Raw genomic sequence first — 55,693 nt, 5'->3', positions numbered from 1 at the left:
GGCCGTACGAACTCTTTGCGGTAGGACGGCCGGTGGCGGCAGCGAAGGCGGATGGGTTCGATCACGGAGGGACTTCAGCATGAGGTTACCGCGACTCTTTTCGATCGCACTCTCGGCCTCGTTCGCAATCGTAGCAATCCTGCCGGCGCCCGCGAGCGCGGCGTACTGCGGCTCCGATGCCGACACGAACGCGGTGGCGAGTTTGGCGCTCTCACACGGCGCGTCCGATGCTTCGAGGATCATGGACATCGTCGTGGCGCAAAACTACGCCCGCGTCGACATCCAATCGAAGGGGCGTCTCACCGAGTACTACGTGAAGGATTGCGGCAGATGGCGCTTCAGCGGATACGCGGTTCCCGAGGCGGCGCCCAGCGCCGTCGCCGCGCAGCTGAGCGGTTTCGTTACGCGCGATAATGGCGGAACGCAGTGCCTGAACCCAGCCTTCGTCAATCACCCTAGCGGACCCTAAGAGCGCTCCGCTCGGGCGGACCACCTAACCGCTCGGCCGTCGCCCGCGCTTAAGCCGAGTCGCCCCGAGGGCAAAAAGGCCACGGTCGCTTGCGGGCAATTTTCGCCATGGGGCGTTGACGGATTCAATATATAATGATACTGTTATATAACAGTATGGTTAATAGTCCGAAACTCGGGAAAGAAGCGAACAACATGACCAATCCGCAAGCACCGCAGCGGCCGCCGATCGTATCGGCTCAGGAGTGGCAGGCCGAGCTCGAACAGCTGGTCGTAAAGGAAAAGGAGTTAACGCGGGCGCGCGACGCCATGGCCGCACGGCGGCGCCGGATGCCGTGGCTAGCCGTCGAGAAAACGTATACGTTTGATGGGCCCAAGGGCAAAGCGAGTCTGATCGATTTATTTGAAGGGCGCCGTCAGCTGATCGTTTACCGCGCGTTCCACGAGCCCGGAGTCTTCGGGTGGCCCGAGCATGCGTGCCGCGGCTGCTCGATGGTGGCCGATCAAGTCGCACACGTCGCGCACCTCAACGCCCGCGATACCACCCTGGCGTTCATCTCGCGTGCGCCGCAGGCCGACATCGAGCGCGTGAAGGCGCGGATGGGCTGGAAGATGCCGTGGTACACGATCACCGATAGTTTCGACGCCGACTTCGGCGTGGACGAGTGGCACGGCACCAACGTCTTCTTCCGCGACGGCGAGCGCGTGTTCCGCACCTACTTCATCAACAACCGCGGCGACGAGCAGATGGGCGGCACCTGGAACTACCTCGACGTGACGCCGCTCGGGCGCCAGGAAAAGTGGGAAGACTCGCCAGCGGGCTACCCGCAGAGCGAGCCGTACACGTGGTGGAACTGGCACGACAACTACGCCGCCGAGGCTTCGCCGGATCCCAAATGGAGCGCGGTCGTCGAGAACGCGAAAACGTCGTGACGATTCTGCTCGCGCACATCTCCGGCGTGCCGGTCGAAGAGCTGCTCGGGCCGTTGGGGAGCAGCGCCATCGGGGCGGGGATGATGGCGCTGCTCGGCGTGCAGTGCGCCCTGCTCAAAATCCGCCGCCGCCGCTAACGGCCTCGTAGGCGATAGTGCGCGTGGATTACGCCGGTGCCGAAGCGACGCGTCTCGAGGAGTTCGAGACTCCGCTGTTGGCCGGCTCGGAATGCCGGTTTTCCACCGCCGACGATCACCGGGTTGAGAAACAGGTGACACTCGTCGACGAGATCGGCTTCGAGCGCAAGCCCCGCAAGCTCGGCGCCGCCAATGTGGATGTCATGCTCCGATTCGCGCTTGAACTTCCGAATCGCCTCGGGGTCGAAGTCCCGCTCAAGACGCGTGTTGCGTGTCGGAGCCTTCGTCAGCGTTCGTGAAAAAACGATCTTTTGGGCCTTTTGCCATACCCGTGCGAAGTCGCGCTGCTCGGGCGGATAGGCTTCGATCGCCGCGGCATCCCAGTAGGCCATCGTCTCACAGAGTCGCCGCCCATAAAGGTGGGTTCCGATCGGCCGCAACAGCTCGGTAACGAACTTGAACACTTCATTGGGATTCACCCAGTCGAAGTTGCCGGCTGCGTCCTCTATGTAACCGTCGAGCGACGTATTGATAGCGTAAATCAGCTTCGCCATACGGACCAGGACGTTTCGCGCGGGGTTCGCGCTTAACCCACTCGAACCGAAGCGTTAATTTTCTGACGGCAGCGCGGCCCCGGCCTCGATCAGCTTCTCCGAGCGCAGATCGGACCAGAACACTTGCGGAATGCTCGTCTCGAGCGACGTGTAGTCCGCGAGCACCTGCTGCGGATTCGAGCAGCCGACGACAAGTGCGGCGGCGACGTCGGGCGCAAGCGAGAACTGCAGGGCGGCCGTGCGCAGATCGACGCCGTAGCGCGCGGCGACCGCGCGCAGGCGGTTTCGCTTCTCGATCGCCTCGGGCGGGATCTTATAGTTGTCCTTACCGTAGTTGAAGCGGGCGCTGCCGCTGATAAAGCCGGCGTTGAGCGACGAACCGACGACGAAGGCCATCCCGCGCTCGCGAGCCTTCGGAAAAACTTCGTGCAGCGCTCTCTCGTGATCGATCAACGAGTACTGACGCGCGAGCAGGCATACGTTGGCATCGGCCACGTCCATCAGCTTGAGAATCGGTTCGGGTGAGTTGACGCCGAGCCCCCAGCCTTTGATCACGCCTTCGTCGCGCATCCGGCTGAGCGCCGGGAACGCGCCCTTGCGCGCAATTTCGAATTGCTCTTCCCACGGCCCCGGCAGCCACGGATTATCCGGCGAGAGGTCGTGAACGAAGACGACGTCGAGCGCGTCGACGCCCAAGCGCTGCAGGCTGTCTTCGATCGAGCGCTTGACGCCGTCGGCGCTGTAATCGTAGCGAAGGTCGTTGGGCGAGGGAGTGAACGGAAAATATCGTTTGGCATGGTTGTCGCGCGACGCCGTCAGCAGCTTACCGACCTTCGAGGAGAGGATGTAGCCGGCACGCGGCTGTTGGTGCAAAAACGCACCGAGACGCCGCTCCGCGAGCCCCAGACCGTACCACGGTGAGGTGTCGTAGTAGCGCACTCCCGCGCTCCAGGCGGCGGCGATCGTCGCATACGCGACCTCGTCGGTGAGGTAGGCAAACTCGTTGCCGAAGGGCACGCCCCCGAGACCGAAGGGCTTCCCCCGGAAAATCTGCGAGGCATCCATGCGAAAGGTTATCCCCGCGCGGCCCGGCGGCCAAAACGGCGCCGAGAGCCGTTCGAGCCTTGACAACTCCAGGAGTTAGGTGTATATGCAAGTATATGGCCAGCGAATCCCTCCGCGAACTGCCGTGCGTCTGTGCGTCGATCCGGCGAGCCGCGCGTGCCGTCACGCGGCGGTACGACCGGGAGCTGCGAAAAGGAGGCCTGCGTTCGACGCAGTTCGCCTTGCTCCAGGCGCTCGATCTCGCCGGCACGTTGACGCAACGCCGACTCGGTTCGCTGCTGTCCGCCGATAGCACGACGCTTACGCGCACCCTTGCGCCGCTGATCGACGCCGGTTGGGTAAAAGACGAACGCGGCGAGGACCGGCGCGAACGGCATTTACGCCTTACGCATTCGGGCCAACGCAAATATCAGGAGGCCCTCCCGGGCTGGCGGCGCGCACAGAACCAGTTAAAGAAGATCGTCGGCCACGACTGGGAGCGGCTCGAACGCGACCTGCGCCGGGTCGCCGGCTCGATCGCTTGACTTTTTTTTGAGGAGATACATGCATATGCAACCACTGTCCAATCCAGAGCTCGAGTATTTACGAGCCGTCAATAGCGCAGCGCCCCCCAAAGATCCGCAGCTGCTGTTTCTGCTGATGGGGGCGTTCGCCAATGCCAATCGGGCGGGCGAGGGGGCGGCATTCCTTTCGGCCCGGCTCAACGAGTTCCAGCCGCGCCTTACCGACCCCCAGAAGGCGCTCTATTTGAGCGCGATCGCTTTGCTGCGCGCGCAGCACGCTCCGAGCGTTTCCGTGTTTACCCGCATCGCCGTGGTCAAAGGTGCGATCGCGATGCTCGACCAGGCGAAGGCGCTTTCGGGCGGAGAGATCTTTGTGGTGAACTGGATTTCGGGGGTGGTTCGCTCGCAGCTTCCCGGCTTCTTCGGCCAGAGGAAGGCGGCGCGGCTCGACTTAGCGTGGTGCGAGACGAACGCCATCAAGGCGCCGCACTCCGGGTGGCTGCGAGAAGTGTACTTTGGTTTGGGAAAACTCGCGCTGGGAGACGCCAAACGCGCGAGCGCACAGGAATACCTTCGGCGAAGCGGCTACGAGAGCTTCAGCAAGAGCGTGATGCTCATCACGCCGTTTTCAAACGACCCCGCGGCCGGGCACGCCTTCGCCGACCGCCGCATTCGGGAGGTCGTTCCCGGCCGGGTCTATGCGCTTTCGGGCTTTGAGTTCACCGAGTTCTATTTCGTCGTCTCCGACGACGGCGCGCAGCTGATCGGAATCGATGCCGGCACCAGAGCCGATTCGGCAAAGGCTGCGTACGAAGCGTTGCGCAGCTACGCGCCCACGTTACCCGCCCTGACGACGATCTTCGTTACCCACGCCCATTGGGACCACGTCGGCGGCCAGCGCTATTTTCGTGGACTCGAGCCGCCGCCGCGCTTCTTTGCCAGAAGCAACTACCACGAGGAGATCGCGCGAGAGCTCGGCGCCCCGAACTCGTTCGGGAAGTACTTCTTCGGCGACCGGTTTCGCTTGGACGACGTAACGGCGTTCAAGCCCGACGCGACGATCGATCGCGCGACCGAGCTGACGATCGGCGGAACGCGCATCGAGTTGATCCCGATCGACGGCGGCGAGACGCACGACGCGATGTTCGTGCATCTGCCGGAGCTCGCGGTGCTTTTTGCCGGCGATTTCATCATGCCGTACATCGGTGCGCCGTTCGCCGCCGAGGGAAACCTGCAAGGCCTGTTCGATGCGATCGACATCGTGGTGCAAAAACGCCCGCGCCACTTGCTGCATGGGCACGAACCGCTCACGCAAAACTTCTCGTCGCCGGAGATGTTGGCGCAGGTCAAGACGGATCTCGCTTGGCTAAGCGACCAGGTGCGGGCCGCAATCGCGCGCGGCGAGAGCCGAGCCGCAATCCATGAGGCAAATCTGATTCCGCCCGGCCTTCTGGGCGGGCGCCCTGACGTGCCGCTGGCGTACCTGACGATGCGAGAACACGTGATCGACCGGCTCTTTCATCAAAACACCGGCTACTGGCAGGCGAATCTCGACGGCCTCGACCATTTAAGCGATGCCGATCGCGGCGATCTTCTCGTCGACTATCTCGATCTCTCTGAAAAACGGCTGCTCGGTGCGATCGAGCGAATGGCGGCCGACGGCCGATACGAACTGGCCGCAGCGCTGCTGCGATGGTCGATCGCCCGTTTGGAGCGCAGCGATGCGCTCGCGCGAGCGCGGCGCAGCGTCTATCTCAAGCTGATGGAGAAGTATCAGAACACAGACCCATTCAAATACATCCTGTACTCGGCAGCGATCGGCGAACGAACTCCGGCGATGGCTTCAGAAAGCCGTTCGCCGGCGTGGTCAGTCGCCGGCATCTCCCAACGACAGCAAGAGCCTGCGCAACAGGTCGCCCAGCTGTAACTGCTCGCGCGCGCTCAAGCCGGAGAGCAGCCGTTCTTCGTTGGCAACGTGTTTGGGGGTGGCGGCGTCGATCAGCGCCTTCCCCTTTTGTGTCAGCCGGACCAGCGTTCCGCGACGATCGGTCGGATCGGGTCGTCGCGACACCAGGCCGGCTTCTTCCAGGCGATCGATGCGATTGGTCATCGCGCCCGAGGTGAGCATCATCTCGCGAAACAGCTCCGTGGGAGAGAGTTGGTACGGTGGGCCCGAGCGCCGCAGGGAAGCCAGGACGTCGAACGACTCCCCCTGCAGCCCGGAGAGCGAGTGCGTCTCGTCGAGACGCGGCCGCAGCGCCGCTGCGGTCCGCTGGATTCGCCCGACCAAGCCCATCGCTTTCGTATCGAGATCGGGTCGTTCGCGTTTCCACTGTGCAAGTATTTGGTCGATCCGGTCCTGCATATCTCGATGTTAAGACACTTGACGGACGCGTTCCTGTTTGATATCTTCATGTTAAGATGATTAGCATAAAGGTTGATTCTTTGGACCACGTCGTCCTCAACGTGAGCGACGCCCAGCGCAGCCTCGCGTTCTACGCCGGCGTTCTCGGCATGCGCCCCGAACGCACCGGCGAGTTTCGCTCCGGGCGCGTCCCCTTTCCCTCGGTGCGGATCGACGCCCGTACGATCATGGCCTTTTTAGATCCCGCGCACCGCGAGGCAACGCCTCCGAATCGAAACCTCAATCACATCGCGCTCGCGCTCAAAAACGCGCCCGCCGAGATCGCCGAGTTTCTCACGCAACGCAGCATACCGATCGTACGCGAGATGACCGGCAACTTCGGCGCGCAGGGCGATACCGTTCATTCGTTTCACGTCTTCGATCCGGACGGCAATCTGCTCGAGCTGCAAGCGTACGAATAGTGCGTGGCCCGGGCGCGTCATGCGCTCCGTGCGTACGAAGCGGCGAAGCCCTGACGCCAGCTCGGATACCTCAGCGTCCAGCCCAGTTCTCGTTTTGCCTTCGCGTTCGAGGCGCCGCGCGACTGCGTCGCCATGACGACCAACGCTTCACCGGCGAAGACCCTTGCGAGCAAGACGGGATAGTGCGGCGGCGGTTTCGCGCCGAGGATCTTGGCCAGCTCCGGCAGCCACACGCGGTTTGGCGCGGGGTCGTCGTCAACGACGTTGTAGATCGCCGGACCCTCGTGCCCGAGCGCAAGGACGGTCGCGCCCGCGGCGTCTTCCACCTGAATCTGCGAGAGAATGCCCGCGCCGCCGCCGACGACCGGAAACTTGCCGGCGCGCACGGCGGCGACGAGCGCGTCGTTCGGCGCGCCGTAGAAGCCGCCGTACCGTAGTGCAATTCCGCCCGCGCCGGTCACCGCCTTATCGAGGTAAGCCAGCGCGGCGAAGGTCTCGCGCATTGCCGCCGGCGGCGTGTCGAGCGGATCGTCTTCGGTCTTCACCGAGCCGCCCTTTCGCTCGTAGCGAGAGGCGCCGTAGCTCTGCGCGATAATCCGGCGCACGCCGGCCTCACGAGCCGCCGCCAGCAGAATATCGATCCCTTCGGTCCGCAGGCGATTGGTCATGGCGAAGCTTCGGTCGAAATTCTTGAAGTCCGAAAGTGTTGACAGCGCCGTCGGTTCGTAGATCACCGCGTCGGGCCGCGTGTCGGCGAGCGCAGCGCGAACGGCGGCGGCATCGAGCGCGTCGAGCGCCATCGGCTGCGCGCCGAGCGCGCGCAGCTGCTCGAACTTGCTCGGTGAACGGGAAGTGCCGATCACCTCGTGGCCTCGCTCGTGAAGCTGCCGCACGAGTGGAGTACCGATCGCACCGGTAGCGCCGATCACCATCACTCGCATAGTCTCTCCTCTAGTTCAAGTCCCGCGGACGTGCCGCGCGTTCATGCAGAGGTCTTACCCACGCGTGCCGGTGCGGGCGCGCCTCAAGCTCCGGCCATACCGCATAACCGTTCAAGCGGCAGGTGCTTCTTCGACGCGGGCGTCGAAGAAGCGGCCGATGGGTTCGATGAGCCGGAGGGCGAGGGTCGCCGGGGTTCTCTACCTCGCGATCATCGCGATCGGCGTCGTCGGCTTGCTGTACGTACCCAACGTTATCTACGTTTCGGGAAACGCCGCCGCCACCGCGCACAACCTCGTCGCGCACGAGACGCTTTTCCGCGCGGGCATCTTCCTCGAGCTCTGCGGCGCGACGCTGGAGATCTTCCTCGTGCTCGCGCTCTACGCTCTGCTCGGCGGCGTCGATCGCAGCCTAGCGATCCTTACGGTCATTCTGGGATTGATGGATGTGCCGATCTTCTTCGTAAACGCGCTCAACAGCTTCGGCGCGCTGCTCTTTGCCGGCGGCACCGATTTCTTGTCGGCGTTCTCGGAGCCGCAGCGGCAAGCGATGGTCAGGCTGTTCCTCAGGCTGCACCACGATGGTGAAGTGGTGAACGAGGTCTTTTGGGGACTCTGGCTGCTGCCGTTCGGCCTGCTCGTCTACAAATCGGGCTTTCTTCCGCGCTTTCTCGGCGTCTGGCTGATTTTGAACTGCTTTGCTTATCTGGCGCAGAGCGCGGCCGGCATTCTTCTGCCGCAGTATGCGGAGGTGGTCGCGAACGTCGCGACGCCGGTGCAGTTCGGAGAGATTGCGATCACGCTGTGGCTGCTGATCATGGGGGTGAACGTGAAACGCTTGGGGAGCGTATCCGGCTAGAGGCTCCCGCGCACTTCGAGTCGATAGAGGAGATTACGCTTCACATCGGGCCACTCGTGGCTCAAGATGCTGTACATCACGGTATCGCGCACCGTTCCGTTGCGGCGCCGCGAATGGTGGCGAATGACGCCGTCTTTTTTGGCTCCGAGCCGCTCGATCGCGCGCTGCGAGCGGAAATTGAACGGATCGGTCCGGAAGCCGACCACCCCGGCGCCCAGCGTTTCGAAGGCGTGCCGCATCAGCAGCAGCTTGCAGGCCGGGTTGAGTTTGGTTCCCTGCAGCGAGCGTGCGTACCAGGTGTACCCGATCTCGACGCGGTCGGCATCTGCGATGATGTCGTGGTAGCGCGTGCTGCCGGCGATCCGCCCGGTCTGCAGATCGCGAACGACCCACGGCAGCATGTGCCGCGCGCGCTCGCCCGCGAGTGCGCTCGCAACATACGCGTCGACCTCTTCGGGGCGCGGAACGGCCGTAAACCACAATTCCCAAAGATTCCCGTCGGCGACGGCGGCACGCAAACCCTCGGCGTGGCCTTCGTTTAACGGCTCGAGGTGCACGCCGTACCCCTCCAGCAGAGCCGGTTCGATCGGTTTCAATCGTCTACGTAGACGGAACGCATTTCCCGTTGGTGACGCGGCAGGTCGCAATAACGGCCGGTGTCGAGCCGGCAGTAAACGGCGATCCCTTGATCGGCGTCAGCGCGCCGCTGCTGCCGATCTGGTACGCAGAGATCGTACCAACGTTACTGTTGCCGACGTATAGGAACTTGTCCGACGGGTCGACCGCGCCGTAGCAGGCGCCGGAGCCCGCGGCGAATGGCGAGCCTTTTATCAGCGTCAGCGCGCCGCTGCTCGCAATCTTATACGCGTACACGTTTCCCGAACTAAGATTCGGGACGAAGACGAACTTGCCGTTGGGATCGACGACGATGCTGCACGGGCCGGCACCCGAGGCAAACGGCGAGCCTTTGACCGCCGTGAGCGCGCCGCTGCTCGCATTGATCGCGTAGGCAGAGACGTTACCGGCGCCGTTGTTGCTGACGTACGCGAACTTCCCTTTCGGATCGATCCCGATGCCAAACGCCGCGCTGCCGGCGGCAAACGGCGACCCCTTCACCGGCGCGAGCGCACCGTTGCTCCCGATCTTATACGCCGAGACGTTATCCGAACCGGCGTTAGGCACGTAGACGAACTTACCCGACGGATCGGTCGCGATGTACTGCGCGCTGGTCCCGGCCGCGAACGGCGATCCTTTCACCGCCGTGAGCGCGCCGCTGCTCCCGATGGAAAACGCCGAAACGTTGCTGTTGCTGCTTTGGCCGACGTTCGCGACGAACGCGAACTTGCCGCTGGAATCGACGGCGATGCCGGAGGGCGAGGTGCCGCCCGCAAACGGCGAACCTTTGAGTTGTTTGAGGGCGCCCGACGACGCGTCGATCGTGAAGGCCGAGACATTCGCCGAGCCGGCGTTGGAGGCGTACGCGAACTTACCGCTGGGATCGACGGCCACGCCCGAAGGATTGGAGCCGGCATTAAACGGCGAGCCTTTCACCGGCGTCAGTGCACCGTCGCCGGCGATTTTATAGGCGGAGACATTGGTCGAACCTTCGTTGGCCTCGTAGGCGAACTCGGCGCCGGCGTCGGGGAAGGCGTCGGACCGCGCGAGGGCGCGGCTCTGGCTCACGCCGGTATTCGGAAGCGCCGAGTTCGAACCTTGCGATCCGCCGTTCGAGCAGGCGGAGAGCAGCGCGACGGCGGCGAGCGCCGAGATGGGAAATGCGGCAAACGAGTTTCGCATGGGACTGGCTCCTTTTTAGGCTATTGGCCGATCGTCAAGCCGATCGGTGAGATGCACGCTCTTCATTTGAAGAATCACTACGATCCGTACGGCGCGAATTGGTGCCAGGAGATTCTCTATGAGAACCTCCCGCCGAGGTAGCTCCGAGGGACTTGGATTTCTCCCGGCAGACTCCTTGCGCCGCTACTGCGGCGGCGGTAAGAGCAGGCGCGGTTTGAGCGTTACGGTTCTGCTTGCACTGCCGCGCGCGACGGTGACGGTAAACGGTTTGCTGCCCTGGCTGTACGGAAAGAAGTCGCCGGAGCCGAATCCCGCCGAGACCCGATTGCCGGCAAAGGCGGTGATGCGATCGCCGGCGGCGATGCCGGCTTGGGCCGCCGGGCTGCCCGGCACGACCCGCCGCACTTCAAAGGCGGCGGCCTCGGTTTGATTGAGGCTGAGCCCGACGCGGTCGCTGCGAAACGGCATGTGCAGGTTGCGATTCGGAATGAACGTCGCCGTCTGCGCCTTGTAATCGAAGACAACCGTGAAGCGCTGGAGGAATGCCGAGCCAAGGTTTCCCGCTACGCCGCGCGTTGCGAAGAAGCCGGACTTCACCTGCGGAATCGCGATCGGAACGTTTTGGAACGTTTGGCCGGCGAACGCAAACGATTTCGCGGCCGTCACCGTGTCCAGAAAACCTCCGCCCACCCCGCCGGGCGACGCGTACGTGAGCCCGGCCTTGGGAAAGAGATGCTGTTCCTGCACGAACGGCAGGTTGAGCACGACGCCGCCGGCGTTTCCGGTATCGAGCAGGTAGTATCCCGAGACGCCGTCGACCGTCGCGAGCACGTACGAATGCTGGCCGTCGGATTTAAACGGCAGCGTCACGCCGCCGGAAGGCGCGGGCGCGCCGAACGGCGCGACGTCCATTACGTGGTCGGCGTAGCGCACGCCGATGCGAAAGTTCGCGAGGTACTCTGCGCCGATCAAGCCTTCCGGCGAGACGCCTTTACGCGGGTGCGAGAACGGATACGAGAGCGGCGTGACGACGAAGTTCTGATGGAGAAGGCGCGCGCCGCCGTAATCGACGGTCGATACGGGAGCGAAGGCGGTCATCTGCTGCGTCGCGCCGACGCCGCCGCTCGCGATGCCGCCCGAGGCGTGAAGGCCAAGGCGCTGCGCTGCGCCGGGCAGCAAGAAGTTGCCGCCGCCGGAATCAAAAACCAGCGTGGCCCGTTTTCCGTCGAGCGTCACGGGGACGACGATGTGGCCGAACGTATCGACCGCGTCGCTGACAAACGGAATCGAGATGGGCGCGGCGAGCTCGCCGTGCGAGACGTAGGGAGGGCGCGCCAGCGCTGCAGGATCGGCCGTCGCAGCGAACGTCACCGAAGTAACCGTGGTGGTCGTCGTCGTGTTGCTGCTGTTGACGTCGACGCTGCGCATCGCTACCGGCACGCCCTGCACCGTTTGGAAGTTGGCGTTGGTCGTGGTGTCGAGGCCCTGCGCCGTCTGCGCCACGACTTTCACGAGCCGATAGGACGCGGCGTCAAAATACAGATCGGCCGGCGATCCGCCTGCGGGCTCGACGTGCAGCACGTAGGCGTGCTGTCCATCGGCGGTCTCTTCTTTTCCGGAGGTTATCGTCGAGCGCTGGTTGGGACGAAAGAAAGCATTGCTGCTAAGGTAGGCTTGCGTCACGGCGTCGGCGACGAACGACGGCAGGCTCACGATCGAGAGCGAGCCGTTCGCTACCGTCCACTGCGTGCCGTCGTAGCCTTGCACGAAGGTCGCCGGGCCGATCACGACTTGGTTTCGGGAATACCCGCTGCGCAGATCCGTCACGCCCTCAAACGCGCTTGGAGGCCCGCCGTTTTGGACGAAGCTGCCCGACTGTTTCATCGTTGCGAACCCGTCGAGCACCGCTCCGCCCGCGGCCGTGTGCGCCGAGACGAGGATCTGGTCGATCTTCGCGGCGTCAAGCGCCGGGGTGTCGGGAGCGGCGTTTACCGCTCCCGTCGAGACGGTCGTACCAAGGATGAGTGCGGAAAGAAGAGCGGTTGCGCGTATCATGCCGCGCAATTCTCGCTCCGAGACGCCTTACCTTGGCTGGTTTACGGCGTAACCTCGTAGACCGTTCCGCAGGACTCCGTCGAAGTGCCGCACGTGCCGCCGCCTACGAACGTGGTGCCGTACACCTTTGAGTTCTCGACGACGACGCTGCCGTAGGGCAGTTCTCCATCGGAGGTCCCAACCTGGAAAGTGTGCAGGATCGACTCGTTGTAGCCCGAGCCCGAAGGCGAAAGCTCAAAGACGGTCCCGATGCCCTGCGAGCTTAGGCTTTGGGATGTCGCGCCGTAGATATTGCCACTGCTGTCGGCTGCGAGACCTTCCGGATCCACCGGAAAGATGCCGTCCTGCGAGCCGTTGCCGAACGAGTGGAGAACGTGCTCGGTGTAGCCTTTACCTTTGCGAGTCAGCTCGTAAGCGGTGCCGCAACCCCTGGCTCCGCAGACGCTCGAGCTGCCGCCGTTAAGGGTGACGCCGAAGAACGCGCCGTTCTTACCGGCTAGGAGTCCCGCGCGCGGTTGGTCGCCATTGGCGCCTGCCTTGAAGTGGTACAAAATCGTCTCTTTTCCGCTCGGCGTGATCGAGAAAACGGTTCCGCAGGTCGCCGTGCCGTAGGGCGATGTTGGGCAGCCGCTAGAGCCTCCGCCAAACTCCGTCGTACCGTACAAGGTGCCGCTGCTATCGGCGATCAGCGAATCGCGAGGCGAAGCGCCATCTTTTCCGCCTTTGAACGCATGGAGGATCTTTTCGGTCCATTTCGAGCCCGAAAGCGTCAGAGAGAATACCGTGCCGCAGCCTGCTACTCCGGAAGGCGGCGCACAGGTCTTCGACCCACCGCCGGCCGTCGTCATGCCGTAGAGCACGCCGTTCGCTCCGAGCATCACATCGCCCAAGGGCAGCGCGCCGTCTTTTCCGCCCTTGAAAGCGTACAAGATCTTTTCAGTGTATTTTTTCCCGTTCGGCGTGAGTTGGTAAACCGTACCGCAGCCGTTGGAACTGCACCCCGTTCCGTCGCCGCCGTAGTCAGTCGCGCCATAGAGCACACCGTTTTTGCCAACGATAACGCCGGCTTCGTTGCCGGCTCCGTCGCTGCCGCCCTTGAAGCTGTAGAGCACGCGTTCTTTTCCGGCCGACGATATTTCGAAGACGGTGCCTTCCTGATAGCCACTCGGACCCGTCGCGCCGCCGCCGTTGGTCGTGCCGAAAAACTCGCCTGGGCTGCCGGCCGATAATCCAGCGTACGGCGCTTGACCATCTGGCGAGCCTTTGAACGCGTGCAGAATCTTTTCGTTCCCGGAAGGTCCGAATACGGAACGCGCGTTCGAAGCGTCGGCTTGACTAGAAATCGCGGAAGGCAGCGAGTTGCCGCCCTTGCACGAGACCAGTGCAATCGCGAAAAGAGAAAGCAGAATAGAAGAACGATGCTTCACAACAGCTCCTTTTCAGAGGCGGAAACCGTTTAACGCCCGTGCATAGCGCACGAAGCTTAAACGCCCTCCGAGCAATCCTGCGCCTTTCTCTCGGCTTTGTCAATCAAGCGTATACGGGCCTTACGACCCATGCCTATGAGGCAAATTACCCAGATGCCATCGGCTTTTTCGCGGTTCTCGGCGTTGCAGAGCACAAGCTTCGTTGCGTAACGGAAAATCGACGAGCGCGCGCCCAGCGGAATCCGTCGGATCGCGATTTGCAGCGGCGTGCGAAGCATTGCCCGACGGCCACGAGGCTACCGCCCTATCGGGGCAGCTCGCGTCGCGCCGAGAAAGGCTTCGACGTGGCGCTTGAGCTTAAAAGGCCGCGCAGAAGGTGAACACCTAGACATAACCTAACCGTTGGGTTATTGTACTAGGTGCCATCGATCAGAGTCGGCGCGTGGCGCCTAACGGTAATTCCGGGCGATCACGAGCCTCGACACGTGCACGCCAGGCACGGCAGCGCTGGCGCTGATGAGGCGGTGTTTCGACCGAGCGCTTACGCGGAGGCAGGTGCGGGAAGCGGAAATGCTCGTAATCGACCACTTCGCTGAGCTCGAGGAACTTTGGGAACGGTATTGCTGATGAACTCGACAAAGGCTCGCCGGCCGCTCACGAATGTGCAGATTGATGCCGCCTATCGACGCCGCGAAAAGCGCCTACGCGCGGAGCCGCTTGCGACATCGGTGCGTTTCCTGCCCTCCCGAGGTGCAGTGCTCATCGAGATGAACAACGGCGCGGCGCTGATCATACCCCGGCGGCTTCTTCAGGGACTGCGCGCTGCGTCACCCGCACAGCTTCGGCGTGCACGCATTGACGCGAAGGGAACCGTCGTGAGCTGGCCCGAACTGGACGCCGACTTCACGATAGTGTCGCTGCTGCACGGGGTCTACGGAGGAAAGCGTTGGATGTCCGAACTTGCGCGACACGCCGGCGAAAGCAAATCTGCGGCGAAGGCCACGGCCGCCAGAATCAACGGAGTGAAAGGCGGTCGCCCGCGAAAGGCCATATAGTCAAGCCCCAGTTCAATTTGCCGGGGTTTTGGATCGATCCCCAACTCGCCCCACATCCGTGAAGAATCGTACGCAGAGGTTACTGCCCCCGTACGGCTTCGTCCTGGGGAATCGTGCGTTCGCCCTGCCTTTGGATTGCCTCTAGGAAGATGTCGCCGTAGCGTTCGAGTTTGACGTCGCCGACGCCGCCGATCTGCCGGAAGGCCGTGAGCGTCGATGGCTGGCTCGCCGCCATCTCGCGCAACGTGGCATCGGAGAAGATCACATAGGGCGGAACGCCCTGTTCGTCGGCCAACCGCTTGCGCAGCGCGCGCAACCTTTCGAATAGCGCTTCGTCGCCGGTCGCGGTGACGGTTTCGCCAGCGGCTTTGCGGCCGCGGCGCTTCTTCCCCTTAAGGACCGCCCGCGGCATCGCGAAGAAAAACTCACGCTGCTCTTTGAGTGCACGTCGCCCCTCCTCTGTTAGCACGACTGTGCGGTATTCGCCCTCCTCAATGCAGCCGGTCCGCAGAAGCTCGGAGAGCACGGCCATCCACTGCTCTTTGCTCTGATCCTTTCCGATGCCGAACGTCGACAAGCGCTCGTGCCCCCACGAGAGTACCTTTTCGCTGCGCTCACCGCGTAGGACGTCGATCACGTGATGCCCTCCGGTCGAGAATCCCCGGTGCTCGCGTACCCGGTAGACGCAGGAGAGCATCTTAGCGGCGAGCAGCGTGCCATCGATCTGCTCGACCGGCTGCAGGCAGTTGTCACAGCTGCCGCAGTTCTGCGCGACCTGCTCTTCACCGAAGTACTGCAGCAGATGCGCTCGGCGGCAGAGCGGGGTTGCGGCGAAGTCCAGCATTTGGCGCAGCAGACGCTCTGCCTGAGCGCGCTCCTTGTCGTCGGCGATTTGGCGGATGAAGAATCGCTGCTTGGCAGCGTCGCCACCGCTCAAGAACAAGGCGCACTCGCTGGGCAGCCCGTCGCGACCGGCGCGCCCGGTCTCCTGATAGTAGCCCTCCAAGTTCTTGGGAACGTCGAAGTGGACGACATAGCGCACGTTGGGCTTATTGATGCCCATGCCGAAGGCGATGGTCGCGCAGATCACCCGGACCTCGTCGCGAATGAAGAGCTCTTGGTTGCGCGATCGCTCTCGGGACGACAGGCCCGCGTGGTATGGCAAGGCCGAGATGCCGCTCGCCGAAAGCTTGCGCGCGAGCTGCTCGACGGAGTCGCGACTCTGCGCGTAGACGATCCCACTCTCGGTCGAGCGCGCTTGCGCCCAGGCGACCAGCTGACCCACGGCCTCGCGCTTCTCGAAGACGCTGTAGCGGAGGTTGGGCCGGTTGAAGCTCGCGACGAAGCGCTCCGGGCTGCGCAGCTCGAGAAAACGCTCGATGTCGTCGCGCACGCGCTGGGTGGCCGTCGCGGTGAGCGCGAGGATCGGAACCTCCGGATGCAGTGCGCGTAAAGAGGAGATGCGGCGGTACTCCGGACGAAAGTCGTGACCCCACTCGCTAATACAGTGCGCTTCGTCGACGGCAATGCGGCGGAGGTTCCAGCGCTGCAAACCGGCCAGAAAGCCGGAGAGAACGATGCGCTCGGGTGCGACGTAGAGCAGCCGGTACTCGCCGCGATCGAGCCCCTCCAGCCGTTGCGCAGCCGTGACGGAGTCGATCGAGCTGTTAAGGAACGTCGCGGGGATCCCGTTGGCCTCGAGGGCGTCGACCTGGTCCTTCATCAGCGCGATCAACGGCGAGACGACTAACGTCAAGCCGTCTTCCAGAAGCGCGGGTAACTGATAGCACAACGATTTCCCGCCGCCGGTCGGCAGCAGCGCGAGCGCGTCGCGGCCGGCAAGGGTTGCCTCGGCAATTTCGCGCTGCAGCGGCAGAAACGTTTGGTACCCGAAGTGATGGTTCAGCGCGTCGTCAAGTGTCATGCCGCCGGCCGTCGTCACGTGAAGATGCGCTCGTCGAAGGCAAACGGTTCGAAGGCCTTGGCGATTTTGATGGCGGCGAAACGGCTGTGCAGGGGGTTGATGAGGTAGTTAAATTCCGCAGGCACGATTGCGGACGGCACGGCGAGCGCCAGTGCGGATCCCTCCGCGATGAATCGTTGCCCGATCTCTACCGTCGCTTCCGAGCGCACAGCGCTGCGCCAGCCCGAGGGCAGCGAGGGAAGGCGCACGGCGTTGGCCTCTTCGAGCAGCGCGCCCGCAAATGCGTAGTCGGCAGGTGCGTCGGAACGATCGATGCTCGCGAGAATCTCCAAGATCGCAAGCGATCTCGAGGATGACGCATAGACGGCGCGCGTTCCTTTGCGATTCCAACGGCCGCCGGCGATTGCCGCGCCGTCTCCACTAAAGGCCGACGCCGGCGTCGGGCAAAAGTGCGTGCGCACCAATCGCCACACCTCGATCACGCAACGCCGCCGTACGCGATCGTGGCGAGGACCTGGCGTACCATTTCCACGCCCGGCTCGGTGGCGAGCAATTCTAACGGCGTGCGGCCGCCGAGGCTCCAGTTCCCTGCTCGCAGCCAGTGCAGCGCGCGGCCTCGCGCACCGATATAGAGGTCGGCCTCGGCGAGAATCCTGGCCAGCCGGACCGCGCGATCACCTTCGGCGACGTCGAGCCGCACGCCGCGATCGCGCTTGCGGTGCAGCGTGCGCACGGAGAATCCGATTACGCCGGCGACCTCGTCTTCGGAGAGCCCGGCATCGAGAAGGTCGTCGAGCGCCGACGGGGGCAGACCTCGGCCAACCGCGTCGATGATCGCATCATCACTGGGTTTCCCTTGGCGCAGAAGGTCACGAATGAGCGTTCGCGCGCCCCCGCGCTTGACAGATGACACGTCAGGGTATGCCATTTGTCTAGACTATCAGAGGCGGTCTCACCTTGTCAAAACGCCGCAGGCAGACCGAGTTAAGCGGCTTACTCTTCAGCACGCGGCGGGTGGAGCGGCTCAGACACGCTTGCATCGAGCGCAAGGACAATTTTGCCGCGGGCTTTTCGACGAGCGAGTTCGGTGTAGGCGTCCTTGACGGCTGCGAACGGATAGATCGCTGCGAGCGGCATGACCAGCTCGCCCCACGCGATGAGGTTGGCAATCGACGCGAGCGTCTCGCGGCTGGCGGCCGTCGACGAACCGTCGGCCTTAGTGCCGTATTTTTCCGCCGCCGTGAAGTCGATGACCGTCTCGATGCGCTCGGGCGCGACCCCTAGGGCGACGGCCAGGTCGACATAGCCGCTGCCGAAGAGATCGATGAATGCATCGAAACCCCTCGGCGAAAGGGCGTGCAAGCGTTCTGCGAGGCCATCGCCGTACGCGACCGGTTCGACTCCGACTGAATGCAGGAAGTCCGCGTTGTCGTTGCTTGCGATGCCGGTGACGCGCGCGCCCGCGCGCCGCGCGAGCTGGACCGCCAAGGAGCCGACGCCGCCGGCCGCGCCGCCCACCGCCACGACGTCGCCCGGTCGCAACGCGACGGCGCGCACAGCGGCCACCGCGGTCGTCGCGGCGACAAACAGACTTCCGGCGCGATACCAGTCGAGCGACGGCGGCTTCGGGATGAGCCGCAACGGCGTGCTCGCGACGTACTCGGCCTGCGCCGAACGTTCGTCAGACCAGCCGAGCACCTCGTCCCCTACGGCAAAGCCGGTGACGCCCGCGCCGATCGAGTCGATGCGTCCCGCGAAATCCGTCCCCTGACCAGACGGAAAGTCGCTCGGAAAGACATCCTTGAGATGACCTTCGCGAATCGCGATCTCGCCCGGATTTGTGCCCGCGGCGACGACGCGTACGACGATCTCCCCCGCCTTCGGTTCGGGCTTCGTGACATCCACGATTTTGAGTCGTTCGAGTCCGCCGTAGGCGGAAAGCTGCACGGCTTTCGGCATATGCGTCGCGCCTTCAGTACCGCTGGGAAAACGCCCTCCAGTCGCACTGCCGGCAGAAGCTCCGCCGCGCTCGGGTGCAAGCTCCCGTAGTTAGCTAATCTTACGCCGCGACGTGCTCCGCGGCAGCCATCGCGACCTTGCGTTGTCGTTGCCCGTTCCGGCGTAGCGACCCACCGCCTAAGAAATTCGTTCGATTTTTTACTTGGCTACGGTTGCGCCGATCGGCGAGTCGAGACCGGTGATGATCTTCGCCGGCGCGCCACCCGCCGGATATGCATAGAAGAACGCTCCGGGGTTTGGCGCCACCGTCGGCCGGGCAGTACACTTTGTTCTTTTCAATCCAATTTTGCACGCAGTCGGTCGCGTCCTTGAGCGCGGTGCTTCCCTTTTCAGAGCCCGTCGCTCCCGCGATCGTAAAGCGATAGATAGTGTTGGTATTCTGGTCGGAGACGGTTACGTACTTACCATCCCACTGAACTTGGCCGGGGTACTCGATACTCCGGTTGAGCGAGATGTTCTGCATCGACTTGCTTCCCTTGCGCAGACCGCAGAATGCGAAGCTGCCGCCGGAGCCGCTGCTGCCGTCGGCGTAGAGATTGCCCGCGTCATCGTAGCCGACGAACCAGTAGTTGAAGAGGCCCGAGCAGGTGTAGGTCTTCGGCTTGCCGGCGGCCTTTGCATACACCGCGACGCTGCCTTCGCCGTAGAGGGTATTTTCGACGTTGCTCACCGCGAGATTGCCGGTGGTCTTGTCATACGAACAACCCGCTGGGTATTGGCCTGAGTCTTGCAGCGTCGCTACCGGCGTCGAGGTGCCGGCCTTGTACTCGACGATCTCCGACGCGAGCAAATTCGCGACCCAGATATGCGAGCCTTCGCTGCACATGCCGTACGACTCGTTGAAGCCCGACAGCGTTCCTACCGGCTTTCCCGAGGGCAGGGCGAAGATATCGACGTCATTCGAGCCTGCGTCGGAGATATAAAGAAGCTTCTTGTTCTTGGCGTCGGGCGAGATCCAAGACGCGCGGTGATCCGGGTGCAGCGCCCGAGTCACCTGTGCAGGGCTGGCTCCCACCGTGGTGGGCGCCGACTGAAACCCGCTACAGCCGCCGAGCATGCCGGCCGCGAGAATGCCCAAGCCATACAGGCGCATGTTAGAGACGTTCATCGAAAGGTTTCCCTCACTTCGTTTAGCTGGAAAAGCTTATTTTTTGTATCGTACGACGGTCGCTCCGATCGGCCACGAGATACCCCGGAGGATCTTGAGCGGCGGGCCGCCGGCTGGATATCCGTAGATGAGCGCTGCCGCACTCCCGGAGGCTGGGCAGTACACGGTGTTCTTTTCGATCCAATTTTGGGTGCAGTCATCCGCGTCTTCAAGCGACGTACTGCCCTTTAAGGCTCCCCTTTTTTCTTTGATCGTGAACCGGTATACGGTGGAATTATTCTGGTCGGAGACGGTTACGTAGGTACCATCCCACTGGACTTGCCCGGGGTAGTCGATGCTCTGATCGAGCGAGATGTTCTGCATCGAACGGCTCCCCTTGCGAAGTCCGCAGAATGCGAAGCTGCCACTCGAGAGGCTGGTCTGACCATCGATGTACAGGTTGCCCTCGGCGTCGTATCCGGGGAAGTAGTACCTGAATATGCTCGAGCAGGTGTCAGTCGCCGGCGAGCCCTTCGCCTTGGCATAGACGGCAACGTTGCCTTTGCCGTCGCTCGTACTATCGACGTTGCCGACCGCGAGATTGCCCGTCGTCTTGTCGTACGAACAGCCGACGGGAAACTGCCCCGGATCGGCGAGGGTCGCTATCGGCTTCTCGCTAGCGGCGTCGTATTCCAAGATCTGACTCGCGGCGGTACTGGTGACAAACACGTGCGAGCCGTCGGCGCACAGGCCCTGGGGCTGATGGAGATCGTTGGCCAATAGTCCCAACGGCTTGCCCGACGGCAACTCGAAGATGGCGACGACGTTCATGTACCAGTCTGAGACATAGAGAAGCCGCTTCTTTTTGGCGTCGGGTGAAATCCAAGACCGCCGATAACCAAGATGCGCCGCCTTCGGGAACGCGTCGCGAGACGTTAGCGTCGAGAAGCTAATCCCTTGCGGAGTCGAGTGCGCCGGACTGGCTACCCCCGAGCTGGGGACCGAGAGCGGCCCGCCGTTACAGCCGACGAGCAGCGCGATCGTCGCGGCAAGACCCAGGGCGCGCCTCAACGTACTCGAGATATTCATGGGCAACCGCATTGGCCGTATTGGAGCCGGCTCTTCTCGGCGAGATGTCACCAAAGATGACCAAAGAATCTGCCATCTCGGTGAGCAGTTCAAGCGCAACGACGGGCTGCTTGAACCGTGTGCTTTAGCTTCCCAACTCCGCGCGCAGCCTGCGAGCCTTCACGTTGAACGCTGGGTCAGTCGTCAACGAGCCCATCGTAAGATACGCTGAGACCAGGCGGCGCGGATAATGCTGGCCGATCATCTCGAATCTCTCGATCGCCAGTCGCATCGTTCGAGCCGCGCGTGCGGTTTCATCGAGCGCTGCCAGCGACTCGGCCTGGAGCTGCAAGGCAGGGGCTACGAGGCGCTCTCTTCCGATCCTGATGAAGGAACTTTCCGCCGCCTCCGAGGCCGCCAGCGAACGATCGAAGCGGCGGTCGGCGAACTCAGTTCGCGCCTCCAGCAGATAGGCATGCGCGCTTATCCATGGGCTAACGTGAGCGAAGCTATTGAGCTCCGCTAGGCATTTGCGCGCGAGCGACGTGTCTCGAACATCGGCGGCGGCGCTCCCAAGCTCGATGAGGAAGCCGCCAAGCACATCACCGGTTCCAACCTTGCGGGCTGCGTGTGCTAATGGTTGCAGCAACCCGATCGACTGATCGGACCGTGCCGTCAACCGCAGATAGCCGGCGATAAAAATCGCGACGCTCAGTGCGTCACGGGTCTGCCCGCTCTCGATTGCAAACTGGTAGCAGGCCCAAAGTCCACCCTCGGCCCGGTGCGTGTTTCCGGCAAGTATCTCCGCTTCAACCGCATACAGGCGCACGTCGGTTAACGCCCCGGGGCTGGGAGATTGCAGCCGTCGCGCGAGCGCTAAGGCCTCAGAGGTGAGCGCTGCCGTGGTACGGGCGTCGCCACGACCAATGGAGATTAGGCTCGCGAGATTGAGAGCACCGAGCAGTGCATCACCAACGCGTGGGTCGCGGCTTGACGGGGTCCACGATCGCAGCTCCAGGCAGCACCGCCGGGCAAGCTCTTGCGCGGTGGCAAAATCACCGGTTGCGATGGCGAGGCGCCCGGCTGAAACGGCCGTCTCCGCGCTCAACCATGCGGGGCCAACATCTCTATGGCATAGTTCCAAGGCGCGGCGCATGTGCTCTTCGGCAAGGCTATATCGATCGACCGTAGCGTAGAGATCGGTCAGCCGAGCCTCGACCAGGCAACGCCTTGAGACGTCGTCCAACTCAGCTGACAGGCTCTCCAGCATTTCGGCCGCCGCTACCCACTGCCCATTCTGCTCCAGCCGCACCGCGAGGGAGAGCTGAAGCGCAAGGGTATCAGGTGCAATCTGCGCGGTCACCCGGCCTTGCGTTCGTTCCTCGGCGAAGTGCGAGCTTATTTGGGCGATGGCGGCGCTACGCTCGCGATAGAGGTGCCGCAGAGAGATGTGCAGATCGGCCGCGACCTGAGCGTTCGCTTCGCCGGCCAAGTCGCATCGTTCGACGATGATGCGCCGGCGCAGCGAAACGCAACTGAGCGCCACGCGCACTGATGCTTCCAAACACTTTAGAAGGTCGGCCTCAGCGTTCCGGTTCAGCTCGAGACCGCATGCAGACCAGATGCGTTTCGCAAGCGGATTCGCGCGAAGACGGTGCGGATGTGCGAGATGGCGCAGCAACTCTCGGCACTCGCGCAGCGCCTCCGTCGCCGGCCGGTCACCCTTGAGCGTCACACCTTTTTCCACGGCACTTACTCCTGCGCTGGAGAGCGCGCTCTTCGGCCCCAGAAGCCAGTTGGCCTCGGATGCAAGCAGCTCATCTTGCGGAGTACCGGCACGGCAACGTTGCCGAGCAGTCTCTTCGTCGCTCCTGCCGACGACGCGCAGCCCGCTAGCACGCGCTCTACTCTTCGCGAGTGTAGGAAGTAGTCGTTACGTAAAGATGCGTTCGTCGAAGGCAAACGGCTCGAAGGTCTTGGCGATTTTGAGGGCGGCGAAACGACTGTGCAGTGGGTTGATGAGGTAGTTAAACCCCGCAAGCAGGATTGCCGACGGCACGGCGACCGCCAGTGCCGCTCCCTCCGCGATGAATCGTTGCCCAATCTCTACCGTCGCTTCCGAGCGCACCGCGCTGCGCCAACCTGAAGGCAGCGAGGGAAGCCGCGCGGCGTCGGCCTCTTCGAGCAGCGCGCCCGCAAATGCGTAGTCGGCAGGGGCGTCGGAACGATCGATGCAGACTATTGCCGGTTCAGAAATGCTAGTGCCTATTGATCAGGTGCTGGAAGAAGGCGGCGCGGACTCAGCCTCGGTAGTTCCAGTTAGTCAGGCGGCGACCGTCGCCACGATCAACAAGGGTACGGCAACGACCGAAACTCCTGCGAAAACCAAATGGAGCAAGACGTGCTTTTATATAGCTCCAATTGGCGAGGAGAACTCAGAGACTCGCAAACATTCGGATTTATTTTTAAACTCCATCGTCGAGCCGGCTCTTAGCGAATCTGGCCTTGAGGTTGTGAGGGCTGACATGATTGGCCAAGCTGGAATGATTACCTCACAAATCCTTGAGCATGTAATGCGCTCAAGACTAGCGATAGTTGATCTATCTTGGCAGAATCCCAACGCCTTTTATGAAATGGCTATTAGACATGCCTGTAAGCTGCCGGTTATACAGATATGCAGAAAAGTCGACAAGCTTCCTTTCGATGTGAATCAGGTGCGAACGGTAGTTATTGATACGACCGATATCTATACGCTAATACCTAGAATCGAAACCTATAGATCGGAGATCGCAGCGCAGGTGCGCGCCGTTCTAAGTGATCCAGCAGTCAATAGTAATCCAATCACCGTATTTTTTCCGGGGTTCGAGGTTACGATTCCTAAAGAGTCGTAAGTTTTTTAAGATCCTAAACTCGGCAAAGGGTATTAGGTGACAGCCATACTATGGGCACTCATTGCAGGCTTTCTCGCCTTTGAGCAATGCCGCTACCTTTCTCACAAACTCTATGTAAAGTTTGTTATCGTCCTGATGCCAGTGAGGCTTTGTTACGTCCTTACAAAGCCAATCGCCATTCTGCGCATTCGCGATCAGAACGGATCGCCCAAGTGCTTCCACCGTATGGTGATCGTGTTCATTCAGCGTCGGTGCGACTCCCACGGATTCTTTAACGCTAACAAGAATGGGCTCTAAGTTTAATAATTTCAGCATCAAGCGGCTCCTCAGGATGGTCCAGCAGTAGGCAAGCGCTTATCCGGATATAACCGCAGACTCTCCTCCGGGTGGACAGAGGTTTGCGAGGACGGGTATCCCCGGACGTTCCCGACCCTTGGTCGGGGACCGGGAAGACGCAGATCGATGGCGACCCGGACGTTTTGGCCGCATCTGTATTATCGCAGGCAAAATTCCATCGTGCGGATCACGCATTGGCTGCTTCCTTGACGACCACGGGGTGCTATGCTCCATTTAGGGCTATGACACCAAGTCAGATTGCGGACAACTACTCCTTTCTGCGGCGAAGACTTACCCGGAGGGGCGAAGCGGTGGAATGCGCCTCTTGTGAGAGGCGACTCACCGCGCCGGCTTCAGAAGCAAACTACCTGCGCCGCATAAGGAATAGGGGCGCAGACATGCCGATGTCCATCGAGTTGTGCCGAGGCTGCTTTCGGGATGTGCTCTCGTCATAGAGAGGTTCGAGGCCGGGGACGGTACTCGTGGGGCTGGCGAGGGGCTCGGCGGCGCTCTGGCAAAATCTTAAGGGCCTCTACCGATTTGAAAGGGAATGAGAATGCTTACTATGTTCTTGGCGCTCCTTATCGCCCTCGCCGTAACGCCGCCTGATCCGTTCTAGCTGCTCAACCACGCGCCGGCCAGCGAAGGCGCGGATCATCTTCAGCAACGAACCCGCCCCTGGCTTCGATGCCCTAGGGCTATCGTTTCGGCGCCCCCACAGGCCGTGCTTCACGCGGCGCCCAAGAGCCTCTGCAAAGTCGTGCGGCCGATGGCTCCATGCCTTTAGCGAACAACCCCAAGGGCCGTGTCGTGAAGAGAGCGCTGCTGCCTCGTGCACCCACTGCTATTGACTCTGCTGCCTGGTTCTCTTCAGCTTTTCGCCTTAGCTAGCGCCTCGATCGCCAGCCGCTCCTATGCCGAGACCTCGGCCAACGCAGCGCCCTCGGCGCTCTCGAGGGTTCGGGTGACGCCTCAGGGGGTGCCGGCAGGGCTTATTCCCGGCGCCAAAAGACACCACGGCAACGTACCGGCGAGCGCGGCCGCCCATATGCGTTCATCGTATCCGAGCGCGTTTTCCATACGCGCCTTAAGCCTCTACTATCAGGCGCACGCCGGCTAGGAGCGAAGGCGCGCCGCAAGGTACTCGGTGGATATGAGAAGACACGGCGCCGTTGGTTCGTTCCGACTCGGCGGCCGCTCCGTGAAGCGGCTGGGTTACGGCGCGATGCAGCTTGCCGGGCCGGGCGTGTTCGGGTCGCCGAGCGATTCCGACGACGCACTGGCCGTGCTGCGCGAAGCCGTCGCGAGCGGCGTCAACCATATCGACACCAGCGACTACTACGGCCCGCACGTCACCAATCAGCTGATCCGCGAAGCGCTGCATCCGTACCCTGAGGATCTGACGATCGTCACCAAGATCGGCGGCCGTCGCGGCGAGGACGGGTCGTGGCTCCCGGCGATGACGCCCGCCGGACTCACCAGCGCCGTGCACGACAACCTGCGCAATCTCGAACTCGACGTGCTGGAAGTCGTCAACCTGCGAATCATGGGCAGAGGCCATGGCCCGAGCGAAGCCTCGATCGAAGAGCCGCTGACGGCGCTGCTCGAACTTCAGGCGGCGGGGCTGATCCGGCATATCGGCTTGAGCAACGTCACCGCCGCGCAAATCGAGCAGGGGCGCAGGATGGCGGAGATCGTCTGCGTGCAGAACAATTACAATCTCGCCCATCGCGAGGACGATGCGATAATCGATGCGCTTGCTGAAGACGGCATCGCCTACGTGCCGTTCTTTCCGCTGGGTGGATTCACGCCGCTGCAGTCGTCGACGCTCTCCGATGTAGCGGAGCGAATCGGTGCGACGCCGATGCAGGTCGCCCTGGCGTGGCTGCTGCAGCGATCGCCGAACATTCTGCTGATTCCGGGAACGTCGTCGCTCGCGCACCTGCGCGAAAACCTCGACGCTGGGGAAATCAAGCTGTCGGCAGACGACATCGCCGAGCTCGACGGTATCGCCGGCGAGTAGGTCGCCCTTCGACGCCCTTCGACAGGCTCAGGGTGACACCGGCAGGCGTCTTCCTTTTCGCTAACTAACGCAAACGGCTGTATTCTTCCCTTTGCCACTTTTAGCACTTTGAGGAAACATTGATGAAGACTTTATCAGCCCTTTGGGGTGTCGGCGCGGCCGCACTGCTTTTAACGGCGTGCTCGCAAGGAACGACCACGAGCAACGTTAATCCCGGACTCCCTGCGCAAGCGGGAGCCGCACACAACGGGGTCGGACCCAACGGCGTTACGCCGCGCCATCTCGCCTCGATTCACGGTTGGCTGTCGCCGAAGCATTCGAAGAGCAAGCTGCTGTACGCTTCGAACGAAGCCGACAACGTGATCGACATCTTCTCCGTCCCCCAGTACGATCTCGTCGGGCAGATCACCGACGGTCTCAACCAGCCCGAGGGTATCGCGACCGATAAGAACGGCAGCCTCTACGTCTCGAATCTGTCGGGCGATACCGTAACCATCTATCACAAGGGAAAGACCAGCCCGTCGCTCACGTTGACTGAGCCGTACGGTCCGGACGATGTCGCCGTGGCCGACAACGGCGACGTTCTCGCGTGCGATGCGAGCGGCGTCGACGTCTTTAAGCCGGGTGCAACCACCGCGAGCTCCCACTTGACCAACTCCACCATCAGCAGCGTGGACGGAGTCGGGGTCGATGCGCATAACAACGTGTACGCCGTCGGTTTCAACGCTTCGAGCCAACCCGCTGTCGTGGAGTTTACGGATCTCGGCGGTTCGGGCAAGAATCTTGGCCTGACCGGCCTGCTTTCACCAACCGGCGTGCTGGTCGACAAACACGGGAATATCGCCGTCTCCGACTTCGCGCTGCCCGGCATCAATCTGTATAAGCCGGGCCACACGGCGCCGTTTGCAACGATTGCGGCCTCCGACGCAACCGACCGCAGCGCCCTCGATCACAAGCAGAACTTGATCTACGTGCCGGAGGCCGATTATTCTCTGGTCAACGTTTACAAATATCCCAGCGGGAAATTTGTCCAAAGCGTTTCTATCTCGGGCTCCGGCAACTTCATCTCGGGCACCGCGCTCAGCCCCGCGCCGAAGCCGTAACGGCGCGGTTACGTCAGGCTCTACTTACTGATGACGGCCCCAATGGGTTGCTCGAGGCCCGGGGCCGTCTTTTTGGGCGGTCCGCCCGCGGGATACTTGAACCGGTCCGCGGTCGACCCGCTGGGATTGATGTCGCCGCCGACAAGCGCGTTCTTGAAAATGTAAAACTGGACGACGTCGAAGGCCCCGGTAAGCGGCGTCGTCTTCACCAGTCTTCCTTTTGCTCCGCGGATCCTAAACGTGTAGGCGACATTCGCGCTGTTGGTCTGATCGCCGACCACGATGTCTTTGCCGACGGACTGAACCGCGCCCGGACCGCCGATCGGGTGCCCGAGGACGATGCTCTTAAACGTTGTTCCGTTGAACGAATCGAAGAGGAACGAGCTGCCGCTATCGATGCCGTCGAGATACAGTGTGCCCTTCGGATCGAAGCCTAAGTAATAGACGACGGCGAAGTTCGGCGGCGTATACAGGGTCGGGCTTCCCGAAGCGTTCTTGTAGATGGAAATGCTGCCGGGCGGCCCGTTCGTGCTATAGAAGTTCGAAACGGCGAGCTCGCCGGTGGTCGAGTCAAACGCGCAGCCGACGGGGTACTGATTGGGGTCGTCCAGCGTCGCGATCGGGGTCGTACCGCCATGCGCGTACTCAAGGAGCTGCGAGGCTTCGGTGTTGACGATCCAAACGTTGCGGGCTTTGTCGACGCAGTCGCCTTGCGGGTTCGTAAAACCGGTGAGCGTGCCGACGAGTTTGAGAGCCGGATAAGAATAAACAAGGACGGTGTTGCTGCCGGAGTCGGTGATGTACAGGAGGCTCCCCGCCTTAGCCGCGGGATCCATCCACGAGCGGCCGTGGTTGGGCCGCAGCGTTACGTGGTGCACTCCTCGTGCCGTGGATGGGGAAACCTGCGAGCCGGAAACGGCTGGGGAAGTGCCGCTGCTGCAGGCCGATAGGATCGCTGCCGTCGAGATTGCGGCGGCAGACATGACGAAACTAAAAGTTTTCATGCGCAACGCTTCGCCTTTGCAGCCCGAGGACCCGGCCCGGCCGGCGACGGTTGGGACTAATGTGGGACTCACTGCGCAAGCAAGCGCGGTTTTCCTACTGCTTCATCGCCGTCGTCGTTGCTATGCCGAGATTATTATCCGACGCCACGATTCCATTGGTGATTGTGTTGATGAGCGTGAGCTTGGCCGGAGTATAGTCAAAGACGTCGATTTCGCCTAACGCGTAGTCAGCCACGTAGATGCGCTTCAGGCTCTTTGCCCACGAGAAATAGAGCGACGCGCCCGGCAGCGGGAGCTGTGTGGCCGGCGTGGAGCTGCCGGGATGGTAGACGTTGAGAGTCGGCGCCGCCTGATCGATCACCAGCATGCGGCCGGCCTTATCGAAGCCGATGCCGCCGGCCGAGCCGAGAACGATATTGGTTGCCGTCGGCGTTGAGGAGCCGGCCCGGAACTCGACGACCGTCCCATGCGCCCCATTGGTTTGATCGTACGAAACGAAGACGTTGTTGTGCTTATCCAGCGCGACGCCGACGACTTGCACGAAAGCCTGGTCGTTCAACGTGGTGCTGGGAGTCGTCGCGCCCGGCGGGTAGACCGAAATGCTGCCGGGGTTGCCCATCGGCGCCCAGAGATTGGCGACGTACGCGGTTCCGTCCGAGCCGAACGCGATGTCATCGGGGAAGCCATTGGGATCCGTTAAAGTCAGGCTCGCACTAGTAGCTCCCGGCGGATAAACCAGAACGTTCTTGGCGTTGCTATTTGTGACGTAGAGATTGCCGGCCTTATCGACGGCCATCCCCTCCGGATTCTCAAACGACCCCGTGAGGCTTCCGGCAACCGGATTATTCGGTCCCGCGCCTTTGTTGTAGTATGTCACGGTGTTGGCACCGAACGACGAGCTATAGATGTGCCCGGGGCTCGCATCGCGCTCGGGATGCAGAACGTATGGATGCCCCTTGGGCAAACGATCGCGCGAAAGCATCGCACTTGGAGCCGGCGCTCCCGTTTGAGCGCTGCTAGGCGCAGAAGCCGGGCCCGTGCCCGAGCAGCTTGCCAATATAACTGTGCCGCCGATCGCCAGCAGGTTTGCTCGCCAATAACGCATGATTCCATTCCTCTCGTGTCACTCGATCTGCAGCTCACTTCTTCAATAGTTGCGCAAACTGATTCTTTCGCTGCGGAATCGTCGGGCGGTTTGGGACTAATGTGGGACTTGGTGAGCAAGGACCCGGCTGCCGTCAGCGAAACTCGACTGGAACTAAAATAGGAGGCTCTCTTCGTATGCGTTTCTCGGCAACTTCTCTCGGTGCCATTGCTATCGGAATCCTCGCAGGCTGTGCGGGCAACGGCATTTCGCCAAGCATCCCGGCGTCTGCGCCGCAGTACTCGAGGGCCGGCATCATCGATGCTCTCGAGTCGCCCGACGCCGCCAAGGGCGGCCTTTATGTGAGCCAGTTTAACAGCCCAGATATTCTGGCGTACCGGAGCAACAACAAGAAAAATAAGCCGCCGACGTGTAACATCCCGGGCGTGCAGTATCTCAACGGCGTCGCCGTCGACGGTAAGGGTAACGTGATCGATCCCGACGGCGGCAGCCGCACGATCATCATCTTCAAAGGCCCCGGCATGTGCGGAGCCAACGCCGCGTCGACCAGCGACCCGTACGGGCAGCCGATCGATGCCGCCAGCAACGACGCGCTCAAGGACAAAATCGCCGTCGCCAACATGATGGACAACGGCAGCAAGCCCGGCAGCGTCTCGGTCTGCACGATGAAGGGCGGCTGCAAGACCAACCTTACGAACTCCGGCATTTTCGAAATGGTCGGCGTCGCGATGGACACCAAAGGCAACTGCTGGGCCTCGGCCTATAACACGCAGTTCTTCCCGGTTCTGGTCTATTTCGCCAAGTGCAAGGGAGCCGGCGTGAGCGCTACCGGCTATCAGAACTCGAGCCCCGGCGGACTCGACATCGATAACGCCGGTAATCTGGTCGCGATCGATACTTCGGCCAACAACATCGGCGCGCTCTACGTCTATTCCGGCTGCAAGCCGGCCTGCACGCTCGTCGGCGGCCCGTTCGCGCTGCACGGCGAAACGTTCTGGGGCCATTTGAATCAGGATTCGACGAACTTTGCGACGGCCAACTACGTCGCCGGCGAGGTCGACGTCTACAAGTACAGCCCGACCGCGCTCACGTTTCTCTACAGCTTCAGCAAAGGCCTCACGCCCAGCGCCTCGGTAAAGGGAGCCGCCTACAACCCCCGTTCCAAAGAGTAGTCAACGCATTCAATCGCGGGGGCTCCGGCCGCGGAAGCGACGCGGGGATTGAGGGTTTCGGCGGGAACTGCACGGCGTTGAAGCCGCCAGCAAACGCCGACACGATCCTGCACCTCAATACCCCGCAAGAGCTTTTCGAAGTCTCGCCAACCGACGTGCTCTCGCCAAACGGCCGGTTCGTGTGCGGAATGGATGAGCTCGTCGCCGAGCTGACGCCGCGCACCCTGCGCTCGGATCTGCGCGCGGTCATCGTGCTGCCCGCCGAGCAAATGCAGCCGGACACGGAAGAACGGCTGCGTCAGGCGATCGAGCGCTACTGCCGGCTGCGCTTACGACAGATCAACCTTGCCCGCAGCGCCCAGTGGCAAGACGTGATGGCGGCGTTTCGAGTTGGCGGCATCATCTTCGCCCTCGGGATTTTGGTGTCGTACTATTTCAGCGCGTCGAGCTTGGCGATGCTCACCAAGCTGCTGCTGGGCGACGGCTTCTTTCTCGTGATCGCGTGGGTCGGGCTGTGGTATCCCCTCGACGCGCTCGTGCACTACCGTCGCCAGTCAGCGCGTGAAGGGCAGGTTCTCGCCTTCATCGCTTCCATGGAGACCGTCGTCCGCACCGAGTGAAGCCTGGGCGCGGGCAGGGGCCTTGACGCAGGCTGAGGTCGTATGATATATCGTAAGACATGTCATACGATAAATCAGATTTCTTTCGAGCCCTACTCCACGCCGGCGGACACCATCGCCGTCACGGCGGATTCGGCCGAGGCCGGCGAGGCTTCGGCGAGGCCTTCATGGGCGGCCACGGCATCCCGCGAGGACGCCGCCTCGGATCCGACGATCTGCAGCTGGTCATCCTCTCCTTGCTCGCCGAGCAGCCCGCGCACGGCTACGAGCTGATGCGTACCTTAGAAGAGCGCTCCGGCGGATTCTACTCGCCGAGCCCCGGCGTCGTCTACCCGGCCTTGACGTACCTCGAGGAGATCGGCCACGCGGCCGTCACCCAAGACGCGAATCGCAAGCTCTACTCGATTACCGATGCCGGCCGGGCACACTTGGAAGCCAATGGGGAGCGCGTAACGGCGATTCTCGAAACGCTCAAGCGCTTCGGCGGGCGAATGGCGGCGGTGCGCGAGGCGTATGCCGGACTCGGCGACGTCGATCCGGATGCCTCCGACGAACTATCGAAAGCTCGGCATGCGCTCAAACATGCGTTGATGCGTAAGCGCGGCTCCGGCCCCGAGGAACTGCGCCGAGTTGCCCTCATTCTCGAAAACGCCGCGGCCGAGATCTCTAAAAAAGGCGAATGAGCGCCGGGGCCGCTAGGGCTTCGGCGTCGGCATCATGCGCTGCGAGATTCGGTGCAGCTTGTTGTCGCGGATCGTGTAGGTCTGCACGATCATCTTCGACGGGCAGCAGTTGGGATCGTTGGCCCGATAGTAGGGCAGCGTCGCGACGATCGCGCCGTTTTTGAACCGTACGTCGAGATGGCCGCCCGAATCGATGTGCCCCGCATAGAAGAACGGAACGCTGCCGCGGCGGGCAAAGACGAGTTGGGTAAAGACGCCGCCGCTTCCGCCGCTGTCGAGCGGAACAGCGAGCACGACGAAGCCGCTGGTCAGCGTTCCCTGGCGGGCGTCCTCGCTCGCCAGATATCCGCCGATCGTCTGCCCTTCGCGCGTGCCGACGACGTCGACGAACGGATGCGTTTTGGGATCGAATCCTAGCGACGGCGGCACGCTCTTATCGATCTTGAGCTGCGGCGTCGCCTTGACGAGCGCGATGACTTGCGCGGGCGTCAACGGCGCGGATGCCGCCGCGAGGGAAGGAACGAGCACGAGCGCCAACGCCCAAGCGGCTATTCTCACGAAAGCACCTCCGATCTCATGCATGTGTACGCTCCTCAAGACGCAGCCTTCCTCCCAACCGGCAAACGATAAGCGGCGGCTGACTCCTTTTGGATAAGCGTGAGCCGATCGTCTTTTGCTGGAGCGGCGGGAAAGACTCGGCGCTTGCGCTGCATCGGCTATTAGCGGACGAGCGGTATCGGGTCGTCTCGCTCCTCACCACGGTGAACGAACGCTTCGCGCGGGTCTCCATGCATGGGGTTCGGCTCGAACTAGCGCAAGCGCAGGCGCGCGAGATCGGCCTGCCGTTGGATATCGTTCCGGTCAGCAGCGGCACGAATGAGGAGTACGAGCAAACGATGGCGGCGCATCTGCTCGCGTACCGAAAGCAGGGTGTGTCGATCGTCGCTTTTGGCGATATCTTTCTCGAGGATCTGCGGCGCTGGCGCGAAGAGCGGCTCGCGCAAATCGGGATGAGCGGGCTCTTCCCGCTCTGGAAACTCGACACGCGCAAAGTTATTGGAGAGTTCATCGATTTGGGTTTTGCGTCGATCGTCTGTTGCGTGAGCGATGCGTATCTGGATGAAACGACGCTCGGCCGCACCGTCGATTGGGGCTTTATCGACTCGCTTCCGGCCGACGTGGATCCCTGCGGTGAAAACGGGGAGTTCCACACCTTCGCCTGCGCGGGCCCGATCTTCAAAAACCGTATTGCGGTGGACGTTGGAGAGATCGTCTACCAACCCGCCGTCATCCTGAGCCCGTCGAAGGACGGAAGCGCGCCGACGTCGAGCACGCGCAGCGCCAAAGGATTTTGGTTTTGCGATCTCGTGCCGCGCCCCGGCGGTTAGCTTTTCCGTTTCTCGGCGAGCGCCTTGGCGACTTTCAGCGCGATCGCACCGCCTGGCACGACGAGATTGAGCGTTTCCGCTCCCAAATCAAAGAGCGTCTCGGGCTTGAGCAGCTTGGCGACGGCCGCCATCGCGGCATCGGGCTGGGTTTGGAGCTCTCCGGTGATCGCATCGACGGCGACGTTCGCCGTTTTGTTCTTTGCCGTCCAGACGAACTTGAAGTTGAACGTCGGCCGGAGGTACAGATCGATGCACTCGACGGTTACTTTCTCTTCCTTCACGTCGTCGGCGTCGGTCGGACGAAAATCCTCGCCGACGAGTGTTTGAATGGCCGCCGACGCGCGGATCACCGGAGTCACGATCTTCGCGTTCTCGGGCGCGAAGTCGTCGAGATCGACGGGGGCTGCGGGCGTTTTTAGATACGCCTGCACGTTGATCGGCTGGCTCGTCAGCGCATCGAGCCACAGTTCCTTTTGCTCGTCGCGCGCGCAGTGCTCCACCACTTCCAGCTCGATCGCGGCAGCGGCAACGGGGTACTCACTCCCGTTTACCGTCACGGAGACGGCGTGCTTGGTCTTGATCGGGAGCTTGTGCGATTCTCGGCGATCGAAGATCGAATGGAGATGGGCTTTGGCATGCCACACCGGAAGGTACCATAGCCCTTCATCGGTCATCGCGATATCTTCGTTTTTGGGGCGTGCGAAGAGCCGGGAGAGCGTTCCTAAGGCCGAGGCCTTGTGCGCGCCGGCCCGCCCTCGCGCTTCCTCCGCCGTAATCGCGGGCTCGAAATAGAAAGCGCCCTTCTCGGCGATTACGATCTCCATAGCGCGTTGCTTCGCGGGCTTTTAGGCCCCACGCCTGCTCGCTCGCCCTTCGACATCCTTCGACAAGCTCAGGATGACACCGCATGGGGCTCGCGATGAAAGCGCGAGGTTGGCTAACGGAGGCGTTTTACTTGGTCGGGGGTGACGAGCGGGGCGTTGTTCGACCATGAGGTCCGCTCGTGATCGATAACGGCGGCGATCTGCGCGTCGGAGAGCTGCGACGCGAACGCCGGCATTTGAGCGCCGTACTTCGTACCTTTGATCACCTTGTTTGAGAGCCCATGCAGAACGATGCGAATCTGCGTTTGGGCTTCGCTGCTGGTCACGACCGGGTCGCCCGCCAGCGCCGGGAATGTCGCGGGAACGCCCATTCCGGTTTCGCCGTGACACGCCTGACAACTCTGCGCGTAAGTCGACGCACCGAGCGCCCCGTAATCGAAGCCCGCGACGTTTTTTGCGCGCGTACCGCGCGGCTGCTGCGCGGGCGCCGACGCCGTCGTCGCGGGAGCGTTCGCCGCCGCAAGCGCCGGATTGGGCGCGTACGTGGGCGTTTGCGCGAAGGCGGCCGGTGTTTGAAAATACTCGAGGCCGTACCACGCCGCCCACCCGAGAACGATCGCCACGAGCACCCACGTCCAGGCGGGAATCGGCCCGACGGATTCGGCCCGAACCGGATCGAACGGCTCGTTCGCTCCGAATGCGTTGACGTCGAAGTGAATGGCGCCGCGAACGCGCGAGCCCTCGCGCAGGCCGGTCACCGTGATGCCGGGACCGTTGGCGACGACGAATGGGACGTCGCGCACGCCGCTGATCCCCGTCGCATCGACGGCGTGAATGTGGAGCACGTGATTGCCGTCACTGAGTTTAGTCGTGTCGATCGTGACGTTGGCCGGCGGCCGGTACGTGCCGATCGGATCGGCATCATCGTCGAGATAGAGCGCGATCGAGACGGGGTCGAGCGGCGCCCGCGGCGGCGACTCGCCCATCAGCGCTCGTCCTTGAGAATCAGGTTTTTGGGATGATCCGGATTCGTTTCGCCCGGACGCGCGATCCAGTAGATCGCCGCAACGAAAGTCCATGCCGTGAAGGCCGCGCCGATCGCGATGATCGCCCAGGCCGACGGATCGCCCGACATCGTCATCGTTGCGCCTTAAGCGGGACCTGCTTGAGCGCTTCGAGATAGGCGACCAGATCTTGGGCTTGCCGCGTTGCAATCACGACGCCGCCCGGAGGCCCAAATCCAGGGGGCACTGCGATGACGACGTCGGCCGGTGCGGCGTGCGGCTGCACCTTGAAAAGCCACGTGTATCTGGGCATGATCGATTGGCTGACGAGCGCGCGCGGATCCCACAGGTGGATGTACTGCCAGGCCGCACTGGGCTGACGGTTCCCGATGTTCGTGAGGTCGGGTCCGTTACGGTGGTCCGAGAGCAGTTCGGGCGTTGAGTACGCGTAGTCCCCGGCGACCGACGGCCGGCCGAAGACCAGATCCTGTTGCAGCGGACGCACGACCTGGCTGTGGCAGTACGCGCAGCCCTCGCTGACGTAAACGTTTCGGCCGCGCGCCTCTTGCGCGTTCAGCGGCCGGAGGCCCGGCGTTGGTTTCGAAGCGGAAAGCGTGATGCCGGGAATTATCCCGGTCGCGACCGCGAGCGTGCCGTAGACAAGTGCGCTCACCGCGACGATCGACCACGGGTTGTTCATTCCACGATTCATGTGGCGGCCGCCTCGGGTGCCGGGCGCCCGCGCGTTCGCGTCATGAGGTAGACGTTGTACGCGAAGACGAGGTGCGCAACGAACATCATCGCGCCCGCGACGGCGCGCGCGAGCCAGTAGGGCGCCGCGCTTTCAACTGAGGCGATGAACGGGCCGCCGGTTGCCCAATCGAGTCCCTGCAGCGTCCCGCCGATCGAAAGCATCACCACGTACGCCGTTACGCCCACCGTCGCGAACAAGAAGTGGATCCGCGCTAGCGTCCCATTGGCTTCCTTGCCGGTCGCGCGCGGAAGCAGCGCGTAGATCGCACCCCAGGCGATAAAGGTGATGAACCCGTACATCGTGGCGTGTGAGTGCCCGATGGTGAAGTTGGTGAAGTGCCAGATGTTCTGCAGGCTGCGAAATGCCTCGATCGTCCCTTGGCTCGAACCGGCAAAGTAATAGAAAATGCCGACGACGATAAACGGCAGCGCGTACGAGCGGCGAATGGCTTCGGCCCCGCCGCGCATCGTAAGCGTGAAGTTCGCCGTACCGGCAAAGACCGGCACCAGCATCCCGACCGAGAAGACGATGGCGAGGGTCTGAAACCACCACGGCAACGGCGTAAACTCGAAGTGGTGCGCGCCGATCACCGGGTAGAACAGCAGGTTCGTCCAGAATCCCAAGATCCCGAGCGCGTACGAATAGATCGGGCGATTCAGGAGTTTGGGCAGCGCGTAGTAAATCAGGCCCAGTGCGAGAAACGTGAACCACATGCCGACGGCGTTGTGCATGTAGAAACCCTGCACCGCCACTTGTCCGAGCCCGTTCTGATACCACGGCAGGATGGCGACGACGCCGAGAATTGTGGTGAAGACAAATCCGCCGATCGTGTACCAGTTCGAGATGTAGATCGTCTCCTCGACGCGGTGCGCGACCGTCTGCACGACCGTAAGGCCGCCCAGCGCAACCGCAGCGAGAAAGAGCAGTCGCACGGGCCATATCCACTCGCGATACTCCTGATCGCCGTAGTTCATTCCGAGATCGAGCGTGATCGTGCCGGCGAGGGCGGCAAGGTTGAAGCACCAAAGCGACGCCCAGGCGAGCCGCTTTCCGACGACCGGAACGCCCGAGGTGCGGGCCGCGACGTAGATCGCCGCACCGGTCAGCGCGACCGATGCCCAGCCGAAAAACGTTCCGTTCGTGTGAATCGCGCGAAGCCGGCCGAACGAGAGAAACGGGCTCGTTGCGAGATCGGGATAGGGAAACTTGAAGCTCAGGAGGAGGCCGACCGCGGTCGTGAGCAGCAGCCAAAACGTCGCCGAGATCGTGAACGCGCTAAAGAGCGCGCTATCGTCGCGGTCGATGGCGTCGCGATCGAGCGTTAGCCGCACGGTTATCCCTCCGACGGCTCAGGAAGTTCAACGGACTAGCCCAGAGGCCCCGCAAGTCACCCTGCGTCTTGATGACGACCTAGAAAAGCTTCGGGCACGTTACCGCATCGATTGCAGCTGAACGACGAGCGGATCGAGATTAACCCGAACGAATCCTTTCTGCGGGCGATCGAGGTCAATCATCGCCGTTATCACGAGAACCGATGCAATCACGTATGCGGCCCCCAGCATTCGCGGATTCACGCCGAGGCGCGCGAACCCGAAGCCAATAAAAATGGCGCCGAGCAGAACGAGCAAGAGCGTCAGCTCGTCGATGGCGGCCGGTACGTGATGAGTAAGCGCGTTGCGCTGTTCCGCAGATACATCGATCGTACTGTTGAGTTCCGTCATGAGCAACGAACGGCCAAGATCTTGCGGTTGCCGGCGCAGCATGCTCGACGCCAGTGCCCAGAGCCGGCCCTGATAAGCATCGCTCCTGGCTTGGGCGCGGTCGACCTCCTCTGAGGTCAGCAGCCCTCGATACATCTGCAATCGCGTTGCGGTGTAATCGGTTAAAAGAGCACGAAACTGCCTCGTCTCCCTTTCAGGAAGTTGATCCGCGCGCAGCCACGTGGTCCCAATGGAGTTTGCTTCCGTGACCACAAGCTGCCGGCGTGCGTCAAACCGCGCCTGTGACTGCGAAAACGAAATCCCGAGCATGAAGGCCACGAGCGTTAGCACCCCACCTTGAATTATGTTCCATGCAGAATCGGGAACCTTGGCACCCGATACCAGCCGTTTACCCCAAAGAGCCGGTAGCTCGATGGCGGCCCCCAGCACGACGATCATGACGATCGGAAGCAGCCACGGACTAGACCCGAAGAGCAGGTAGTTCATCGCATTTCCTTTCTAAGCTGCGCTGACGGTACACGCACATTATGCTGCGTCCGAGGAGGGTGCCGGCAAGCCCTAGGCTAAATGCCACCGCCCCCACACAGATTTAAAGCGGAAAGTGAGTCATGGCAGCATCAAAGCCAAACATAATCCTCATCGTTTCGGATGACACCGGGTATGGCGATTTGGGAGCCTACGGAGGCGGCCTGGGCCGCGGCATACCCACACCGAATTTCGACCGGCTCGCGGACGAAGGCATGACGTTCTTTCACAACTACGGGCAGCCGAGCTGTACGCCCGGCCGAGCCGCAATCTTGACCGGGCGCATTCCGAACCGCAGCGGCATGACGACCGTTGCCTTTCAGGGCCAGGGCGGCGGTTTGCCGGCGGCTGAATGGACGCTCGGCTCGGTCCTGAAAACCGCGGGTTACCAGACCTTCTACACGGGCAAATGGCATCTCGGCGAGTCGGATTACGCGCTTCCGAATGCCCAGGGATACGACGAGATGGAACACGTGGGCCTCTATCACCTCAACGCGTACACCTACGCGGATCCGACCTGGTTCCCCGATATGCCCGACGAGCTGCGCGCGATGTTCGCGAAGGTAACCAAAGGTTCGCTTTCGGGCAAGGCCGGCGAAAAGGCACACGAAGACTTCAAGATCAACGGCCAATATGTCGATACGCCGGAGAAGGGCGTCGTCGGGATTCCCTTCTTTGACGGTTACGTCGAGAAGTCGGCGACCGACTACCTCGATCGCGCGTACGAGTCCGGCAAGCCGTTCTTCGCGCATGTGAACTTCATGAAAGTGCACCAGCCGAACATGCCGCACCCGGACTACATTCACAAGTCGCTCTCGAAGAGCAAGTATGCCGACTCGCTCATGGAGCTCGATGCTCGAGTCGGACGCATCATGGACAAGGTGCGCGAACACGATAAGGACGGAAACACGTACGTGTTTTGGACGACCGACAATGGCGCCTGGCAAGACGTCTATCCGGATGCCGGCTACACGCCGTTCCGCGGCACGAAGGGTACGGTCCGCGAAGGGGGCGCGCGGGTCCCCGCAATCGCTTGGTGGCCTGGAAAGATCAAGGCGCGCTCGAAGAATCACGACATCTGCGGCGGCCTGGACCTAATGGCCACCTATGCGTCGATCGCCGGCGTGAAACTGCCCGAGAACGACCGGGAGGGCAAGCCAATCATCTTCGACAGCTACGACCTCTCGCCGGTTCTTTTTGGAACGGGGCCGTGTCCGCGCAGTGTCTGGCATTACTTCACCGAGGACGAGTTGCTGCCTGGGGGCTGCGCGCCGGCAACTACAAGGCAGTATTCAATCTTCGCGGTGACGACGGTCAATCCACTGGCGGGCTGGCGGTGGACAGCAACCTCGGCTGGAAGGGAGCGTCGAAGTACGTCGCTACCGTACCGCAGATATTCGACCTCTGGCAGGATCCACAAGAACGCTACGATCTCTTTATGAATAACTTCACCGAGCGCACCTGGGTCCTCGTCACGATGGGCGACGAAATGAAGAAAATCGCACAGACGTACGTGAAATACCCGCCGCGTCCGCAGCAGAGCGAGAGCTACACCGGCCCGATCACGCTTTCCGCGTATGAACGCTTCTCGCACGTCCGGGAAGCGCTCGCCAAGGACGGCGTCAAAATACCCATGCCGACCGGCAACTAGTTCCCTGTGTCCCTAACCTAAAACCACGAGCAGCATCGACGACGGCTTCGCATCGGCGAGGCCGTCGCTGCGTCGGCCCACGGCCGACGCGCTTGACAAGCGGTACGATTAACGCTATCGTTATATAACATTATGGTTAATAGTTCCGAAAACCTCGACGCGGTCTTCTCCGCGCTGGGCGATCCGATTCGACGGCGGATCGTCGAGCGGCTGGCGCGCGGGCCCTTAACCGTCGGCGAGATCGCAACGGGTTTTTCGATTTCGCAGCCAGCGATCTCGCGGCACGTCCGCGTCCTCGAAGAGTCGGGGCTGCTGCAGCGGCAGGTGCTGGGGCGCGTCCACCGCTGCACGCTATCGCCGGCCGTCATGAAAACCGCTTCGAGCTGGATCGACAAGCAGCGCACCTTCTGGAACGCGGCACTCGATCGCCTCGATACCCTCCTTACCGAAACTCCCAAACGAAAGAAGAACCGATGAACAACACACGCACGCCGATCGCCCCGGCACTCGTATTGCGCCGCATCTACGCGGTTCCTCGGCAGCGCGTTTTCGACGCCTGGACCAAACCCGAACTTGCGGTGAAGTTTCTCGGCCCGGATGAGGTTACCGTACCCGAGGTTCAGATGGACGTCCGCACCGGCGGTTCGTACAAGATCGGGATGCAGATGAGCGACGGCGAGCGCTGGTACGTTGGAGGCACGTACCGCGAGGTTCGGCCGCCCGAGCGGATCGTAATGACCTGGCGCTGGGAAGAAGACAAGCCCGAAGACGAACACGAGTCGTTGCTGACGCTGGAGTTCAACGAACGAGACGGCGGGACGGAGCTCGTGCTCACCCACGAACAGTTCGCCACCGACGAATCGCGCGACGGCCACGAAAAAGGCTGGGCCGCGATCCTCGATAAACTCGGCACGGCTCTTTGACCGCGCACAAGACCGCGCGCCAAGAGCGGCTCGCAGCGCCGCCAGCCTAATGGCCAGGAGACGAACGCCCTATATTCGACAATCCTTCGACAAGCTCAGGACACGCGTGACACACTCTCGATCGCTAAGCGTATGGCGGCTTCGGTTGAGAGCGCGGCGCCGGCCGATAGGAGCGAATCGCATTCGGTAGGGGTGAGCTTTTCGCGCAGGAGGGATTCGAGGCGGGTTCGCGTTGCGCGTTCGGTGTACTCGTGTTCGTAGCCGACGCGTTGGAACGCGGCTTCCGAGTAGCCGGCTAGCCGAGCGGCGGATTCGAGGTCGTGGTTGAGGGCGACGGCCAGCGCGGCGTGCTCTACGGCGTCGGTTACGAAGATGCCGCTGCGTTCGCGCTCGGAACTGCTGTCGAACGCTTCGAGTGCTGCGGCGCGCGCCTCCGGCAATCGATCGAGCGCGACGAGATAGCCGCAGAGGTTCGCAAGCGCGCCCACCAGCGCTTGACGATCGCGGTCCGCGCGCAACGCGCCGAGCACGTCGTAGGCGAGCGTCACGGCGGCCGCGGTTTTACCACGCTGATGCTGGATATCGGCGAGTGAAACCGCGATGCCGTTGGCCTGCATTGTGTTCCCGAGCCGCCGATTGGCCCCCCAGAGCTGTTCGTAGGCCTCGGCCGAGGCATCGAGGTCGCCCATCGCGACGCTAACGTTCGCTTTCGTAAAAAGAATCCGCAGCTGCGGCCAGACGTCGTCGGCCGATGCGAGCGTCGCCGCCTCCTCGATCGCCGCGGCCGCCTCCTCGAACCTCGCTAGGTGAATGAGTGAGCCGGCGTATACGAGGAGCGCGTCGGCGAGCGTCGCGTCATCGCCCGCAGCTCGGGCGAAGGCAAGTGCGGTCGAGATCGCCTCGAACGCCCGTACGCGGTCCGTACGAGACGTACGCGCAATGGCCGTCCAGAGCTGCGACTTGCGCACCCGTTCGTCAGCGGGCACGAGCCGAGCGAAGCGCTCGAGGAGCGCCAAACCTTCGGCCGTCAGGCCGATTCGATCCGTTCGGTCGCCGATCGCGACGAGCAGCTGGGCACCGATCAGCACCTCGGCGCCGGCGGCATAGGCGAGGGCCGTGCGCACGTCTTCAAGCTCCGCTACCACGAGTGCGTTAAGTTCCGCCGCGCTGCCGCTGCGCTCGGCCCACGCGCGTGCAGCCGCAAAGAGATCGCGCAAGTACTGTAGATGCTTCTGCGAAGAGGTCGCAAGCTCGCCGGCGGCTTCAAGTTTCTCGCGCAAGTACGCTTTGGTCGATTCGAGCATTCGATAGCGTCGCGCGCCGCCGTCGTCGTCAGCCGCGACGAGCGATTTATCGACCAACGACGCGAGCGCGTCGAACACGCCTGCATAATCTACGTCGTCGCCGCCGCCGACCGCAACCGCGCCTTCGAGCGCAAAGCCGTTCGCGAACGCGGCGAGGCGTCGAGCGAGAACGCGTTCGCCTTCATCGAGCAAGTCGTAGCTCCAGTCGAGCGCAGCGCGAAGCGTCTGTTGGCGCGGCAGCACATCGCGACCGCCGCCGGTAAGCAGCCGAAACCGTTCGTCCAGCCGATCGCGCAGTTGGCGCGGCGTGAGGATCGTCGTGCGGGCGGCGGCCAGTTCGATCGCTAACGGAATGCCGTCGAGGCGCCGGCAAACCTCGCCGACGGCCGCGGCGTTATCGTCGTTGAGCTCGAAGCGATCGTCGGCGGCGGCGGCGCGTTGCGCAAAGAGCGCGATTGCATCCGGAACCGGGAGCGAAGGAATTCGAAACGTCGCTTCGCCGGTGATGCCGAGGCTCTGACGGCTCGTCGCGACGATGCGCACGCGCGCGGCGCCGCGCAGGATGGCCGCGACGACACGGCTCGTCTCGCGCACGAAGTGCTCGCAGTTGTCGAAGATCAGCAGCGTATTTTTCAAGCGAAGGTTCTCGACGAGCGATTCGAGCGGATCGCCGGCGCCGTGCAGCGAGATGCCCAGAATCTGCGCGACCGTGGACGGCAGGTACTCGCCGCTTGAAACCGGCGCAAGTTCGACGAGCCAGACGCCGTCGTCGAACCGATCCGGTACATTTGAAGCGACCTGCAGTGCGATGCGCGTCTTGCCAACGCCGCCGGGCCCGACGAGCGTCACGAGCGGCGACTCTTCGATCAGCGCCGCGACCTCGGCCAGGATCTCCTCGCGTCCGATGAGCGCCGTCAGCTGGCGCGGTAAGTTGTGGAAAGCGGCCGATTCATGGCCGGCCGAAGTCAGCGTCTTTGCTGCGCGGCCGTCGCCTGCGCGCAGTGCCTTGGGGCGCTCTGCCGCCGCTTCGAAGGCCTGGCGCTCGGCGGGGTCGAGCCCCAGCGCTTCAAATTAAGAGCGTGAGCGTTGCGCGCTGCGGCGTCGTACGGTCGCCCCGCTCCAGCGCCCCGATTCCCTGCGTGCTCATCTGAGCGCGCGCCGCGAGCGCCTCTTGGGAGAGCCCAACCGCCAGCCGATGGTGCCGCAGCAGCGTTCCGAAACTCGAAGAGGCGGGCGCCTGCGCCTGGTCACCGCGCATCGCAAGGGCTTCGCGCAGCCGGGAATGGGGTCCTTACGCGCGGCGCCGACTTGTAGAGGTATTTTGTGGAGGCGTCGATTGTTGCGGCCGGCGCATCCGGCGCATCATCGTTTGAGAGGCCGCAAGCGAGTCTCACGCGCACACTTTCTACGATGGAGGCCCAATGCAACCCGCGAATACCACCACGATCGCCAGCTGCTACGTCGCAGCGAACGGCACGCAGGCGTTCGGATATGTCGGCAGCGACCAGCTACTCTATGAGTTTATTGAAGTCGGCAATCCCGGATCTCCCTGGCAGACGATCGACCTCATCGGGCAATGGCAGTCCGAGGCGAATCTCACGCTGCCGTTTCCGCGTGCCGGCGCCGGTCCGCGCGGCGACGGTCCGATCGCGATGAACACGTTCGAAGCGATGGCCGGATTCTTTCTGTGCTATATCGACCAGAACAATCACATTCAGGCGCTGCCGTACCCGCTCGACGACAGCACGTATTCGCCGCCGGGCTGGCTCCCGGGCGGGTCGTTAGCGGCCGCGCTCTTCCCCGACATAACCGAACGCACCGGCGCGCCGCCGGCGGCCAGCGGCAGCAGCATCGCCTGCTATGCTTGGGAATCGCAGCAGTCGCAGCACATCGTCTACGTCGGTGCCGACGGCAACGTCTGGGAGCTCTACTGGATTGCCGGCCAGTACGACAACGTTCGCGGCGGTCCGTTGTGGAAATCGAACAACCTTTCCGCCGACACCGGTTATACGGGCGTGCTGGCTCCGAATCTCAAGGACATCTCGCTCGCGGCGACGATGTTCGAACGCGAAAACTCCGAGCACGTCATCTACATCGCCGGCGACAACACGATTCGCGAGCTGTACTTCTACGACGGCCGATGGGGCGGCAATAACTTGAGCGAAGCGACGAACGCCGCGCCGCCGGCCGCAAACGCGCCGCTGGCAACGTTCGCCTGCGCCTACGAAGACACGCTGCACGTGGTCTATCTCGGCGACGACGATAAGGTGCACGAACTGTGGTGGGGAAACGGCGGCTGGCAGCCGGATCACACGATCTCGACCTCAGGGCCGGCCGTCAACACGGCGCTCGTCGGTTATGCGTGCGAAAACGAGCAGAGCCACCACGTGATCTACATCGACGTCAACAACGACATCCAGGAGCTTTACCACAACAGCGGAGGCTGGAGCAACACGACCCTCAGCTTCTCCGCCGGCTCGGGAGCCACGCCGCCGTTGAGCACGGCGAGCCCCTTATCCGGCAACTCGGCCGCGTACTACGACGACGGCCAGGCTCAGCACGTCTTCTATCTCGACAATGAGACGCGCGTACACGAGCTCTATCGTTACAACAATCAGTGGATCGCGGGCGAGACCTCGGGCTAGCGTTACTACGGAAGCGTCGGAGGATCGGCGGCGACACCGAATGCGGAGAGCAAGTTGTTGTGAATCCGTATCACGCCCGGTTTCCCGTTCGCGTGGAAGTCGAGCACGGTGCTCAAGTCCGATCCGCCGACGTAGAAGAGTTTGTCGCGAAAGGCGATCGGACCGGAATCGAGGTTGGTGAAGATCGTCTTTTTGAACTTGTGTTTGCTCGAGAAGACGACGACGTTGGCCTGCGCGAAGTCGCAGACGTAGACCAGACCCCGCTTGTCGACCGCGATACCCAGCGGGTACGAGAACTGGCCGTAACCGAAGGTGCTCGAGGGCGAGGTTGCACCGGGCGGAAAGACCGCGACGCTGCCGAGCCCGGCGTTGACGACCAGAAGATTTCCCTTCGCGTCGAAGGCCAAGCCCTCAGGCCCGTTGATTTCCGTCGTCAGGACCGTGCTCGGGGTCGTACTGCCTTTCGGGAACTCTACGACGCTGCCGGGCACCTCGGCGTTGGAGACCCAGACGTTCCCGCTGCGATCGACGGCAACGAAATCCGGAACGGTGAGATCTTGGCTCAAGGTAAGCGAGGGCGACATCTGCCCCGCCGGATAAACGGTAACGTTCGCCGCGTTGGTGTTCGGAACGTAGAGCGTGCCGGCCTTATCGATGGCGATTCCCTGCGGGCCCGCGAGACCTTGCGTTATGCTCCCGACCTGGCTGACGTAACCGCCCTTGACGCTGAAGATAAACACCGTGTTCGAGTAGTCGTCGGCAACGTAGATGTACGGCTTTGACTTGTCGGCAATCGGACGGTGTGTTGCTTCGCCGGCTCGAACGGCCGGTATCGTTTCGGGCACGGACGGCCGCACCAATGCGTTATTTTCGGAACACCCAACTAGGAGCGCCGACGTGAGCGCGGCACCTGCGGCGAGCGAGCGGCGAAGCGTTACCATTGGGATACACCTCCAGCGAGAAATCGTAGCGTCGCATCAGTCTAAAGAATTCACGGCCCGGCAACAATAGGTCATTACCTAGCGGCCATATGGGGACGGACTCGATATCCCACTTCGAGAACCTGGATGAGGATGATCCTCGGGCCGGCGCGTCTCGACCCGCCCCGCTCGCCGGCTACCGTCGGAGCGGCTCTCCTCTCCGCGCGTTTCGATGCGGCTGACTTGCTCTACCGTACCGGCGAGCTTAACGCCGCCGCCGCCCGTTTGACGCAGATCGCGCTGACCGTCTCCGATGAAAACGCGAAGATTACCGCGCTGAGCCGCCTGGTGGAAGTCGAGAGCGATGCCGCTCGCATCGACTCGGCGCGCGCGTACTACGCGAGCGCCGCCGAACACGCACGCCGGGCGGGCCCCGCGGTAACGAGCCGGGCGCACGGCGAACTTCTGCTCGCGCGAGCGCGCTGCGCGTTTACCGCTCGCGAGAAGGCGCAGATGACAGCGGCCGTGCACGAACTGCACGCGCTGGCAAGATTGAGCGGCGACCGCCACCTCTGGTCGCTGGCCTCCCGAGCTTGGTTACGCGCCGGAGTTCACGGCTATGCGACCGGCAGTTTCGGCGAAGCGCTCGCATTTTGCGATCAGGCCGAAGCGGCCCTGGACCTTTGCGCGGGAGACGAGCCACTGACCCGCACCCGTTTGTTAGCGACACGGGCCGTGATCGACTTGCACGCTCCGCAGCGCGTGCACTTGGCAATTTCGGAGAACGCCCGCGCGTACTCGATCGCCATTGCCAACGGTCTGCTCTCCGACGCCTGCGACGCGCTCTACAACACGCTCTTCTTCACGCTGTACTGCGACGAACCGATCCCGACGACCAACGGCGGCTGGCTGCACGAGGAACTCTCCGACGCAGCCTACCACTTGGGGCTCGCGACTGACGACGCGATGGTCGGCGCGGCCGCCGCCGCGGCCCAGGGTAAATTTCCCGATGCGCTCGCGCAGTTCGAGCGCGCGCGAAGCGAGTATCACCAGGGAACCTTCGAATGGAGCCCCGCGTTCACCACGCTGCAAGCCAGAGTGCTCTTCAAGGCGGGGCGGTTTGCCGAATCCGAACGACGCGCGGGCGCGGCGTTACGCGACTGGCAGCACGCTCACCTTCGCGGCGAAGGCGCGGCGCTGCGCATCCGCGCCGAAGCGCTCGAGGCCCTTGGCGACCGGCGCGGCGCAATCGCCGCCGTGGACGAGGCGGTCGACGCGCTGTGCTCGTATTCGCCCGTGCATCATCTGCTCGCGGCGTACCGTTGCGGCTATCGCCTGACCGGGCGGCGCGCGTACCGCGAGCGGGTCGACGAGCTCGCGCTCGCAATCGGCAAAGCTTCGCCCGTAACCTTCTGGCCGAACGCGCCGTCGCCGCTGCCGAACGAGACGCGGCCCGGCCTCTCGGCGCGCGAACGCCAGGTGGCGCGGCTCGTCGCGGCAGGGCGCAGCAATCCGTCGATCGCGCGCGAGCTCGGCATCAGCCGAAAGACCGTGGCGAACCACGTTGCGAGGATCTTTGAGTGCTTGGATCTACGCGCGCGCTGGCAGCTGACTGACGATCTGCTCGATCGTCGAGCGTAAGGTACGGCTCGGGTTAGGCTCTCGCGCGCGATTCGACCGTAAGCCGGCGCGCGGTAATGGAGGCCATCCCCAGATCGCTGAGCGTGCTGCGGATGTCGAAGACCTTATCCAAGTCGCAGATCTCAAAGAGGCGCTGCACGGTTCCCTGCACGCCCAGCAGAATGAAGGCGGCGCCGCGCATGCGGGTCATCGCGTGAAGGTGTACCAAGCACTCGAGGGCGGTCGAATCCATGTACGACGTCTTTGCGAGGTTCGCGAAGACGAGCCGCGCGCTCTTTGCGGTTCCAAAGGCATCCATTAGACGGTCGCGTTCCGAGAGATCGAACTCTCCCACGAGATCGACGACGAAAACGTCGAGCGTCTCAGGCTTGGTGGGCTGAAGGTTCACACACTGCATGCTGTTCGCTCCTCTTGGGCCGCCAAACCGGGCGGGGTCGTGAGGTCCCTTCAACCAGCCTACTCCGCAAGGATGGGCAAATCCTGAAATGAGGCTGTGACCCATCCCTGAATCGGCCGCCGCCGAGTAGGCAAGCGCCTGAAATTTAATATACGGCGTTTGGTGAATCGCTCACCCCGTAGACCGACGTAAGCCCTTGCTTGGGCCCCAGCGTCTTGAGCAACGTACCGGCCGGATAACTGTAGATCGTCACGGTGCCGGAGCTCACGTTGGCGCTGAAGAGCCGGTTCTGCTGCTTGTTCAGCGCGACGTGATATGGATCGCCGATACCCTGGATCAGCGGTACCGAAGTCTGGTAGTAGGGCGGCGCGATCACATCGATCGAGCCCGGCTCGTACGACGCGACCTCCTGGTCGTCGGCGATGAGGTTGCCCTTCGCATCGATGACGAGACCGCCGGGAACATTCACCGTGGCGCCCAGCGCGGTCGGAGTCGATCTCCCGCGTTTGAACTCGAGGAGATAGCCATACCCCTCCGCCCACGCCATCACAAAAATGTCTCCACGGCGGTCGACCGCGACCCCCGTCGGCCCGAGTATCACCGTATAACGCTTCTTCACCGTGTTGCTGCACTGCGCGTACTCATAAAGGTAGCCGGGATCGGAGAAATCGTTGAAATCGGCGACGTACACGTTACCGGAGTGGTCTGTCGTGACCGTGATCGGATCGACCAGACCGCTCGAGTACGTGCACTTGGGTGAGGAACTCCCCGGCGCGTACTCGGTCACCTGCGCGCTTTTGTAGTTCGCGACGTAGAGATTTCCGGCTTTGTCGACCCAGACGCCGTCGGCGCCGTTGAGACCGCCGGTGATCTGCCCGACGTTCTTGTGGCTGCGATTCGCGAGCACTTGCACCGACCCGCTCCCGTCGGAGACGAAGAGATCCCGCTCGATCTTGGCGGAGCGTACGGTACGCGCAGGCTGCGCCTGCGGCGGCTTGGGTTGCCGGATGACTCCCGACCGCAAGGGCGTAACGGGGGGAGCGCTTTGTGAACCGATCGATCCGGCGCCGGAGCAACCGGTCAGCGCGACCAAGACGAGTGCGACGAACAGTGGAAAACGCCGGCCGAGGTGCGGCATGCAGGTAGCCTCCGATTAACGTGTTGAGTCTTGTGATTCTATGCCGCACGCGCCGCTCTCGACAATAGGTAATGACCTAGGTGCGGCAAGGCTGCGGAGCGCTCTCGGACACGGCGCCGCGCCGGGCAGTCATCCTGCCGCGTTGCCCCGAAATCGCACCGCAAAGGAGCACAGCATAATGGACAGGCGCACTTTTACGACCACGATGCTCGCTGGAGCGGCGAGCACGCTGACCGGTCTGCACGGGGTCGCCCGGGCTGCAGGCGGGGTTCGCAACGTCGTGCTGATTCACGGGCTGTATGCCGACGGATCCTCCTGGACCGACGTCATCTCGCGTTTACAATCCGCCGGCCTGCGGGCGACCGCCGTGCAGAATCGTCTGGTATCGTTCGGCGATGACGTCGATGCAGCGAAGCGGGTACTCGCGATGCAAGACGGCCCGACGGTTCTCGTGGCACATTCCTACGGCGGAATGGTCTTGACGGAGGCCGGCGTCGCGCCGAACGTTACCGCGCTGGTCTACGTGGCGGCCCGCGCACCCGACGCCGGCGAAAACTATCCAGCACTCGCAAAGCGATTTCCTGCGGCTCCCGCCGGCGCCGGGCTCGTGACGTTTCAAGGATTCTCGCAATTGAACGAGGACGCGTTTTTGAACGACTTCGCAAATGGCGTCGACCCTGCGCGGGCGCGCCTCCTATATGCCGTTCAAGCCTCGAACGCGGCGGCGCTCCCCACGACGGCGATGACGACGGTTGCGGCCTGGCGCTCAAAACCATCTTGGTACGCCGTCTCAAAACAGGATCGCACGATCAATCCCGATTTGGAACGCTATATGGCGGGGCGCATGAAAGCGACGACCATCGAAGTCGACGCGGGCCATCTCTCGCTCGTCAGCCATCCGCAAGAGATCTCGAATCTCATCCTCCAGGCCGCGGGCCAGTGATCCAGCGCGGTCACAGCAGATCGCTCTGAAACGGATACTGCAGCTCGAAGAGCAGCACGAGGGTAGCGGTCACGACGATGGTCACAGCAGACGTCATCAGCAGATGCACGTTCTTGTTCTCGAGCCCGAAGAGCCAGCAGAATCCGACAATCGCAGTCGCGCCGATCAGCAGGACGAGCCACTCGAAGGGTGAGAGCGCGAAGGTGTTATCGGCGAGGCGTCGCCAACGGTAGTCGTGCAGTGCGCCCAGCTGCTGCAGGGTGGCGCTTTGCGCATTAGTCTCCTTGAGGTTCGCCGGATTGAATCCGCCCGCGGCGCCTATCGCATCCATCACGATGAGATCGGCATCTTTGTCGTAGGTCGCGGCGCGCATCGCGGGCCACTCGCGGTCGACCATTAGTCTGGCGTAGAGCAGCACGTCACGGCGCACCCGGCCGCGCTGGGCGGACGGCATCCCGAGCGCTGCGCGAAAAATTGGACAACGACGCGATCGCGGCTTTGGGGCGCGAAGGAGCGGCGATGAGCGAGCCGCAAGCCGCGCACGTCGCGCGGCGCCACAGCTAGTTGCGGCCGGCTCCGCGGATGGCCCGAAGCGCGTCTTCGACCTCAACGAGCATGAGAGGGTCGGTCCGCTGCGCCTTCGCGCGGGCGAGCTGATCCTTGAGGCTCTTCCAACCGCGGCCGGGGACCTCGTCGCAGATTGCCGGAGAGCGTTTGTTTTCTGAGTGGTCCGTCATGGCCAGACTTTGATTACATCGCACGGCGCGAGTCGCCTTCAGGAGACCTGAGAATTCGCAAAAAAGCAGCGCATTGAAACCCCGGGCACGTCCAGGCCATAGGTCGTTCGTGGGCCGAGCTTTCGGAAGGGGTTCGCGACCTTTGCTGCCCTGCGAAGTCGCGCGAACATTTTTCCAAGACGGGCTTTGCGGCAGACCGTATACTGGACGCATGAATACGACGAACGTTAGCACCGCACAGAGCATCTATCCGAGCGTCCGCTACATCGACGCCGTGGCCGCGATCGCGTGGCTCAAGTCGGTTTTGGGCTTCGAAGAGCACGAGGTCTGCCTCGCCGATGACGGAAGCGTCGCGCATGCCGAGTTGAAGCTCGCCGGCAATCTGATTATGCTCGGCACCGTCAAGGACGATCCGTACGGAAAGAGTCCCAAGAGCCTCGGCGGCGTCACCGGCGGCATCTACTTCGGCCTCGAGAGCGCAGACGCGATCGATGCAGGGTACGCCCGCGCGAAAGCCGCCGGCGCGGAGATCGTGCGCGAACTCAACGACACCGATTACGGCTCGCACGATTTTGCCGTGCGGGATCCCGACGGCCACATCTGGAGCTTCGGCACCTATCGGCCGCAAGCGAGGTAAGCAAGGGGTCGCAATACCGAAACGCGAACCGCGGCACCCGTCAACCTCGGTATGCTGCGTAGAGGAGAAGAGTAAAAATGGTTCGCGGAGGTAGCACGAGGCGCAGGTTTCTTAAACGATGCGCGCAGTTCTTTGCAGCCTTAGGATTCATCCGGCTTCCAGAAGCGGCGTTAGCCAATCGCCGGCCGCTCAACAACATCGTGTTTATCATCGTCGACCAGAGAGTCGAGAAGCTCCTCGCGGGATCGGAGTACTCGCTGCCCGCGATGAAGGCGCTCGCGGACCACGGGGTGACCTTCGGAAACCACTACATCTCCGCGGCGCAGTGCTCGCCATCCAGGGCATCCTTCCTCACCGGCCAGCCGCCGCAGGTCACCGGCGTCATCGATCAGATGCAGTTCTCGTTCGTACGCAGCCTCAGCCCCGAAATGCCCAATATGGGATCGGTGTTGAAGGGCCTCGGTTATAAGACTGCCTATTTCGGCAAGTTTGAAATGGACAAGGACATTCTCAATCCGAAGCCTACGGTCAACTATAGCGATGCCGCGCAGCACTACGGCTTCGACACCTTCGGTTCGGGCGGCGATATCGGCAGCACGCCCGACAGCGGCTACGAGAACGACCTCTTCATCGCCGGCGAAAGCGAACGCTACCTGCGCAAAACCGCAGGCGATTCCCGCAGCACCGGGCAGCCGTTCTTCATGGTCGCGAGTTTCGTCAATCCGCACGACATCATGTACGGAGACGGTAACGTTCCGGGTCAGCCGCCCGTTCAGATTCCGGTGGTGCCGTCGGCCGTACCGCCTCCGCCGCAGAACTCCATTTACGAAAAGAAGTGGGCCTTCACGCTTCCGGCGAGCCTCGACGAATCGCTCGCGAAGCCGGGCATGCCCAACGCGCTCTCGGAATACAAAACGGGCTGGGACGGCTGGTCCGGCGTGATCCCAACCGATCGCAAAGACATGTGGACGATCTTTTACAACTACTATCTCAACGCGATTGCGGACGTCGACCGCGGCATACAGCAAATCGTCGACGTGATGAACGAGATGGACCTGTGGCGGGATACGGTCGTCGTCTTCACCGCGGATCACGGCGAGATGGGCGGAGCTCACGGCGGGCTCAAGGGTAAAGGGCCGTTCGCTTACGAGGAAAACGTCCACGTACCGCTGATCGTCGCGCACCCTAGCGCGAAAGCCGGCGCGACCTGCCCTGCGCTGACGAGCCACCTGGATCTGCTGCCGACCTTCGTTGGGCTGACCGGCCTGCCCAGCTCGGAGCGGCCCGCCGCCGTGAAGGCGTTGCCCGGGCACGACTTCTCCTCATTACTTGCCGAACCCGAAAGAGCGGGCGTAGGGGAGATCCGCCCGGCCATCCTTTTCAACTACGTCGGGCCATCGACGGTCGACGGAGCCTTTCTCAAAAAGACGATGGACACGCAGTTCGCAAACGAACCGTCCCCGCCGCTGTCCGAGGCGAACATTCGCAAACGCGGGCTGCTCTCGCTGGTGTTTGACGGCCGCTACAAGTTTGGCCGCTACTATGCGCCGGCCGCCTGCAACACGCCGCATTCGCTGGAAGAGATCCTCAAAGACAACGACGTCGTGCTCTACGACCTCAAAGACGATCCGGCAGAAGTGCGCAACCTCGCTCTGGAACCGGAGAAGAACCGCGAGACGATCCTGCGTATGAATGCGCTGCTCAACGAACTTATCGAGAAGGAGGTCGGCGCAAACGCTTGCGAACTCCTGAGCAAAGCCATGGGAGCCAACGGCCCGAAGTAACCGATGTCGATCGTCGTGCGCTGCGCGCGTTTCGGCCTCCGCGTGGTAAAGGTTAACGTCGGCATAAGCTGCGCTTAAACCAGCGTTTCGGTTGCTGGTCAATGATTGGTTCGTGCGGCTTGCTGCGCCGTCGTTGCTCTTTCTTGGCTTGCTCGTAGCGAGCGGCTGTAACCGGCAGGCTGCGGCGCCGCCGGCGCCATTTGAAATTCCAGTCGTGAGGGCGCAGCACGGCGTCGTTTCGTTCGAGCTGACGGCCGTGGTCGACCCGTCTACCGGTGCCCCAGCTTTCGCTTATGCCGGTACGGTGGGCTCGGCTCCCACGATCCGTCTTCGGCCTGGTGATGAAATCCGCGTGAAGCTGACGAATCACTTACCGTCCGGCACCGACGCCCCGAACCTTATTAATTTGCACTTCCACGGGCTGGAAGTCTCGCCGTATCCGCCGTCCGACGACGCGATGCGTCTAGCGGCCCCCGGCGAGTCGCTCGACTACGACGTCCACGTGTCGCGCGAGCAGCCGCCCGGGCTCTACTGGTATCATTCGCACGCGCACGGACAGACCTATTGGCAGATAACCAGCGGCATGTCGGGAGCGATCGTCGTCGAGGGACTGCAACAGCACCTGCCGGCTCTCGCTGCGATGCGCGAAAGAATCATCATGCTGCGCAACGTGCAGACTCCCCCAGACTACGACGGCATCCCAATTGCAGCCCGTCCCGAACCGAATCGGTCGAAGATCATCGCCGCCCGCAAACGCGCCGGACGATTCACCCTGGTAGACTCGGACGATTCCGTCGGTCAGCCGTGCGCCTCCACGCCGGGGCTGGGCGTGACGATGAACGGCGCCCCCCGCCGGACAATTGGAATCGATCCCGGCGAGTGGCAGCTCTTCCGCGTCGTGAACGCATCGGCTGGGCGCTATTTCGACCTTCAGGTAGACGGCGAGCAGCTGACTTTGGTCGCGCTCGACGGCTTTCCGCTGGACGCTTTTGCCGGCTCGCCGCCGGTGCAATTCCTCAGTCATATCGTCGTAGCGCCGGCGGGCCGGGCCGAGTTCCTCGTACGGGGCCTCTCGCATCCGACGGTCATGCGTTCGCGCTGCTACGTCAGCGGCGAGGCCGGCGATCGCGATCCCGAAGTCGTTCTTGCCGATTTACGAACCGATGGCGGCGCGCCGCCGGGCGCAATGTCTTCGCCCGATCTTCGGCGCGCGCGTCCGTTGCCGCGCAGCCCGCGAGCGGCCAGGCTTCCGGCCATCGCCGCGACCCGGCACATTATCTTTACCGAAGACGTCGACGGCTTCTACATTAACGGCAGAAAGTTTCATATGGGGGATCCGCCATCAGTGGTGGCCCACGCGGGGACGGTCGAACGCTGGGTGTTGATCAACAAAACCGATGAGGTGCACGACTTTCACATTCACCAGGTTCACTTCGCGGTCGAATCGATCGACGGCCGCGCGACTCGTCCGCTTCACTGGGTCGATACGGTGACCGTCCCGCCGATGCGCTACACGCATACGGCCGGTACGCCCGGCGCGGCCATCGTCTTGATGGATTTCCGTAACCCGGCGATCCGCGGGACGTTCGTCTACCACTGCCACATCCTCGATCACGAAGACGGCGGTATGATGGCCTCGATTCGCGTTATCTGATGACGGCTTTCGGGAGGCGCCGTTAAGGAAAGGGAAGCTCCTCCTAATCTTTGCTTCATCAAGCGCTTGCTTTAATTGAGCATGAGCAACTTTATGCGCGCCCGCGGCTTTGGCGCAGTGGCCTGCGTCATCGCCGGATCGCTCCTCTCGACCGGCTGCGACGAAAGCGACGTGGGTGCTGCAGCCTGGCTCACTGCATGGCAGCGTTCCTCTTGACGAGCACGTCGGCCGCCCGGCCGTAGTGCACATCGGCCGGCGTGAGAAATGCCAGTCCGCTGTGACGATGCTCATGGTTGTACCAGCGCACGAAATCAACGATGAACAGGCGCGCGGCTTGCACCGATGAGAAGAACTCGGGGAACCCGGGGCGATACTTGAGCGTCTTGAAGTGCGCCTCGGAATAAGGGTTGTCATTGGACGTGTGCGGTCGCGAATGGCTTTTGGAAATACCCAGATCGGCGAAGAGCAGCGCGAGCGATTTGGCCTTCATCATCGCGCCACCATCAGCATGGATGTGGAGCTGCCCGGGTGGGACGCCTTGTTCGCGAACCGCGTCGCGAAACAGCGCTTTAGCGATCGCCGTCGACTCAGTCGTCGCGACCTCCCAACCCACGATGTACCGGCTGAAGACGTCAAGCACGAGATAGAGACTGAACCATGTCCACTTGGCCGGCCCAGGCAGTTTGGTCACATCCCAACTCCACAGGTGGTTGGCCGCCGTGGTTGCCAGTTCGGGCTTAATCCGCGCTGGATGCGTCGCGATCGCGCGGCGTTCGTGCACCTGGCCGTGAGCGCGAAGGATGCGGTAGAACGTCGACGCTGAGGCGAGGTACTGCCCTTCGTCAAGCAGCGTGGCGACGATCGCACGGGGAGCGCTGTTGCAAAAGCGCTCGGAGTTGCAGGCCGCCAGCACCGCCGCTCGCTCGTGCACCGTCAGCGCATGCGGTTGAGTGCCGCTGCGAACGATGTGAAATGCCGCGGGCGCCGTCGCTTTGTGCCACCGGTGCCAGCTGGCTCGTGAGGTGCCGGTGCTACGGCAGGCTACGCGTTGCGAAAGGCCGGCATCGAACAGCGCGCTCATCGTTTGCTGCGTGATGGCTCGGACGGCGGCGCTGTCTCCTTGCTCCCGAGCTGCTGCAAGAGCGCCTGCATTTTTCCCTGGATCTCGACGACCTTTTCGAGCTGCGCGTTGCGCTTGAGCAGCCGCTCGTTCTCACGACGCAGCTTCTCGAGTTCACGAGCTTCGGGATTGGGCTTGGGACCACGCTTGCGATCGAGCGCCGCTTTCCCACCGCTATCGCGCTTCTGGCGCCACAGGGAAATGTGCGAACTGTAGATGCCGTGACGCCGCAGAACGGCGCCGCGAGCTTCAGGCGTTTGGGCTGCTTCGTACTCGGCCAGGAGCTTCAGTTTCTCCTCGACCGTAAAACGCCGGCGCGTCGGCCGCGCAG

Annotated in this window: 59 protein-coding genes; 25 read left to right on the top strand and 34 right to left on the bottom strand. The window is 62.7% G+C overall.

The window, feature by feature from the left end; all coding sequences use genetic code 11:
• Positions 1-79: 79 nt before the first annotated feature.
• From VGG51_09445 to VGG51_09435, 3 genes are all read left to right on the top strand, one after another.
• Positions 80-469 (top strand): hypothetical protein, encoded by a 390-nt coding sequence (locus VGG51_09445; protein ID HEY1883246.1) that lies wholly within the window; start codon positions 80-82, stop codon positions 467-469.
• A 194-nt stretch (positions 470-663) separates the two neighbouring features.
• Positions 664-1,401, top strand: a complete 738-nt coding sequence (locus VGG51_09440) for a DUF899 domain-containing protein (protein ID HEY1883245.1) — start codon at positions 664-666, stop codon at positions 1,399-1,401.
• The gene (locus VGG51_09435) at positions 1,398-1,538 is read left to right on the top strand and encodes a hypothetical protein (protein HEY1883244.1); all 141 of its coding nucleotides are present in this window, start codon (positions 1,398-1,400) and stop codon (positions 1,536-1,538) included. Before VGG51_09440 ends, VGG51_09435 begins: the two co-directional genes overlap by 4 nt.
• Here VGG51_09435 and VGG51_09430 read toward each other — a convergent pair.
• Both VGG51_09430 and VGG51_09425 read right to left on the bottom strand, forming a co-directional pair.
• On the bottom strand, positions 1,535-2,092 hold the full coding sequence (locus VGG51_09430; GenBank protein HEY1883243.1) for a dihydrofolate reductase family protein: 558 nt from the start codon (positions 2,090-2,092) through the stop codon (positions 1,535-1,537). The two genes, VGG51_09435 and VGG51_09430, sit on opposite strands and share 4 nt — an antisense overlap.
• Positions 2,093-2,146: 54 nt before the next feature.
• Positions 2,147-3,157 carry an aldo/keto reductase gene (locus VGG51_09425; protein ID HEY1883242.1) on the bottom strand — a complete coding sequence of 337 codons (1,011 nt, stop codon included), beginning with the start codon at positions 3,155-3,157 and terminating at the stop codon, positions 2,147-2,149.
• A 95-nt stretch (positions 3,158-3,252) separates the two neighbouring features.
• Here VGG51_09425 and VGG51_09420 point away from each other — a divergent pair, with 95 nt between their 5' ends.
• Positions 3,253-3,681 carry a MarR family transcriptional regulator gene (locus VGG51_09420; protein ID HEY1883241.1) on the top strand — a complete coding sequence of 143 codons (429 nt, stop codon included), beginning with the start codon at positions 3,253-3,255 and terminating at the stop codon, positions 3,679-3,681.
• A gap of 25 nt (positions 3,682-3,706) precedes the next feature.
• Positions 3,707-5,587, top strand: a complete 1,881-nt coding sequence (locus VGG51_09415) for an MBL fold metallo-hydrolase (GenBank protein ID HEY1883240.1) — start codon at positions 3,707-3,709, stop codon at positions 5,585-5,587.
• Here the strand turns inward: VGG51_09415 and VGG51_09410 are convergent.
• Positions 5,528-6,025, bottom strand: a complete 498-nt coding sequence (locus tag VGG51_09410) for a MarR family transcriptional regulator (protein HEY1883239.1) — start codon at positions 6,023-6,025, stop codon at positions 5,528-5,530. The genes VGG51_09415 and VGG51_09410 overlap by 60 nt on opposite strands.
• An 80-nt stretch (positions 6,026-6,105) precedes the next feature.
• On the opposite strand from VGG51_09410, the gene VGG51_09405 reads away from it, so the two are divergent.
• Positions 6,106-6,486, top strand: a complete 381-nt coding sequence (locus VGG51_09405; protein HEY1883238.1) for a VOC family protein — start codon at positions 6,106-6,108, stop codon at positions 6,484-6,486.
• 17 nt (positions 6,487-6,503) lie between these two features.
• Here VGG51_09405 and VGG51_09400 read toward each other — a convergent pair whose 3' ends face one another.
• On the bottom strand, positions 6,504-7,427 hold the full coding sequence (locus VGG51_09400) for an NAD(P)-dependent oxidoreductase (protein HEY1883237.1): 924 nt from the start codon (positions 7,425-7,427) through the stop codon (positions 6,504-6,506).
• Positions 7,428-7,593: 166 nt separating this feature from the next.
• Here VGG51_09400 and VGG51_09395 point away from each other — a divergent pair, with 166 nt between their 5' ends.
• Positions 7,594-8,283 carry a DUF4386 domain-containing protein gene (locus VGG51_09395; GenBank protein HEY1883236.1) on the top strand — a complete coding sequence of 230 codons (690 nt, stop codon included), beginning with the start codon at positions 7,594-7,596 and terminating at the stop codon, positions 8,281-8,283.
• Here VGG51_09395 and VGG51_09390 read toward each other — a convergent pair.
• From VGG51_09390 to VGG51_09375, 4 genes are all read right to left on the bottom strand, one after another.
• Positions 8,280-8,879, bottom strand: a complete 600-nt coding sequence (locus VGG51_09390) for a GNAT family protein (protein ID HEY1883235.1) — start codon at positions 8,877-8,879, stop codon at positions 8,280-8,282. The two genes, VGG51_09395 and VGG51_09390, sit on opposite strands and share 4 nt — an antisense overlap.
• A gap of 4 nt (positions 8,880-8,883) precedes the next feature.
• Positions 8,884-10,080, bottom strand: a complete 1,197-nt coding sequence (locus VGG51_09385) for a beta-propeller fold lactonase family protein (GenBank protein ID HEY1883234.1) — start codon at positions 10,078-10,080, stop codon at positions 8,884-8,886.
• A 183-nt stretch (positions 10,081-10,263) separates the two neighbouring features.
• The gene (locus VGG51_09380; GenBank protein HEY1883233.1) at positions 10,264-12,135 is read right to left on the bottom strand and encodes an aspartyl protease family protein; all 1,872 of its coding nucleotides are present in this window, start codon (positions 12,133-12,135) and stop codon (positions 10,264-10,266) included.
• A 41-nt stretch (positions 12,136-12,176) separates the two neighbouring features.
• Positions 12,177-13,562: a choice-of-anchor tandem repeat GloVer-containing protein gene (locus VGG51_09375; protein HEY1883232.1), complete on the bottom strand. Its 1,386-nt coding sequence runs from the start codon at positions 13,560-13,562 to the stop codon at positions 12,177-12,179.
• Between the two features lie 626 nt (positions 13,563-14,188).
• Here VGG51_09375 and VGG51_09370 point away from each other — a divergent pair.
• Positions 14,189-14,617 carry a DUF2442 domain-containing protein gene (locus tag VGG51_09370; protein ID HEY1883231.1) on the top strand — a complete coding sequence of 143 codons (429 nt, stop codon included), beginning with the start codon at positions 14,189-14,191 and terminating at the stop codon, positions 14,615-14,617.
• Between the two features lie 79 nt (positions 14,618-14,696).
• On the opposite strand, the gene recQ is transcribed toward VGG51_09370, so the two are convergent.
• From recQ to VGG51_09330, 8 genes are all read right to left on the bottom strand, one after another.
• Entirely contained in the window at positions 14,697-16,559 is a 1,863-nt protein-coding gene (recQ, locus tag VGG51_09365; protein HEY1883230.1) for a DNA helicase RecQ, read from the bottom strand.
• Entirely contained in the window at positions 16,556-17,002 is a 447-nt protein-coding gene (locus tag VGG51_09360; GenBank protein HEY1883229.1) for an RES family NAD+ phosphorylase, read from the bottom strand. Before VGG51_09360 ends, recQ begins: the two co-directional genes overlap by 4 nt.
• A 17-nt stretch (positions 17,003-17,019) precedes the next feature.
• A complete protein-coding gene (locus tag VGG51_09355; GenBank protein HEY1883228.1) occupies positions 17,020-17,454 on the bottom strand; it encodes an antitoxin Xre-like helix-turn-helix domain-containing protein in 435 nt (144 codons plus the stop codon).
• A gap of 80 nt (positions 17,455-17,534) precedes the next feature.
• The gene (locus tag VGG51_09350) at positions 17,535-18,500 is read right to left on the bottom strand and encodes an NADP-dependent oxidoreductase (GenBank protein ID HEY1883227.1); all 966 of its coding nucleotides are present in this window, start codon (positions 18,498-18,500) and stop codon (positions 17,535-17,537) included.
• Positions 18,501-18,600: 100 nt separating this feature from the next.
• A complete protein-coding gene (locus VGG51_09345; GenBank protein HEY1883226.1) occupies positions 18,601-19,668 on the bottom strand; it encodes a hypothetical protein in 1,068 nt (355 codons plus the stop codon).
• 36 nt (positions 19,669-19,704) lie between these two features.
• Positions 19,705-20,736 carry a hypothetical protein gene (locus VGG51_09340; GenBank protein ID HEY1883225.1) on the bottom strand — a complete coding sequence of 344 codons (1,032 nt, stop codon included), beginning with the start codon at positions 20,734-20,736 and terminating at the stop codon, positions 19,705-19,707.
• A gap of 124 nt (positions 20,737-20,860) precedes the next feature.
• Positions 20,861-22,078, bottom strand: coding sequence for a hypothetical protein (locus VGG51_09335; GenBank protein HEY1883224.1), 1,218 nt, complete (start codon positions 22,076-22,078; stop codon positions 20,861-20,863).
• Between the two features lie 570 nt (positions 22,079-22,648).
• Entirely contained in the window at positions 22,649-22,903 is a 255-nt protein-coding gene (locus VGG51_09330; protein ID HEY1883223.1) for an RES family NAD+ phosphorylase, read from the bottom strand.
• A gap of 43 nt (positions 22,904-22,946) precedes the next feature.
• Here VGG51_09330 and VGG51_09325 point away from each other — a divergent pair, with 43 nt between their 5' ends.
• The 3 genes from VGG51_09325 (at position 22,947) to VGG51_09315 (ending at position 27,068) form a co-directional block, all read left to right on the top strand.
• Positions 22,947-23,606: a hypothetical protein gene (locus VGG51_09325; GenBank protein ID HEY1883222.1), complete on the top strand. Its 660-nt coding sequence runs from the start codon at positions 22,947-22,949 to the stop codon at positions 23,604-23,606.
• A 1,489-nt stretch (positions 23,607-25,095) separates the two neighbouring features.
• Positions 25,096-25,965 carry an aldo/keto reductase family oxidoreductase gene (locus VGG51_09320; GenBank protein ID HEY1883221.1) on the top strand — a complete coding sequence of 290 codons (870 nt, stop codon included), beginning with the start codon at positions 25,096-25,098 and terminating at the stop codon, positions 25,963-25,965.
• Between the two features lie 122 nt (positions 25,966-26,087).
• Complete coding sequence (locus tag VGG51_09315) at positions 26,088-27,068, top strand: hypothetical protein (protein ID HEY1883220.1); 981 nt, start codon at positions 26,088-26,090, stop codon at positions 27,066-27,068.
• Positions 27,069-27,088: 20 nt separating this feature from the next.
• Here VGG51_09315 and VGG51_09310 read toward each other — a convergent pair whose 3' ends face one another.
• Complete coding sequence (locus VGG51_09310) at positions 27,089-28,072, bottom strand: hypothetical protein (protein ID HEY1883219.1); 984 nt, start codon at positions 28,070-28,072, stop codon at positions 27,089-27,091.
• A gap of 94 nt (positions 28,073-28,166) precedes the next feature.
• Positions 28,167-29,177 (bottom strand): hypothetical protein, encoded by a 1,011-nt coding sequence (locus tag VGG51_09305; protein ID HEY1883218.1) that lies wholly within the window; start codon positions 29,175-29,177, stop codon positions 28,167-28,169.
• 176 nt (positions 29,178-29,353) lie between these two features.
• Here VGG51_09305 and VGG51_09300 point away from each other — a divergent pair, with 176 nt between their 5' ends.
• The 3 genes from VGG51_09300 to VGG51_09290 all read left to right on the top strand — a co-directional run bounded on the left by VGG51_09300 (position 29,354) and on the right by VGG51_09290 (position 31,652).
• On the top strand, positions 29,354-30,349 hold the full coding sequence (locus VGG51_09300; GenBank protein HEY1883217.1) for a hypothetical protein: 996 nt from the start codon (positions 29,354-29,356) through the stop codon (positions 30,347-30,349).
• A gap of 77 nt (positions 30,350-30,426) precedes the next feature.
• Positions 30,427-30,969: a hypothetical protein gene (locus VGG51_09295; GenBank protein ID HEY1883216.1), complete on the top strand. Its 543-nt coding sequence runs from the start codon at positions 30,427-30,429 to the stop codon at positions 30,967-30,969.
• A 59-nt stretch (positions 30,970-31,028) separates the two neighbouring features.
• The gene (locus VGG51_09290) at positions 31,029-31,652 is read left to right on the top strand and encodes a PadR family transcriptional regulator (protein ID HEY1883215.1); all 624 of its coding nucleotides are present in this window, start codon (positions 31,029-31,031) and stop codon (positions 31,650-31,652) included.
• Between the two features lie 12 nt (positions 31,653-31,664).
• Here VGG51_09290 and VGG51_09285 read toward each other — a convergent pair whose 3' ends face one another.
• Complete coding sequence (locus VGG51_09285) at positions 31,665-32,210, bottom strand: hypothetical protein (GenBank protein ID HEY1883214.1); 546 nt, start codon at positions 32,208-32,210, stop codon at positions 31,665-31,667.
• A gap of 89 nt (positions 32,211-32,299) precedes the next feature.
• Here VGG51_09285 and VGG51_09280 point away from each other — a divergent pair, with 89 nt between their 5' ends.
• Positions 32,300-33,040 carry a diphthine--ammonia ligase gene (locus VGG51_09280; protein HEY1883213.1) on the top strand — a complete coding sequence of 247 codons (741 nt, stop codon included), beginning with the start codon at positions 32,300-32,302 and terminating at the stop codon, positions 33,038-33,040.
• On the opposite strand, the gene VGG51_09275 is transcribed toward VGG51_09280, so the two are convergent.
• The 6 genes from VGG51_09275 to VGG51_09250 form a co-directional block, all read right to left on the bottom strand.
• Positions 33,037-33,864, bottom strand: coding sequence for a hypothetical protein (locus VGG51_09275; protein HEY1883212.1), 828 nt, complete (start codon positions 33,862-33,864; stop codon positions 33,037-33,039). The two genes, VGG51_09280 and VGG51_09275, sit on opposite strands and share 4 nt — an antisense overlap.
• A 113-nt stretch (positions 33,865-33,977) precedes the next feature.
• Complete coding sequence (locus VGG51_09270) at positions 33,978-34,850, bottom strand: cytochrome c (GenBank protein HEY1883211.1); 873 nt, start codon at positions 34,848-34,850, stop codon at positions 33,978-33,980.
• Positions 34,850-35,005 carry a hypothetical protein gene (locus VGG51_09265; protein HEY1883210.1) on the bottom strand — a complete coding sequence of 52 codons (156 nt, stop codon included), beginning with the start codon at positions 35,003-35,005 and terminating at the stop codon, positions 34,850-34,852. The genes VGG51_09270 and VGG51_09265 overlap by 1 nt, the downstream gene beginning before the upstream one ends.
• On the bottom strand, positions 35,002-35,580 hold the full coding sequence (locus tag VGG51_09260) for a cbb3-type cytochrome c oxidase subunit II (protein ID HEY1883209.1): 579 nt from the start codon (positions 35,578-35,580) through the stop codon (positions 35,002-35,004). Before VGG51_09260 ends, VGG51_09265 begins: the two co-directional genes overlap by 4 nt.
• Positions 35,577-36,953: a cbb3-type cytochrome c oxidase subunit I gene (locus tag VGG51_09255; protein HEY1883208.1), complete on the bottom strand. Its 1,377-nt coding sequence runs from the start codon at positions 36,951-36,953 to the stop codon at positions 35,577-35,579. Before VGG51_09255 ends, VGG51_09260 begins: the two co-directional genes overlap by 4 nt.
• Positions 36,954-37,052: 99 nt before the next feature.
• Complete coding sequence (locus VGG51_09250) at positions 37,053-37,781, bottom strand: hypothetical protein (protein ID HEY1883207.1); 729 nt, start codon at positions 37,779-37,781, stop codon at positions 37,053-37,055.
• A 170-nt stretch (positions 37,782-37,951) separates the two neighbouring features.
• Between VGG51_09250 and VGG51_09245 the strand changes: the two genes are divergently transcribed.
• The 4 genes from VGG51_09245 (at position 37,952) to VGG51_09230 (ending at position 40,442) form a co-directional block, all read left to right on the top strand.
• The gene (locus VGG51_09245) at positions 37,952-39,310 is read left to right on the top strand and encodes an arylsulfatase (protein HEY1883206.1); all 1,359 of its coding nucleotides are present in this window, start codon (positions 37,952-37,954) and stop codon (positions 39,308-39,310) included.
• Positions 39,307-39,519, top strand: a complete 213-nt coding sequence (locus tag VGG51_09240) for a hypothetical protein (GenBank protein ID HEY1883205.1) — start codon at positions 39,307-39,309, stop codon at positions 39,517-39,519. The genes VGG51_09245 and VGG51_09240 overlap by 4 nt, the downstream gene beginning before the upstream one ends.
• A gap of 132 nt (positions 39,520-39,651) precedes the next feature.
• Positions 39,652-39,996, top strand: coding sequence for a metalloregulator ArsR/SmtB family transcription factor (locus VGG51_09235; protein ID HEY1883204.1), 345 nt, complete (start codon positions 39,652-39,654; stop codon positions 39,994-39,996).
• Positions 39,993-40,442: an SRPBCC domain-containing protein gene (locus tag VGG51_09230; GenBank protein ID HEY1883203.1), complete on the top strand. Its 450-nt coding sequence runs from the start codon at positions 39,993-39,995 to the stop codon at positions 40,440-40,442. Before VGG51_09235 ends, VGG51_09230 begins: the two co-directional genes overlap by 4 nt.
• Before the next feature lie 95 nt (positions 40,443-40,537).
• On the opposite strand, the gene VGG51_09225 is transcribed toward VGG51_09230, so the two are convergent.
• Together VGG51_09225 and VGG51_09220 are read right to left on the bottom strand one after the other, a co-directional pair.
• Positions 40,538-42,613, bottom strand: a complete 2,076-nt coding sequence (locus VGG51_09225; GenBank protein ID HEY1883202.1) for an NB-ARC domain-containing protein — start codon at positions 42,611-42,613, stop codon at positions 40,538-40,540.
• A gap of 199 nt (positions 42,614-42,812) precedes the next feature.
• On the bottom strand, positions 42,813-43,004 hold the full coding sequence (locus VGG51_09220) for a helix-turn-helix domain-containing protein (protein HEY1883201.1): 192 nt from the start codon (positions 43,002-43,004) through the stop codon (positions 42,813-42,815).
• A 163-nt stretch (positions 43,005-43,167) separates the two neighbouring features.
• Between VGG51_09220 and VGG51_09215 the strand changes: the two genes are divergently transcribed.
• Positions 43,168-44,391, top strand: a complete 1,224-nt coding sequence (locus VGG51_09215; protein ID HEY1883200.1) for a hypothetical protein — start codon at positions 43,168-43,170, stop codon at positions 44,389-44,391.
• Positions 44,392-44,396: 5 nt separating this feature from the next.
• On the opposite strand, the gene VGG51_09210 is transcribed toward VGG51_09215, so the two are convergent.
• The gene (locus tag VGG51_09210; GenBank protein HEY1883199.1) at positions 44,397-45,332 is read right to left on the bottom strand and encodes an NHL repeat-containing protein; all 936 of its coding nucleotides are present in this window, start codon (positions 45,330-45,332) and stop codon (positions 44,397-44,399) included.
• A 126-nt stretch (positions 45,333-45,458) separates the two neighbouring features.
• Between VGG51_09210 and VGG51_09205 the strand changes: the two genes are divergently transcribed.
• Positions 45,459-46,952, top strand: a complete 1,494-nt coding sequence (locus VGG51_09205; protein HEY1883198.1) for a helix-turn-helix transcriptional regulator — start codon at positions 45,459-45,461, stop codon at positions 46,950-46,952.
• A gap of 13 nt (positions 46,953-46,965) precedes the next feature.
• Here the strand turns inward: VGG51_09205 and VGG51_09200 are convergent, their stop codons facing one another.
• Positions 46,966-47,349, bottom strand: a complete 384-nt coding sequence (locus VGG51_09200) for an STAS domain-containing protein (GenBank protein HEY1883197.1) — start codon at positions 47,347-47,349, stop codon at positions 46,966-46,968.
• Positions 47,350-47,494: 145 nt separating this feature from the next.
• Positions 47,495-48,487, bottom strand: a complete 993-nt coding sequence (locus VGG51_09195; protein HEY1883196.1) for a hypothetical protein — start codon at positions 48,485-48,487, stop codon at positions 47,495-47,497.
• Between the two features lie 178 nt (positions 48,488-48,665).
• Here VGG51_09195 and VGG51_09190 point away from each other — a divergent pair, with 178 nt between their 5' ends.
• The gene (locus VGG51_09190; GenBank protein ID HEY1883195.1) at positions 48,666-49,430 is read left to right on the top strand and encodes an alpha/beta hydrolase; all 765 of its coding nucleotides are present in this window, start codon (positions 48,666-48,668) and stop codon (positions 49,428-49,430) included.
• A 10-nt stretch (positions 49,431-49,440) separates the two neighbouring features.
• Here VGG51_09190 and VGG51_09185 read toward each other — a convergent pair whose 3' ends face one another.
• Together VGG51_09185 and VGG51_09180 are read right to left on the bottom strand one after the other, a co-directional pair.
• Entirely contained in the window at positions 49,441-49,884 is a 444-nt protein-coding gene (locus VGG51_09185; GenBank protein HEY1883194.1) for a DUF4239 domain-containing protein, read from the bottom strand.
• A gap of 106 nt (positions 49,885-49,990) precedes the next feature.
• On the bottom strand, positions 49,991-50,167 hold the full coding sequence (locus VGG51_09180) for a hypothetical protein (protein ID HEY1883193.1): 177 nt from the start codon (positions 50,165-50,167) through the stop codon (positions 49,991-49,993).
• A 211-nt stretch (positions 50,168-50,378) separates the two neighbouring features.
• Here VGG51_09180 and VGG51_09175 point away from each other — a divergent pair, with 211 nt between their 5' ends.
• From VGG51_09175 to VGG51_09165, 3 genes are all read left to right on the top strand, one after another.
• Positions 50,379-50,804, top strand: a complete 426-nt coding sequence (locus VGG51_09175; GenBank protein ID HEY1883192.1) for a VOC family protein — start codon at positions 50,379-50,381, stop codon at positions 50,802-50,804.
• Between the two features lie 200 nt (positions 50,805-51,004).
• The gene (locus VGG51_09170; protein ID HEY1883191.1) at positions 51,005-52,588 is read left to right on the top strand and encodes a sulfatase-like hydrolase/transferase; all 1,584 of its coding nucleotides are present in this window, start codon (positions 51,005-51,007) and stop codon (positions 52,586-52,588) included.
• Between the two features lie 91 nt (positions 52,589-52,679).
• Entirely contained in the window at positions 52,680-54,242 is a 1,563-nt protein-coding gene (locus VGG51_09165; GenBank protein HEY1883190.1) for a multicopper oxidase family protein, read from the top strand.
• Between the two features lie 190 nt (positions 54,243-54,432).
• Here VGG51_09165 and VGG51_09160 read toward each other — a convergent pair whose 3' ends face one another.
• Entirely contained in the window at positions 54,433-55,323 is an 891-nt protein-coding gene (locus tag VGG51_09160) for an IS3 family transposase (protein ID HEY1883189.1), read from the bottom strand.
• On the bottom strand, positions 55,320-55,693 hold a 374-nt coding region (locus VGG51_09155; protein HEY1883188.1), incomplete at its 5' end, for a transposase. The genes VGG51_09155 and VGG51_09160, both read right to left, overlap by 4 nt.

The sequence above is a fragment of the Candidatus Cybelea sp. genome (assembly GCA_036489315.1).
In the GTDB taxonomy this organism is placed as follows: domain Bacteria; phylum Vulcanimicrobiota; class Vulcanimicrobiia; order Vulcanimicrobiales; family Vulcanimicrobiaceae; genus Cybelea.
This window is presented reverse-complemented; position numbering and strand designations above follow the sequence as displayed.

What these genes read in the sequence shown, in the direction of transcription:
- VGG51_09445 (HEY1883246.1), top strand. Translation starts at nt 80, where the DNA reads ATGAGGTTACCGCGACTCTTTTCGATCGCACTCTCGGCCTCGTTCGCA.
- VGG51_09440 (HEY1883245.1), top strand. Translation starts at nt 664, where the DNA reads ATGACCAATCCGCAAGCACCGCAGCGGCCGCCGATCGTATCGGCTCAG.
- VGG51_09430 (HEY1883243.1), bottom strand. Translation starts at nt 2,092, where the DNA reads ATGGCGAAGCTGATTTACGCTATCAATACGTCGCTCGACGGTTACATA.
- VGG51_09425 (HEY1883242.1), bottom strand. Translation starts at nt 3,157, where the DNA reads ATGGATGCCTCGCAGATTTTCCGGGGGAAGCCCTTCGGTCTCGGGGGC.
- VGG51_09420 (HEY1883241.1), top strand. Translation starts at nt 3,253, where the DNA reads ATGGCCAGCGAATCCCTCCGCGAACTGCCGTGCGTCTGTGCGTCGATC.
- VGG51_09415 (HEY1883240.1), top strand. Translation starts at nt 3,707, where the DNA reads ATGCAACCACTGTCCAATCCAGAGCTCGAGTATTTACGAGCCGTCAAT.
- VGG51_09410 (HEY1883239.1), bottom strand. Translation starts at nt 6,025, where the DNA reads ATGCAGGACCGGATCGACCAAATACTTGCACAGTGGAAACGCGAACGA.
- VGG51_09400 (HEY1883237.1), bottom strand. Translation starts at nt 7,427, where the DNA reads ATGCGAGTGATGGTGATCGGCGCTACCGGTGCGATCGGTACTCCACTC.
- VGG51_09395 (HEY1883236.1), top strand. Translation starts at nt 7,594, where the DNA reads ATGAGCCGGAGGGCGAGGGTCGCCGGGGTTCTCTACCTCGCGATCATC.
- VGG51_09385 (HEY1883234.1), bottom strand. Translation starts at nt 10,080, where the DNA reads ATGCGAAACTCGTTTGCCGCATTTCCCATCTCGGCGCTCGCCGCCGTC.
- VGG51_09380 (HEY1883233.1), bottom strand. Translation starts at nt 12,135, where the DNA reads ATGATACGCGCAACCGCTCTTCTTTCCGCACTCATCCTTGGTACGACC.
- VGG51_09370 (HEY1883231.1), top strand. Translation starts at nt 14,189, where the DNA reads ATGAACTCGACAAAGGCTCGCCGGCCGCTCACGAATGTGCAGATTGAT.
- VGG51_09350 (HEY1883227.1), bottom strand. Translation starts at nt 18,500, where the DNA reads ATGCCGAAAGCCGTGCAGCTTTCCGCCTACGGCGGACTCGAACGACTC.
- VGG51_09345 (HEY1883226.1), bottom strand. Translation starts at nt 19,668, where the DNA reads ATGAACGTCTCTAACATGCGCCTGTATGGCTTGGGCATTCTCGCGGCC.
- VGG51_09340 (HEY1883225.1), bottom strand. Translation starts at nt 20,736, where the DNA reads ATGAATATCTCGAGTACGTTGAGGCGCGCCCTGGGTCTTGCCGCGACG.
- VGG51_09325 (HEY1883222.1), top strand. Translation starts at nt 22,947, where the DNA reads ATGCAGACTATTGCCGGTTCAGAAATGCTAGTGCCTATTGATCAGGTG.
- VGG51_09320 (HEY1883221.1), top strand. Translation starts at nt 25,096, where the DNA reads ATGAGAAGACACGGCGCCGTTGGTTCGTTCCGACTCGGCGGCCGCTCC.
- VGG51_09315 (HEY1883220.1), top strand. Translation starts at nt 26,088, where the DNA reads ATGAAGACTTTATCAGCCCTTTGGGGTGTCGGCGCGGCCGCACTGCTT.
- VGG51_09310 (HEY1883219.1), bottom strand. Translation starts at nt 28,072, where the DNA reads ATGAAAACTTTTAGTTTCGTCATGTCTGCCGCCGCAATCTCGACGGCA.
- VGG51_09305 (HEY1883218.1), bottom strand. Translation starts at nt 29,177, where the DNA reads ATGCGTTATTGGCGAGCAAACCTGCTGGCGATCGGCGGCACAGTTATA.
- VGG51_09300 (HEY1883217.1), top strand. Translation starts at nt 29,354, where the DNA reads ATGCGTTTCTCGGCAACTTCTCTCGGTGCCATTGCTATCGGAATCCTC.
- VGG51_09290 (HEY1883215.1), top strand. Translation starts at nt 31,029, where the DNA reads ATGTCATACGATAAATCAGATTTCTTTCGAGCCCTACTCCACGCCGGC.
- VGG51_09275 (HEY1883212.1), bottom strand. Translation starts at nt 33,864, where the DNA reads ATGGAGATCGTAATCGCCGAGAAGGGCGCTTTCTATTTCGAGCCCGCG.
- VGG51_09270 (HEY1883211.1), bottom strand. Translation starts at nt 34,850, where the DNA reads ATGGGCGAGTCGCCGCCGCGGGCGCCGCTCGACCCCGTCTCGATCGCG.
- VGG51_09265 (HEY1883210.1), bottom strand. Translation starts at nt 35,005, where the DNA reads ATGACGATGTCGGGCGATCCGTCGGCCTGGGCGATCATCGCGATCGGC.
- VGG51_09260 (HEY1883209.1), bottom strand. Translation starts at nt 35,580, where the DNA reads ATGAATCGTGGAATGAACAACCCGTGGTCGATCGTCGCGGTGAGCGCA.
- VGG51_09250 (HEY1883207.1), bottom strand. Translation starts at nt 37,781, where the DNA reads ATGATCGTCGTGCTGGGGGCCGCCATCGAGCTACCGGCTCTTTGGGGT.
- VGG51_09245 (HEY1883206.1), top strand. Translation starts at nt 37,952, where the DNA reads ATGGCAGCATCAAAGCCAAACATAATCCTCATCGTTTCGGATGACACC.
- VGG51_09240 (HEY1883205.1), top strand. Translation starts at nt 39,307, where the DNA reads ATGAATAACTTCACCGAGCGCACCTGGGTCCTCGTCACGATGGGCGAC.
- VGG51_09235 (HEY1883204.1), top strand. Translation starts at nt 39,652, where the DNA reads ATGGTTAATAGTTCCGAAAACCTCGACGCGGTCTTCTCCGCGCTGGGC.
- VGG51_09230 (HEY1883203.1), top strand. Translation starts at nt 39,993, where the DNA reads ATGAACAACACACGCACGCCGATCGCCCCGGCACTCGTATTGCGCCGC.
- VGG51_09220 (HEY1883201.1), bottom strand. Translation starts at nt 43,004, where the DNA reads ATGCGCGGTGACCAGGCGCAGGCGCCCGCCTCTTCGAGTTTCGGAACG.
- VGG51_09215 (HEY1883200.1), top strand. Translation starts at nt 43,168, where the DNA reads ATGCAACCCGCGAATACCACCACGATCGCCAGCTGCTACGTCGCAGCG.
- VGG51_09210 (HEY1883199.1), bottom strand. Translation starts at nt 45,332, where the DNA reads ATGGTAACGCTTCGCCGCTCGCTCGCCGCAGGTGCCGCGCTCACGTCG.
- VGG51_09205 (HEY1883198.1), top strand. Translation starts at nt 45,459, where the DNA reads ATGAGGATGATCCTCGGGCCGGCGCGTCTCGACCCGCCCCGCTCGCCG.
- VGG51_09200 (HEY1883197.1), bottom strand. Translation starts at nt 47,349, where the DNA reads ATGCAGTGTGTGAACCTTCAGCCCACCAAGCCTGAGACGCTCGACGTT.
- VGG51_09195 (HEY1883196.1), bottom strand. Translation starts at nt 48,487, where the DNA reads ATGCCGCACCTCGGCCGGCGTTTTCCACTGTTCGTCGCACTCGTCTTG.
- VGG51_09190 (HEY1883195.1), top strand. Translation starts at nt 48,666, where the DNA reads ATGGACAGGCGCACTTTTACGACCACGATGCTCGCTGGAGCGGCGAGC.
- VGG51_09185 (HEY1883194.1), bottom strand. Translation starts at nt 49,884, where the DNA reads ATGCCGTCCGCCCAGCGCGGCCGGGTGCGCCGTGACGTGCTGCTCTAC.
- VGG51_09180 (HEY1883193.1), bottom strand. Translation starts at nt 50,167, where the DNA reads ATGACGGACCACTCAGAAAACAAACGCTCTCCGGCAATCTGCGACGAG.
- VGG51_09175 (HEY1883192.1), top strand. Translation starts at nt 50,379, where the DNA reads ATGAATACGACGAACGTTAGCACCGCACAGAGCATCTATCCGAGCGTC.
- VGG51_09160 (HEY1883189.1), bottom strand. Translation starts at nt 55,323, where the DNA reads ATGAGCGCGCTGTTCGATGCCGGCCTTTCGCAACGCGTAGCCTGCCGT.